The organism is Propioniciclava sp. (genome assembly GCF_029977985.1).
GTDB lineage: Bacteria > Actinomycetota > Actinomycetes > Propionibacteriales > Propionibacteriaceae > Propioniciclava.
Window position 1 is genome coordinate 1 of sequence record NZ_JARKOT010000084.1, and the last position, 51053, is coordinate 51053.

Below are 51053 nucleotides of genomic sequence, written 5' to 3' on the forward strand. Positions count from 1 at the left end.
GGCCAGCTGGAGGGCCGTGGCGTCCAGCCGGACGAGGGGGTCGTAGCCGTGGACGACGTCCCCCTCGGCAACGAGCACCTCGGCGACGCGGCCCCCGATCGCCGGGGCGACGGTGTAGACGGTGGCCTCCACCGAGCCCGACAGCCGGTTGGGGTCGACGGCCTGGGCCTGGGTGGTCGACCACCACCACCAGCCGAGGCCGCCGGTCAGCAGCAGGAGCGCGACGACGATGACGGGGAGGGGAGGGCGGCGGCGTTCGGCCATGGTCAGTCCTTCTCGCAGGGGGTCCAGGTGAGGTCGACAGGGGCGCCGGGCGAGGGTGCGGCGGCGGGATCGAGGGTGAGCGTGACGGCCACGGCGCGGGTGAGGTGCACGCCGTCGGTGGCCTGGGTGGTCGGCGGGTAGTCGGTGGTGACGCCGAGGTGGGCGACGGTCGCGGCGCGGGTCGCGCCCCCGTCCGTCGTGACGGTGACGGGCTGCCCGGGGCACAGGCCGGCGGCGGCGTCCGGGCCGAGCCACGCGGTGACGGACGCGACGGCGTCTGGGCGGATCGTGACCACGGGGGCGCCGGGGGCCAGGACCGTGCCGGTCGGCGTGGTGGCGACGACGATGCCGTCCGCCGGGGCGACGAGCGTGGCCAGGGATGCCTGCTGCTCGGCGCGCGCGACGGCGTGGCCGGCGGTGGTGACCGCGATGACGGCGAGGGTGTGGGCGTCGTCGACGGCGCGGGCGGCGTCCGCGAGTTCGGCGAGGGCGTCGTTGAGCCGGGCCAGCCCGTCACGAGCGGTGGCGAGGTTGGTGTCGAGCGTGGCGAGCCCGGAGACGACCTGGTTGATGCCCGCTTGCAGGCGGGCGGCTCCTTGGCGGGCCCGGGTGAGCCCGGCGTCCAGCTGACCGAGGCCGGTGTCGGCCTGGGCGAGCGCGGCCTCCAGGGGGGCCGTCGCGGCCTGCCGCTGCGGGGAGTCGGGCAGTTGGGCGGCTGCATCGCGCCGGGCGGCGAGCTGGCTGCGCGCCGCCCGGGCCTCGGCCTGCCGAGCGGTGAGGGAGGCGATCGTGGCGCGCACCTCGGTGCGCCGGGCGACGAGGTCGTCGCGGGTGGTCACCAGTTCGGGGCGCTTGGCGGTCAGGGCGTTGATGGCGTCGAGCAGGTCGGCGCGCTTGCTGCGGGCCTGGGCGCGCTTGTCGGCGAGTTCGGCCGCCTGGCTCTCGAGCAGGGTGACCCGGGCGGCGGCGAGGTCGGCGTCCGCGCGGGCCGCGGCGAGCGCGGCGTCCTGAGCGGCCCCGTCCACATGAGCGACCGCCTCGCCGGCGCGGACATGCGTGCCGAGCGCGGCGGCGTCCGTGACCCGGACGGCCGCGACGACCGCGGCGGCGGGGCGAGGCTCGGCGGCGGTGGGGGAGAAGCCGGCATCCGGGTCGGGCGTGACCGCCAGCAGGGCGGGGGCGGCGACGGCGGCGGTGTGGACGTCGACCGAACCGGAGGCGTGGCGGGTGTCGTCCGGGGTGCAGCCGGAGAGCAGGATCGCGCCGGCCACGAGGGCCGCGATCGCTCCGATGGGCTGCTGCATGGGGCCAGCGTGCTCGGCGCCGCGCTTGTTCCGCAAAGGGCGATGACTTTTCTGGAGGGAACATTCCCCGTGTTCGGAGCAGCTCGGGCCGCGGGGTGGTGACTTACGGCTGGCGCTGCTGCGCGCGGGTCAGGGTGGGCCCGAGGTCGCCGGAGATGGCGTGCTGGAGCATGGGTGCGTAGACGCGGGCGAGTTCCTCGCGGGGCAGCGAGGCGATGGGCTCCAGCCTCACCACGTAGCGGGTCGTCACGAGGCCGACCATGAGCGATTCCATCACGCCCACGCGAAGGCGCGCCTCCGCCTCGGAGAAGCCGAGGAGCCGCTTGCCGGCCTCGGTGATCGGGTCGTTGAGGTAGCCGACCATGACGGCGACGAGGCCGGGCGTCCGCGAGACCGCCTCCACCCACGCGCGGCCCATGCGGGACTCCCACACGCCCGTGGCGGACATGAGGATGCGGACGCCGAGGTGGTCCGGGCCGCCCGCCACGAGGCGGTCGATGATGTCGAGCGGGTCGAAACCGGCCCGCACCGTGGCCAGGAGCAGGGCGCGTTTGTCGCCGAACAGGCGGTGGATCAACGCCGGGTCCACGCCGGCCTCCCGCGCGATGCCGCGCAGGGAGGCGCCGTGGAAGCCGTCGCGCAGGAACACCGCCTGGGCCGCGGCCAGGATCTCGCCGCGCGTGTCCGGCTTGCCCGGGCGGCGCCCGGTCCGCTTGCGCGGCGGCGTCGCGTCCCTGTCCATGGGCTCCACGGTAGGCCCCGGGCAGTGGGGCCGGGGCCGCGGTCCGATCTGCAGGGGGCGGAGACCGCGCGCTCTGGCCGGGGCGTCCTCCTCCGGGCAGGATGTGCCCATGGTTGCAGACGACGTGACGCTCGAGGTGCCGGGCCCAGACGGCGTGCGCGCCGTGAAGCTGAGCTCCCCCGACAAGGTGCTCTGGCCCGCGACGTCGGCGGGGGCCGCGATCACGAAGCGTGACCTGGCCGCCTACCTCCTCGCCGTCGCGGACTCCTTCCTCGCCCTCAACGGTGACCGGCCGATGACGCTGCAGCGGTTCCCCGAGGGCATCGAGGGCGAGGAGTTCTTCTCCAAGCGGCCCCCGCGGGGCGCACCCGCCTTTCTCCGCACGGTCACCTGCACCTACCCGAGCCGGCGGCGTCACGACCAACTCGTCTTCGACGAGCCGGCGGCCCTCGCCTGGGCGGCGCAGATGGGCACGATCACGTTCCACCCGTGGCCCGTGCGCACCGCGAACCTCGACAACCCCGACGAGCTGCGCATCGACCTCGACCCCCAGCCCGGCCGGGGCTTCGCGGACGCGGCGCAGGCGGCCCTCGTCCTGAGGGAGGTGATGGCCGAGGTCGGGCTCACGGCGGTCGCGAAGACCTCCGGCAACCGCGGCGTCCACGTGTACGCGCGCATCGCCCCGACGCACGAGTTCCAGGCCGTCCGGCACGGGGTCATCGGCATCGCCCGCGAACTCGAGCGCCGCCTGCCCGACCTCGTCACCACCAGCTGGTGGAAGGAGGAGCGCGGCGAGAAGGTCTTCGTCGACTTCAACCAGGCCAACCGCGACCGCACGATCGCCGGCGCCTACTCGCCCCGGCCGCTGCCCGGCGCGCCGGTCTCGATGCCCCTCACCTGGGACGAACTCACGGACGCCGACCCCGCCCGCTACACCGTCTGGACCGCCCCCGGGATCGTCGCCGAACGGGGCTGTGCGTGGGCGAGCATCGACGACCACGTCGGCGACGCGACCGGTGCCCTCGCGCTCTGGGAGGCCGACCTCGAGCGCGGTCTCGGCGAGCTCAACTTCCCACCCGACTACCCGAAGATGCCCGGCGAGCCGCCGCGCGTGCCGCCCAGCAAGCGCAAGGCCGACCGCGCCGACGACGACTACCTCGCTCCCAAGGCCGAGCGGGACGCCGAGTGGGGGACGCCGATCGTCCCGCCCTTCGGGCCGATGCTCGCGAAGCTGGTGAAGGAGTTCCCGAAAGGAGACGTGCTGTTCGAGCCCAAGTGGGACGGCTTCCGCACCCTCATCTGGCGCTCGGGCGACGCGGTCGAGCTCGGCTCACGCAACACGCGCCCGATGACCCGCTACTTCCCCGAGATCGTCCAGGCGGTGAAGGCCAACTTCCCCGACCCGTGCTGCATCGACGGCGAGATCATCCTGGTCGACCCCCGCGGTGACCGGCTCAACTTCGATCTGCTGCAGCAGCGCATCCACCCGGCGGCGTCCCGGATCAAGAAGCTGTCCGAGCAGACCCCGGCCAGCTTCGTGGCCTTCGACCTGCTCGCGCTGGGCTCCACGAACTACGCCGAGAAGCCGTTCCGCGAGCGTCGCGCCGCCCTGGAGCAGGCCCTCGCCGCGGCCGAGCCGCCTGTCTTCCTCACCCGCGCCACCGCCGACCGCGCCGAGGCGAAGCGGTGGTTCACCCAGTTCGAGGGCGCGGGCCTCGACGGCGTCATCGCCAAGCCGATGGACGAGCCCTACGCCGAGGACAAGCGCGTGATGTGGAAGATCAAGCACGAGCGCACGGCCGACTGCGTCGTCGCCGGTTACCGCCTCTACCGCGACGAGACGGACGCCGTCGGCTCGCTCCTGCTCGGCCTGTACACCGACGACGGGACCCTCAACTCGGTCGGTGTCATCGGCGCGTTCCCCATGGCGCGGCGTCGCGAGCTGTTCGCCGAACTGCAGTCCCTGGTGAGCGGGTGGGACCAGCACCCCTGGGCGTGGGCCGAGCCCGCCGAGACGGGCGAGGACCTGCGCGACCAGTCGTTCCCGCGGACGCCCACGGCCGCGGCCCATTCGCGGTGGAACGCCAAGAAGGACCTGTCGTTCGTGCCGCTGCGCCCCGAGCGCGTCGTCGAGGTGCGCTACGACCACATGGAGGGCATCCGCTTCCGGCACACCGCCCAGTTCGTGCGCTGGCGTCCGGACCGGGAGCCCGCCTCCTGCACCTACGCCCAGCTCGACGAGCCCGTGAGCTACGACCTGGCCGACGTGCTGGCCGCTCCGCAACGCACGGCCGCCCGGCGGCGTTCCTGAGGTATGAGTCCGCGGCGCAGGGTCGAGATCGTGGTGGGCGTGGCCGTGTTCGCGCTCGTGGTGGGCGCGTGGTGGCTGCTGCGCCACGACCGCGTGGCCACGCCTGGGGCGGCCGCGGGCTACCGCGTCGAGGTGGATCTGTTCTCGGGGCGCGACAACCCGGTGCTGCCCCTGGAGCCGGGCGTCGCCGAGGAGCTCTGGCTGCTCGTGGCCGATCAGCGGGCCGCCGGCGAAGGCGCTCCGGCCGAACCGACCCCGGGCGGGCTGGGCTTCCGCGGCCTCGTCGTCACCTCACCGAACCCTGACGACCCGCCCCTTCGCCTCCTTCCCGACGCCGTGGAGGTGAACGGCACCGACGGCGTCCATCGCCTCGCCGACGGAGGCCTGGCCTACACGCGCGTCTACGACGCGCTGCACGACCACCTGGACGCCGACGTGCTCGCCGCGCTGCCCCCGACCGATCCGGCGTGGCCCGACGTCCACACCCCGCTTCCGGACGCCGTCGGCTCGCCGGGCTCGTGGGTGCTGGCCGACCCGGCGGCGGTGACCGCGGCGTCCACCTCGCTGGATCTGCTCGTGACCCGCGTGGAGTGCTCCGGTGGCGTCACCGGCGAGGTGCTGCCCCCGGTGCTCGCCTGGGCCGACGACCAACTCCTCATCCGCACCGACGTCGCCCCGCTGCCCCCCGGCCAGCCCCGGACGTGTCCGGGCAACGACGCCGTCGCCGTCACCGTCGACCTCGGCCGACCGCTCGGGGAACGCGCGCTGCTCGACGTGTACTGCGCCCGGCCGCCCGGGCTGCGCTTCGCGATGTGTGCCGAGGGTGCCGTTCGCTGGCGGCCGTGACCCGACTGCGCGACCGGCCGATCTGATTTCACCGGGGTCGATGCGTCCGTAACGTGTCAGTGTGGCGTTTCAGCTGCATCGACCCCGGTGAGATCAGATTTCCGGACGGCGCCGCGGGCGCGGCACATGAACCCGAGCGATCCCGCCCACTCGGCTGTGGGCGAGGGCGTCCGCCGCTAGGCTCAGCCGCATGACGTACAAGCTGATCCTGCTGCGCCACGGCGAGAGCGAGTGGAACCAGAAGAACCTGTTCACCGGCTGGGTGGACGTGGACATCAACGAGAAGGGCATCGGCGAGGCCAAGAAGGCTGCCGAGCTCCTGAAGTCCGAGGACCTCCTCCCCGACAAGCTGCACACCTCCTTGCTGCGCCGGGCCATCCACACCGCCTACCTCGCCCTCGACGGGTGCGACCGGCACTGGATCCCCGTCTCCCGCTCGTGGCGCCTCAACGAGCGTCACTACGGCGGCCTCCAGGGTCTCAACAAGGCCGAGACCCTCGAGAAGTACGGCGAGGAGCAGTTCATGCTCTGGCGGCGCAGCTATGACACCCCGCCGCCCGTCCTCGAGAAGGACGCCGAGTACAGCCAGTTCAACGACGCCCGCTACGCCGACATCGACGAGGCCGAGCGTCCGCAGACCGAATGCCTCAAGGACGTCGTCGCGCGCATGCTGCCCTACTGGGAGTCCGACATCAAGCCCGACCTCGAGAAGGGGCAGGTCGTCCTCGTCACCGCGCACGGCAACAGCCTCCGCGCGCTCGTCAAGCACCTCGACGAGATCAGCGACGCCGACATCGCCGGCCTCAACATCCCCACCGGCATCCCGCTGCTCTACGAACTCGACGACGACTTCAAGCCCACCACGAAGGGTGGTCGCTACCTCGATCCCGAGGCGGCGGCGGCGTCCATCGAAGCGGTGAAGAACCAGGGCAAGAAGTAGCCTGCACGCTCAAGAGCCGCGGTCGGGGTCACCCCGGCCGCGGCTCTTGCTCTGCGCCTTTCCTCCCGTCGCTTCGGCGGGGGAGTCAGGAGAAGGGTCAGGCGATCGTCCAGTTGTCGCCCTCGGGGTGGAGGCCCGTGACGATGTAGATCACCCGGCTGCCCATGAGGACGGCGTGGTCGGCGATGCGCTCGTAGTAGCGGCCCAGCAGCGCGCAGTCGACGGCCGACTGGACGCCGTGCGACCAGTTGTCGTCGAGCAACTCCTGGAACTGGCTCGTGCGGAGGGCGTCCATCTCCTCGTCGTGGTCGGCCATCTTCTCGGCGTCCAGCACGTTGCGCTCGCGCAGCGTGCGGCCGGCGATCTCGACCATCTCGTCGGCCAGCACCGACATGCGGCCGAAGTTGGACTCCAGCGATTCCGGCACCGCGTGCTTCGGGTAGCGCATGCGCGCGATCTTCGCCACGTGCGCGGCGAGGTCGCCCATGCGCGCCAGGTCGCCCACCATGCGCAGCGCCGCCACGAGCGTGCGCAGTTCGCCGGCCACGGGCGACTGCCGGGCCAGGATCACGAAGCAGCGGTTCTCGACCTCGTCGTGGAGGCGGTCCAGTTCGTTGTCGTCGCTGATGACCTGCTCGGCCGCCTCGAGATCGGCCTCCAGCAGCGCCCGCGTGGCGCCCTTCACGGCGTCCTGGACGCGCCCGGTCATGGCGACCAGGTCGTTCACCACGCTGCCGAGGGCCTCGTGGTAGCTCTCCCGCATGGGTCGGGGATCCATGGTTGCTCCTTCTTCGACATCCCGGGCGCGCCCGCGCCGGCCCACACCCTAGGCCCGTCGGGAAACTCTCGCCCACCTCGGGATGAACTTACCGTGAACCCTGGGCGCGGCGCGCCGGGCGTGCCGGTGCGGGGGCGCCCCCACCGGTCGGACAGCGCGGCGGACGCCCTTATGATCGCAGTGTGGATCCACTGCTCGCCGCGTTCCTCGGCGCCTTGGTGGGCGCCCTCGTGGCGTCGTTGGTCCTGACGTACGGACGCCGGCGGCGTCCCGCCCCCGCAGTTCCCGCCGCCGCGCTGCCGGAGCGGCGCACCGACGACCTCCGCCAGGTCGTCAAAGCGGTGTCGTCGGCGGCCGCCGTCATCGGGCGCAGCGACGACATCGTGGCCCACAATCCCGCCGCCCTCACCGAGGGGGTCGTCCGCGGCGACCGCGTCGGCATCCCTGCCCTGCTCGACCTCGTCCGAGAGGTGCGGCGCACCGGCGTCGCCGCCGACACCGAGCTTCACCTGAACCGCGCCGGGCGCACCCCGCGCCACCTGGCCGCCCGCGTCCTCAAGCTCGACGACGATCACGTCCTCTGCGTCGTCGACGATCGGTTCCCGACCCTGCGCGCCGAGGAGGCCACCCGCGACTTCCTCGCCAACGCCACCCACGAGCTCAAGACGCCGATCGGTGCGGTCTCGCTGCTCGCCGAGGCCATCGAGCAGGCCAGCGACGACCAGATCGCGGTCCGCCGCTTCGCCGGCCGCATCGGCACCGAGATCGACCGCCTCACCGCGCTGGTCGGGCAGATCATCCTCCTGTCGCGGCTCCAGGGGCACGTGCCAGCTCCCGAGCCCGTCGACGTCGACGCGGTCGTCGCCGTCTCGCTCGACCGGAACCGGTCCCTCGCCGAGCGCCGCGCCATCACGCTCACCACGGGCGGCGTCCCGGGGCTGCGCGTCATCGGGGATGCGGACCAGCTCGCCACCGCTGTCTCGAACCTCGTCCAGAACGCGATCGCCTATTCGGACGCCCGCGGTCGCGTCGTCGTCACCACCCGACCGGAGCCGGACGCCGCAGGCGTCGCCATCGCCGTCTCCGACAACGGGATCGGCATCGCCCCTGCTGACAGCGAACGCATCTTCGAACGGTTCTACCGAGTCGACTACGCGCGGAGCCGCGAGAACGGGGGCACCGGGCTGGGGTTGTCCATCGTGAACGAGATCGTCAGCGGCCACTCCGGGTCGATCACCGTGTGGAGCAAGCCGGGCAGCGGCTCCACGTTCACCGTCACGCTGCCGAAGGCACCCGAGAGGGAGGGGGAGGGATGAGCATCGTTCTGATCGTCGAGGACGAGGAGAGCTACCGCGAGGCGCTGGAGTTCATGCTGACGCGCGAGGGATTCGACGTCATCACGGCCGCGGACGGTGCCGAGGGGTTGGCCGCGTTCGACCGGCACGGGGCGGACATCGTCCTGCTCGACGTGATGATGCCCGGGCTGAGCGGAACCGAGGTGTGCCGGCGGCTGCGGCAGCGATCGTCGGTGCCGATCATCATGGTGACCGCTCGGGACGCCGAGATCGACAAGGTGGTGGGCCTTGAGCTGGGGGCCGACGACTACGTGACGAAGCCCTTCAGCCACCGCGAGCTCGTCGCCCGGGTGCGGGCGGTGTTGCGGCGCGGCCAGGACGCCGAGCTGCTGCCCGACGTGATCGAGGCGTCCGGCGTGCGGATGGATGTGGAGCGGCACGAAGTGTTCGTGGACGGGGAGCCCGTGCGCCTGGCGCTCAAGGAGTTCGAGTTGCTCGAGATGCTGCTGCGCAACAGCGGGCGCGTCATGACGCGCGGGCAGTTGATCGATCGCGTGTGGGGCGCCGACTACGTGGGCGACACCAAGACCCTCGACGTCCACGTCAAGCGCCTGCGCGGCAAGATCGAGACCGATCCGGGCAACCCGCAGATCCTCCTGACCGTGCGCGGGCTGGGCTACAAGTTCAACGCCTGATCCGTCGGGTCTGGCGACGCAAGAGGCCGGGGCTCTCGGCGCCTGGGCCGCGGGCGGTCAGGGGGTCGGCGTGGCCGTGGCCGGCGCGGTCGTCTGCGCCCCGGTCGTCTGCGCGGCGCCGGGAGTCTGCGACGACGCTTGAGTGGGCGTCGGTGCGGGCGTGACGGTGGCGAACACCGGGTTCTCCGAGGATACGACGGGCGCGACCACCTCGGCCGTCACACCGGAGTCGAACACCAGGGTGACCCGCACATTCGTGTCCGTCCCCAGGTCTCCGGAGAGCACGATCGGGTTCTCCTGATCGCTCAGGACGACCAACTGGTTGGCCGGCAGGGTGACCCGGTCGCCGCGGATGCTCAGTGGTTCCCCGTCGCTGTCGTCGGCGAGCAGGGGGACGGCCGTCATGTCGGTCAGTCGGTCGTCCTCGGCCGCGAGGATCGACCCGGAGACGACCCCATCGCCGTTGGGCTGGGCGACAACCAGGAGGTTCCGCACCTTCACCCCCGGAGCGTCCACATTGGTGCCGAAGGAGGGGGTGTACGGCTGGAGGGTCTGCGCGTCGAAGCCGCAGCCGGTCAGCACCAGGGCCGCCCCGAGACCGGCGACGAGGACGCGGACGGCTCGGCGGGCAGAGGTGGTGCGGCGCATCGGGGCTCCTCAGGTGCGTTCGACGGTGTCGGCGCAAGGATAACGAACGCACGCGCCGCCCGTCACGACGCACACCCATGCGGCCCTTGTCAAGAGTCTTAAGTGCCGTTGGCTACCAGTCTTTGCTGGAACCGGGGTCTCATGGGCGTGCTAGAATGGCAGGGCTGAAAGGGGACTGCGGAATTATGGCTTTTACTGTCGGCGAAACGGTTGTATACCCCAATCACGGTGCGGCCGTCATCGAAGACATCGAAACCCGGACGATCAAGGGCGAGGATCGGGTCTACCTGGTGCTTCGCATCGTCGGACAGAACGATCTCGTGGTGCGCGTCCCCGCGTGCAACCTCGACCTGGTGGGCGTTCGTGACGTGGTGGACGCCGACGGTCTCGAGCGCGTGTTCAACGTCCTGCGCGCGCCGCACACCGAGGAGCCGACCAACTGGTCGCGCCGCTACAAGGCGAATCTCGAGAAGCTCCACTCCGGGAACGTGATGAAGGTGGCCGAGGTCGTCCGCGACCTGTGGCGTCGCGAACGCGAGCGCGGCCTGTCGGCCGGCGAGAAGCGGATGCTGGCCAAGGCCCGCCAGATTCTCGTGTCCGAGCTGGCGCTGGCCGAGAAGGTCGCCGAGGACCGCGCCGAGGTGCTCCTCGACGAGGTGCTCGCCTCCTGACATGACCCACGCCACGCGTGAGGTGCCGGTCGTCGCCATCGTGGTGGCGGCCGGTTCGGGTTCACGGCTCGGCGGCGATGTGCCCAAGGCACTCCGCGAGGTGGGTGGCGTCCCTCTCGTGGCCCGTTCGGTGACCCAGTTGGCCGCCGGTGGGGTGGACGCCGCCGTGGTCGTCGTCGCCGATGGCACCCAGGGCGCCTTCGAGGCCGCCCTCGCCGACGCCCCCATCCCGTGCGGCATCGTCCCGGGCGGCGCCGAGCGCCAGCACTCCGTCGCGAACGGCATCTCCCTGATCACGCTCCACGGGTCTCTCGAGGACGCCGAGGTCGTCCTCGTCCACGACGCCGCCCGCGCCTTCGTGCCGGCCGAGGTCGTCGCCCGGGTGATCGACGCCGTCCGGCAGGGCGCGGACGCCGTCGTCCCGGTCGTGCCGGTGGTCGACACCATCCGCGAACTGGTGGACGAGGCGTCCGTCGTCATCGACCGGTCCGCCCTCCGGGCCGTCCAGACGCCGCAGGGCTTCAAGCGCGCGGTGCTCGCCGAGGCGCACGACGCCCTCGCCGAGTCCGGTCAAGTCGTGACCGACGACGCGGCCGCCGCCGAGTACCTGGGTCACGAGGTCACCCTCGTCGAGGGCTCCCGAGAGGCCTTCAAGGTGACGGAGCCGTTCGACCTCGTGATCGCCGAGACGCTGGTCGCTCGGGGGAAGCTGTCTTGATGCGCGTCGGCATCGGCTCCGACGTGCACACCCTCGCCGAGGGCGTCCCGATGTGGTGCGCGGGCCTGCACTTCCCAGACGAGCCTGCCGGGCTGGCCGGCCATTCCGACGGAGATGTCGCCGCTCATGCCGCGTGCGATGCGCTCCTGTCGGCGGCCGGGTTGGGCGATCTGGGCAGCAACTACGGCACCGCCGCCCCGCAGTGGGCCGGGGCGTCCGGGGTGGCCTTCCTGGCGGAGACGGTCCGCCGCGTCCGGGAGGCCGGCTTCGAGGTGAGCAACGTGGCGATCCAGGTGATCGGCAACCGGCCGCGGCTCGCTTCCCGGCGCGCCGAGGCCGAGCGGGTGCTCTCGGACGCCGTCGGTGCGCCTGTGTCGGTGGCGGCGACGACCACAGACGGGCTGGGCCTCACGGGCCGCGGCGAGGGCGTCGCGGCGATCGCGACGGCGCTGGTGCACCCCGCTCGGGGATGATCAGCGCACGGCGTCCGCGCTGGCGGTGAAGGCGTTGCAGGTGCCGATCCTTGGCGTCGAGACGCCACGCTCGAACCAAGCGCGTCGCGCGTCGCCGGTGCCGTGGCTGGCCGAGTAACCCGTCTGGCCGGAGAGAACGTCATCGCCGAGGTTGTACATGAGGCCTGACAGTCGGGCGAGCTCAGCGTTGCCGAGGCCCTGGCTCTGTGCCACCGAGCCCACGTAGAGGCCGGCGAGGCAGTCGGCCTGCACCTCGGTGCGGCGGGAGTAGTCCATGGCGGCGGCCTCCGTGCCTGCCTGCTGTTCGAGCACCTTCTCCGAGATGAGGATGGCCGTGCGGGCCTGCACGGCGTGCCCGAACTCGTGCGCGAGGATCGTCTCGGCCGCGTAGTCGGTCGTGCTGGCCCCGGAGCCCAGCGCCTCGAGGAGCGGGCGGGCGTAGTAGATCCGCTGGTCACCGCTGCAGTAGGCGGCGTTGACCTCGTTGAAGTCGCCGCACGCGGTGGTGATCGGCTGGTCGTAGACGGTGACGGGCGGTCGGGGCATCTCGAAGCCGGCTTGGGTCACGGGCTCGTCGTAGACCCGCATGAGGCAGCCCATGAGGTCGTTGAGGTGCGTCTGCATGGCGCCGCGGCTGCTGTTGACCATGTCGAGCGGACCCATGGCGCAGTTGGTCGGGGTGACGACGGGTTGGGCGTAGAGCGGGTTGTCGGTGACGAGCTGCTCCGCGGCGCTCAGGGTGCGTGGCCCGGGCAGTGACGAGGGGCTCAGGTCAGCGGGGGGCGGGGTGTAGTCCTCGTTGGCATAGGTGGTGCCGGTCGTGGTGGTTTGGCTGCCGGTGCCGCCGCCCCCGCCCGATGTGCCGCCGGTCGGCCGCGTGCCGGCGTCGAGCAGGCCTCGCAGCAGCGACGCCGCGAAGAGGATGCCGGCGATGATCAGCACCGTCGCCAGCACCGGCCCCAGCCAGCTTCCGCGGCGGCGCGGCGGTTGCGGCGCGGGCCACGGACCCGGCGGCGCGGACCACCGTGGCTGCTGCGGGATCGGGGTCGCCGGGCCGGGCCAGGGCGCGCGCTGCTGTGGCCAAGGAGCTGGCGGGTAGGGCGGACGTCCGTACGGCTGCGGCTGCGGCGGCTGGCTGTAGCGCACGGGGGCGCCCGGCCACGGGCTCGGCTGCTGGCTCACACTGTCAGACTAGTGCGGTAGTTTCGTGGCGTGACCAGACATCAGCTCGCCGCGCGCCGGTTCCTCACGGCGTTCGTGCTTGCGGCTGGGGTGCTCGCCTTCGGTGCAGCGCCGCGTGCCGCCGCCGTCACGAGCGTCTCGTCCTACCTCGTCGCCGCGCAGGTGGACGCCGCCGGTGCGATCCATGTGCAGGCCACGATCACCCCCGACGGCGCGTCGGGCGACCTCGTCCAACGTTTCGCGGCCACCCTCGACACGAACGACGGGCACCGCTACCGGTTCACGATCGCCGACGTGCGTGCCACGACGGCGGACGGCACCGACGCCGGGGCTGTCTCCACCCCTGATGGCGGCTACACGGTCGTGACCGTGCCCGACGCGACGGTCCCCGTCACGCTCAGCTACACCGTGACCGGGGCGGCGATCCGCACCGACGACACCACCACTGTCTCGTGGCGCTTCCTGCAGGGCCTCAACGTGCCGGTAGAGACGTTCGAGGCCACGGTCGAGGGGCCCGGCCCGTTCACGATGATCGACTGCGCGGCGGGTGCGCCGAGCAGTCCGGGGTCGTGCACGTGGTTCACCGGTGGCACGCACGACCAGCAGGTTCCCACCTTCCACGACGGACCGCGCGGCGCGGGCGAGGTCGTCCAGGTGATCGTTCGCTATCCCGAGGCGGTCGTGGCGAGCAACGCGCAGATCGAGAACGTGTGGTCGCTCGACCGTGCCTTCTCCGTGCGGCCGTTGCCGCTGGCCAGCGCTCTGATGGTGGGCCTGCTCGGGCTGGCCGCCCTGTGGCTGACGCACCGTCGGTTCGGGCAGGACGCCCGCGGCGAGGGCGAAGCGCCCACGGTGGTCGCCCAGTTCCGGCCGGTCGCGGCAGGGCAGAGCGAGTTCGTCGTCACCGACGGCATCCGCCCTGGCCAGGTGGGCACGCTCGCCGACGAGCGGGTCGACCCGGTCGACGTGGCCGCCACCGTGGTCGACCTCGCCGTCCACGGTTCGCTGCTGATCCGCGAACTCCCGCGCACCTCGCCGTTCGCTCGCACCGACTGGGAGTTCGTCCGCCGTGGCGACCCCCGCAACCTGCGTCCTTATGAGAGCACCTTGGTCGACGTTCTCACCCCCGGCGGCAGCCCCGGACGTCTGTCCGTCGTGGGCCACGACGTGACCGGTGCGTTGCCGAAACTGCAGTCCGAGCTGTACGACGACGTCGTCGAGCGAGGCTGGTTCGCGCGGCGTCCGGACGCGACCCGCAACATCTGGACCTTGGGCAGCCGGATCGCGCTGGCCGTCTCGGTGCTCCTTGCCGTCCTGCTCGTGATCTTCAGTTCGTTCGGCCTGTTGGGCCTCGTGCTGATCGCCCTCAGTCTCGGCGCCGGCATCATCGGCCAGGAGATGCCCGCCCGCACGGCCAAGGGCTCGTCTGTCCTCGCGGGGCTCGGCGTCCTGAGCGGACAGCTGCTCACCGCGCCCACGGGCGAGATGCCCCACGGGCGGGAGCACCACGAACTGAGCGAAGTGCTGCCCTACGCGATGGTGCTGGGCGGCACCGAGCGCTGGATCGACGGCCTCGTGGCCACCGACGGCGACGAGGGCACCGACGAGACCGAGCTCGACTGGTACCACGGCCCCGCCGGCTGGCACCTCCAGCACCTGCCCGACTCGTTGCGCAACTTCGTCACCACGCTGGAGGGCAGCCTCGTCGAACGCTGATTCACCCCCTCACGCGCGGACGCCCCCGGCCTGTTGGCCGGGGGCGTCCGCCGTTGCCGGGTCCGGTCAGGTGAGTTCGAGGCCCGGGTAGAGCGGGAACTTGTCGAGCAGTTCGGCTGCACGTGCCTTCGTGCGGCTTGCGACGCCGTCGGCGAGGGTGTATTTGGCCTTGCCCGGCTGCCCATTGCTGGCCGTGACGGGCAGCGTCGAGGAGAGGACGCCGACGATCAGGTCGGCCACCTCGTCGAACTCGGCGGCACCGAAGCCGCGGGAGGTGAGTGCCGGCGTCCCGATGCGCACGCCGGAGGTGTACCAGGCGCCGTTCGGGTCGTTCGGGATCGAGTTGCGGTTGGTGACGACGCCGGCGTCGAGCAGGGCCGACTCGGCCTGCCGTCCGGTGAGGCCGAACGTGGTGGTGTCGAAGAGGACCAAGTGATTGTCGGTGCCGCCCGTCACGAGCCGGACACCGCGCTTGAGCAGCCCCTCGGCGAGGGACTGGGCGTTGTCGGCGACCGCCTGGGCGTAGGTGCGGAACGGGCGGGTCCGCGCCTCGGCGAGGGCGACGGCCTTGGCAGCCATCATGTGCGACAGCGGTCCGCCGAGGACCATGGGGCAGCCCTTGTCGACGAACTCGGCGAACTCCTTCGTGGCGAGCACGAGGCCGCCGCGGGGGCCGCGAAGCGACTTGTGAGTGGTCGTGGCGACGATATCGGCGTAGGGAACCGGATCCTCCTCGCCGGTGAACACCTTTCCGGCGACGAGGCCTGCGAAGTGGGCCATGTCGACGAATAGGACCGCACCGACGGCGTCCGCGATCTCGCGCATGCGGGCGAAGTTGACCCGCCGCGGGTAGGCCGAGTAGCCGGCGACCAGGATGAGCGGCTTGAACTCCTTCGCGTCGGCGAGCAGCTTGTCGTAGTCGATGAGCTCGGTGGTCGGGTCGGTGCCGTAGCTGCGCTGGTGGAACATCTTGCCGGAGATGTTGGGGCGGAAGCCGTGGGTGAGATGGCCGCCGACGTCGAGGCTCATGCCCATGACGCGCTGGGTGTTGAACTCGGCGCGCAGCGCCTCCCAGTCGGCCTCGGTCAGGTCGTTGACCGTGCGTGCGCCCAGGCGGGACAGGGCGGGCGACTCGACGCGCGCGTTGAGGATCGCCCAGTAGGCCACCAGGTTCGCGTCGATGCCGGAGTGGGGCTGCGCGTAGGCGTACTCGGCACCGAAGAGTTCGCGGGCGTGCTCGGCGGCGACGGCCTCGACGGCGTCCACGTGCTGGCAGCCGGCGTAGAAGCGGTGACCGATCGTGCCCTCGGCGTACTTGTCGGAGAGCCAGTTCCCCATCGTGAGGAGGGTGGCTAGGGAGGCGTAGTTCTCCGACGCGATGAGCTTGAGCGAGACACGCTGATCGGCGAGCTCGGAGCGGATCGCGTCGGCGATCCGCGGCTCGACGGAGGCGATGACGCTCAGGGTGTCGTTGAAGGCATGCGCAGCAGTGGCGGTGTGATCGGTCACGGGGTCAGGTTATTCGATGTGCGATGCGGCTCGCAGAGTGTCCGGCCGCCCCTCTAGGCTGGGCGGCACCCCGACAGGAGACCGATGTTCTGCTCGCACTGCGGATCCCGACTGCTCGAGGGCTAGAACCGTGCCTCCACTGCGGCCGGATCGAGACCTCGGCGCCCGTCGCCGCGCCCGATCGTCCCGAGCTCGCCGACGAGCGCCGGCGCCGCCGCGCGCCGTGGTTGGTCGGCATCCTGCTCACGGTCGGTGTGATCGGCCTGGCGCTCGGCGTCTTCTGGCAGGCCTTCGCCCGGTTCGTGCCGCCGCCCCAGCCCGTCGAGCCCACGCGGCCCGCCGAGGCGCCCACCGAGAAGGTGCTGCCTCCGCTCGGCGCCGCGCCGTCGGAGGGGTGGACGCTGCCGGTGTCCGACCTCCAGCCGCAGGGCGTCGCGGCACCCGTGTTCCTCTACCCGGGGGTGCTGCAGCCGGCTCACGCCGATCTCGCCGTCGTCGTCTCGGCAGCCGAGGACCGGAGCTACGTGCGTGGCCTCGACCTCACCAGCGGTGCGATCGAGTGGGTGCGTCCTGTCACCGGACGCGTCGCGTGCGCCTACGACCGCCTCGAGTCGGTGCTGTGCTTCACGTCGGAGCGCGAGGCGCTCACGATCAGTCTCGGGGACTGGTCGGTCACCGACACGCACTTCTCGCGCGCGGAGTCCCCGGCGAGCGTCTGGGTGTCGGCGTCCGGTGCCATCTTCGTGTTGAGTGTGTCCGATCCGGGCGGGGAGGGCGTCCACGAGGTGGGGGTGACCCTCGTCCGGGTGAACGGCACTGACGGCACCCTCCTGTGGACGCAGACCGCCACGCTGCCCATGCAGTCGGGCACGCTGGCCGAGCTGACCGGCGTCGGGCCGCTCGTCGCCGTGCGCACGCAGGCATCCGGACCGGCGGGGTCCACCACCCCGACCATGCTGCGCACGCAGGAGGCCGGCGTCCGCATCGGCGGGCTCACCGACGGGCTCGACGCAACCGTGCTGCCGGACGGACGGATCGGCGTCCAGCACGCCGTGAACGACTCGACGCTGTACGACTCCAGTGGCAAGGAGTTGTTTCCCGTGAAGGCTCGGGTGACCACGATCCCGGGGCGCGATGTGCCGTCGGCACAGGTGCCCACGATCGGCGTCGTGACCCCTCCCGCCGACCCGGACAATCCCGAGCCGCCGACGTTGGTGGCGATCCAGCCCACGGGAGCGGTGGCGTCCAGCGGCACCGGTCCGGCCCAGCTCGTGTGCGGCGGGCTGCTCGTCACGCACGACGGCGTCCACAACCCGCGGGTCTTTCAGACGCAAGCGCTCGCGGGGGGCTCGCAGACGTGGACCACCCGGCAGGAGGGCGATCTCGTTTCGACCGCGTGCGACGGCAGCCGCTTGGTGGCGATGACGATCGAGAACGGCATGCCCGTGCTGCGCGGCTACGCGCTGTCGACGGGCGACGTCGTCTGGCGGGCGCAGTACGAGGAACGGTCGTATGTGGGCGAAGTGCCCGGCCGCGGCTGGCTGCTGCGCAACGACAAGGAGAACCGCTGGGTGATGGTCCGGCGCTGATCGACCATCGGCTGACCTGTGGGAGGACGCCGCGGACGCCAGCCCGTGTCTAGGGTGGAGGCATCACGACAGAAAGGTGCTCCCATGTCCGAGCAGCCCGCCCCGGCGCCCCAGCCCCTTCCGCCCCAGCCCCTTCCGCCCCAGCCCGCTCAATCCCAGGCCCTTCCGCCGCAGCAGCTCCCCCCTTCCCCGCCGCCTGGCGCGGTGCTGGCGCCACCGAAGCCCCCGCGCGAACGGGGTGGGTTTCTCCACGGATTCGGCATTGGCTCGGGTGTGGGCCTCGGGCTGAGCGCGGCGTTGCTCGTGCTCGGCGTGATCAGCTCGGTGATGAGCATGATCATGTTCGCCAGCCTCGCCGCTGCCGGAGCCGCCCTGGCCAACCCGACCCAGCGGGTGGACGCCGAGATGCTCAGCACGGTCTGGGGCCCGGACAACGCGAAGGGCGTGCTGCGCGCCATCCCGGTGCAGGGCACGATCATGGCGGACGCCTCGGACGGTGCCGGCCTCATGGGCGGCACCTACGGCTACGAGGTGGCCGATCTGCTCGACGGACTCAAGGCCGGTGACGCCGGCGGCGTGGTGCTGCTGATCAACACCCCGGGTGGTTCGATCAACGGGTCGCGCGCCATGGCCGACGCGATCGACCGCTACCGCGAACGCACCGGCCACAAGGTGTTCGCCTACGTGCAGGGCATGTCCGCCTCCGGCGGCATGTACACCATGGCCGGTGCAGACGAGATCCTTGCCGATCACGGATCACTCGTGGGCAGCGTCGGCGTCATCCTGGGCCCGTTGCAGTACTACAACGGCGTGGTCGCGCTCGACGGCGGCATCTTCGGCGGCGGCGTCACCACTACGGGTGGCATCAGCAGTGAGTACATCACCGCCGGTCGCGGCAAGGACGCCGGCAACCCCTACCGGCCGCTCACCGAGGAGGAGCGCGCCATGTTCCAGTCCTGGGTCGACCAGGAGTACGTGAGCTTCGTCGATCAGGTGGCCACGAAGCGGAAGATCGAGCGCACCGTCATGACCGAAGAGGTGGGCGCCGGCATCCTCGGCACCGATCGGGCTCAGCAGGTGGGCTACATCGACGGTGTGATGGGGCGACCTGAGGCGTTCCGGCACTTCGCGGAGGCGTCCGGCCTCGATCCCAACGACACCAAGCTCGTTCAGTCCGAGGGCCTCGGCTTCTGGGCATCGCTGCTGGGCTTCGAGACGCGGCCGCTCGGCACGGCCTTGGCAGCAGAGCCCGTCGAGGGGCAGCCGGCGAAGGTGACGTCTGTTCTGTGCACCTCCCGGACGCCGCTGGCGTGGGTGCCCGAAGCAGCAGTGAGTTTCTGCGGCTGATCTGCTGTGCAGAGCAGGGGCTCAGGCGCTTGGCGCCTGAGCCCCCTGCTTGTTTCGACAGCCCCCCTGCAGCGGGGTCAGCCGCGGGCGCGGGCGATCGCGTACAGGGCGATGGACGCGGCGACGGAGGCGTTCAGGCTCTCGGTGTCGGCGCTGATCGGAATGGACGCGAGGACATCGCAGTTCTCCCGGACCAGCCGTGCCAGTCCGTCGTCTTCGGACCCGACGACGAGCAGCACGGGTCCGTCCACGCCGGGGATGTCGTCGATGTCCACGTCGCCCTCACCGGCGAGGCCGACCACGGTGAAGCCCGCGTCGGCGTACTCGCCGAGCACCCGGTTCAGGTTGCCGGCCAGCGCCACGGGCACGCGCGCGGCCGCACCCGCCGACGACTTCCATGCCGTCGCCGTCATGTGCGCCGAGCGCCGCTCGGGCACGATGACGCCGCTCGCCCCGAACGCCGCCGCCGACCGGATGATGGCCCCCAGGTTGCGCGGATCGGTGATGGAGTCGCACGCCACCACGATGGGCTCGTCCGTTTCCAGCGCCTGCGCGAGCAGATCGGAGGGGTGCGCGTAGGTGTACTCCGGCATCTGCAGCGCCACGCCCTGGTGGACGGCGCCGCCGGTCAGGTTGTCGAGTTCCCGCCGGGACGCCTGCAGCAGGGTCAGCCCCTTCTCGGCCGCCAGCTTGAGGATGTCCGACACGCGACTGTCGCGTTCGGTGCCCTCGACGATGAACGCCCGCCGCACCGGGAGGTCGGCCTGGAGCGCCTCGTAGACCGGGTTGCGGCCGATGATCCACTCGGCGCCGGCCCCCTTGGTGTTCTGCCGGACGCGCTCCTCGCCGGGCGGCTTGCGGCGGCCGCGGGAGCGGTTCGGGGAGATCGCCGACTCGCTCTCCGCGCGGGAGCGATACGCCTTGTGGTAGGGCCGGTCCTCCGCCTTCGGCGTCGGCCCCTTGCCCTCGAGTCCGCGGCGGACGCGCCCGCCCGACCCGGCGGTGCGGCCGGTGTTGCCCGTGCCCTTGCCGCGCTTGCGCACGGCCCCCTTGCGTTGGCTGTTGCCCGGCATCGTCAGTTCCTCTCCAGCGACCAGCGGGCGCCGTCGGCAGTGTCGGTGATGGTCAGGCCCGTCGCGGACAGCGCGTCGCGGATCGCGTCCGCCGCCGCCCAGTCCTTGCGAGCCCGGGCCTCGGCGCGCTGCGCCAGCAGGGTCGACACGAGCCCGTCGACGACCGGCGTCAAGTCCGCGCCCACCGGGGCGGACGCAGCCCACTCGGGCGCGTCGGCGTCCAGTCCGAAGACGCCGAGCATCGCGACGACGGCACCTGCGGCGTCCGACACCGCCTCGAGCTCGCGGCGGCCGAGCGCCGCGTTGCCCTCCTTGACGGTCGTGAACAGCACGGCCAGAGCGGCGGGTGTGGCGAGGTCGTCGTCCATGGCGCGGGCGAACGCGTCGGGCAGGGCACCCGCGAGGGGACGCCGCCCCAGCGCCTCGGTGGCGCGCGCCACGAAGGAGTCGATGCGGTCGAGCTGCGCCTCGGCCTCGGCGAGCGAGTCGTCCGACAGCTCGATCGCCGAGCGGTAGTGCGGCCCGGCGAGGTAGAGCCGCACGGCCCGGCCCCCGTGGCGGGCCACGGCGTCGAAAACGTCGGCGGTGTTGCCGAGCGACTTGCTCATCTTCTCGCCGGCCATCGTCACCCAAGCGTTGTGCATCCAGTAGCTCGCGAACGGACGCCCCGCCGCGCGGCTCTGCGCGAGCTCGTTCTCGTGATGGGGGAAGCGCAGGTCGATGCCGCCACCGTGGAGGTCGAACGCGTCCCCCAGGTACTTGCCGGCCATGGCCGAGCATTCGATGTGCCACCCGGGGCGTCCGGGACCCCACGGCGAGTCCCACGACGCGGTCGCCGGCTCGCCCGGTTTGGTGCCCTTCCAGAGGGCGAAGTCGCGTGGGTCACGCTTGCCACGCGCGTCGGCCTCCTCGTCGGCGACCATGTCGGCCACCTTCTGACCGGACAGCTCGCCGTAGGTCGGCCAACTGGCGACATCGAAGTAGACGTCGCCGCTGCCGTCGTCGGCGGCATACGCGTGGCCGGCATCGACGAGTTCCCCGATCAAGGCGATCATCTCGGGGATGTGTCCGGTCGCGCGCGGCTGGTAGGTGGCGGGCCGGACGCCGAGCGCTGCGACCGCCGCGTGGAACTCGCCCTCGACGCGGTAGGCGAGCGCCCACCACGGTTCGCCGGTCTCGTCGGCGATCTGGAGGATCTTGTCGTCGATGTCGGTGACGTTGGCCACGAACGTCACCTCATAGCCGGACGCCTCGAGCCACCTCCGCAGCACGTCGAAGTTGACCTCCTTGCGCACGTGCCCGAGGTGGGGAGCCTTCTGCACGGTGGGGCCGCACGCGTAGATCGAAACCTTGCCCTCGGTCAGGGGCCGGAACTCGGTCTTGGTGCGCGTGGCGCTGTCGTACAGGTGGAAAGTCACCGGGACATGGTACCGGGGCCCTCCGCCTTGCGACGAAGCGCGTCGATGTCGAAGTGGGCGGGCAGCAGCTCGACGTCGGGGTCCGCGGCGTCGGCCTCCCACGGGTCGAAGGGCGCTTCTTCGTCGTCGTCGGCGAATCCCTGGGACGGGTCGAACGGGTTGGCCAAGTGCCGCGTCTCGGGGTGGATGATCGTGTCGGAGGCGATCACCTCGTCGGGAAGCACGCTGAGCACGTCGGCGATGTAGCCCTGGACCGCGTCGGTGAGCGGCACCTCGCGCCATTCGCGTTGGCTCGCGTACCAGCGGTAGTCGAGCACTTCGTGGAAGATTTGGGCGGGCTCGCGCTTGCCGGCCAGATCGGGCGGGATCGCGCTCACAACCGGCTCGAACACGTCTGTCAGCCACTTGTGGGCGACGACCGCCTCGTCGGTCTGGCCCAACCCCAGGCGCGCACGGTACGTGTCGAGATCGTTGAGCAGGCGTTGCGCCTGGTGCTCCTCGGTGTCCAGGCCGGTGAGGCGCAACAGCCGGCGGCTGTGATGGCCGGCGTCCACCACTTTCGGCTGAAGGGTGAGCGTCGAGCCATCCGCGGCCGTCCGGATGTCGAGTTCGGCCACGTCGAAGCCGAGTGAGTTCAGCCGCCGCACGCGCGACTCGATGCGGAAGAGGTCTGAGCCGGCGAACTCCTCCACCCCGGTCAGCTCGGCCCACAGGGCCAGATAGCGTGACTCGATCTGGCTGACGAGGGCGTAGGGGTCGAGGCTCTCGTCGAGCATGCCACCCGCCTCCAGGTCGCAGAACTCGCCGAACAGATTCGTCATCGCGATGTCGAGGTCGTGAGCGCGCTGGCCGTCGGTCAGCTGGCCGTGCAGCTCACCCGTCTCCGCGTCGACCAGGTAGGCGGCGAACTCGCCCGCGTCCCGGCGGAACAGGATGTTCGACAGGGACACGTCGCCCCACAGGAAGCCGATCAGGTGCAGGCGGGCCAGCAGCACGACCATGGCGTCCAGCAGCCGGGACACCGTGTCGTGCCTGATGCCGGGCGAGAACAGAGTGCGGTAGGGCAGCGAGAACTGCAGGTGTCGCGTCAACAGCACCGGGTCGAGCGGCGCACCGTCGGCGTCCAGCCGGTCGGTGACCACACCGATCGCCTCGACGGCGGGGGCACCGAGACGGGCCAGGTCCTGGAGCATCCGGTACTCGTGCAGGGCGGACTTCTCGAGCAGTTCCTTCGCGGCCACCACTTCGGCGCCCACGGTGAGGAATCGCACCACGTGGCGCGAGATGCCGCGCGGGAGCGCGACGAGGTAGTCCGTGGGCCAGTCGACAAGGGGGAGTTGCCACGGAAGGGGGATCAGTCGGGCGTCGGGGTGGGCCGAGAGGAAGCGAGGCACCCCACCATTGTTCCATCCCCGCCCTGTGCTCCCGCTGGACGCGCCATGTGAGACGGCCCGCCACCGCTCAAGCGGTGACGGGCCGTCCGTCCAGATCGAGGGTCAGCTGAGGCGCTCGCCCGTGGCGTTGCTGAAGACGTGCATCTTCTCGTAGCCGGGCTGCAGCCGCAGGGTGTCCTGCTTGCTCAGGGGGTGACGCGACTGGAGACGCGCGACGATCTGCGTGGCCGTGATCTTCTCGTCGGCCGACAGGCCGGCGAGCGTGCCGTACAGGTACGAATCCGCGCCCAGCTCCTCCACGACCGCGATGTCGACGCCGATGCCCCGGCCGTCGTCGGTGGTGTGGAAGTGCTCCGGGCGGATGCCCAACGTCAGATCGGACTCGCCGCCGGCCTTGCCCAGCACCTCGCGGGACACGGGCACGACGAAGTCGCCCACCTGGACGCCGCCGTCGACGACCTTGCCCGTGATCAGGTTCATGGCGGGGGAGCCGATGAAGCCGGCCACGAAGAGGTTCTTCGGGGAGTCGTACAGGTTCAGCGGGGTGTCGACCTGCTGCAGGATGCCGTCCTTCATGACCGCCACGCGATCACCCATCGTCATGGCCTCGACCTGGTCGTGGGTCACGTAGACGGTGGTGACGCCGAGGCGGCTCTGGAGCGCGGCGATCTGGGTGCGGGTGGAGACGCGTAGCTTGGCGTCGAGGTTCGACAGCGGCTCGTCCATGAGGAACACCGACGGGTGACGCACGATGGCGCGGCCCATGGCGACGCGCTGGCGCTGGCCACCGGAGAGGGCCTTCGGCTTGCGGCCGAGGAACGACTCGAGGCCCAGCAGCTTCGCGGCCTCCATGACGCGCTGGTCGCGTTCGGCCTTCGGCACGTTCTGCATCTTGAGCGCGAAGCCCATGTTGTCGGCGACCGTCATGTGCGGGTAGAGCGCATAGTTCTGGAACACCATCGCGATGTCCCGGTCCTTCGGCGGGAGGTCGGTGACGTCGCGGTCACCGATGAAGATGTTGCCGGCGTTGACCTCTTCGAGGCCGGCGAGCATGCGGAGCGACGTCGACTTGCCACACCCGGACGGGCCGACGAGCACCATGAACTCGCCGTCGCCGATCTCGAGGTTGAGCTTGTTGACAGCCGGCGTCTCCGCACCGGGGTAGAGACGCGTCGCGTCCTTGAAGGTAACTGTGGCCATGAGCCACCCATCCTTTCCACGGGCAGGTACGTGCCCGACGATCCGTCGTGGAAGCTGGGTACAGGTGCACCCGCGGCCATTGTTCCAGATGGACGCCGTCGCTGGCGACCCGGTTGCCGGACGTTGCCGGGCCCGCGACCGTCGCCCCGCTACGCTCACAGGGGTGACGAGCACCCCCGACGAGGCGCCCGCGGACGAGCAGGAGTGGTGGGCCGATCCCTCCTTGCCGTGGCAGCACCAACCCACGCGCGCCGATCTCGCCTGCCTCGCAGCCATGGGGGTGCTCGGTCTCTACTCGTTGGCGATGATCCCGCTGCGGCCCCTCCTGCTCACCCAGGCGCCCTTCGTCCTCGCCGGCCTCGGCTACGGAGCGGGACTGGCGTACGTGGGCGCACTCATGGCGACGAGCGGCGTCCTCGGCTGGGCACTCATCCTGATCCCGGCCACCGCCATGGCGGTGGCGATCGCGTCCGTCTACTGGTGGGCCGGGAACCTGTGGGGCCGCACGATCGTGGACCAGTGGGCCGCGAAGAAGTCCGAGCGGACGCAGCGCCGTTGGGACAAGGCGTGGGACCTCACCCACCGCTTCGCCATCGGTGCCATCGTGCTCGCCTTCATCCCGCTACCCCTGCCGATGAGCGTCATGCTCGTCGCCGTGGGTGCCGCGCGGGTCCGCTACCGGACGTTCCTCGGCGTCGCCCTGCTCAGCGCGGGCGCCGTCAAGGCCGCCTGGCTCGCCCTTGGCTACCAGTTGGGTGAGCCCGCCGTTCAGGTCGTCGAGGCGTACGCGTGGGTCCTGTGGCTCATGTCGCTGGCCATCCTGCTCGGCATGGTCGGCGCCTACGTCTGGCGCAAGCGGACCCGTCCGGACGCCGCCGACGCGGTCGAGTAGACCAACGGATCGACCGATGACCGATCACCCCACCGGATCGCCTTCCTACGCTGGGACGGTGAGCGTCAAGGACACCTGGGTCGCCATGTTCGAGCCCGAGCGGTTCCCGCCGCCGCGACTGTCGGGCGTCTCCCTGGCCTGGCGCTACGGCCTCGCACTGCTCGGCTGGGTCCTCGTGGCCGTCGGCTACATCGCCAATACGGCCTTCTCGGAGGAAGCCGCGCGCATGACCGCGGCACCCGCCCCCTCCCCGGGCGCCAGTGCCCTCCCAACCCCGGCCGGCACACCCTCCCTCGGCCCGAGCGTCGAGGTGAGCTTCCCGGGCGGCTACGAGGCGTTCGCGATCCCGCCGCAGATCGTCCTTCTCGACCTGTTCCTCGGCGTGGCGGTGCTCGGCATCGTCCACCTGCGCCGCAGGTTCCCCCTCACGATCTTCCTCGTCGTGCACGCCCTCGCCATGGTGTCGGGGTCGGCCTTCGCGGCCGCGCTGTGGGTGTGGCTGTCGTTGACGTCGCGGCGCGACTTGGGCAAGTCGCTCATCGCGCTCGTGTTCATGATCGTCACGTCCATAGCTCAGTACCTGCTGCCGTGGGCTCCTCGCTTCGACGCGGCGATCGCCGTGGTCGGCATCCTCTTCTCGGTGGCGTTCGGCCTGCTCGGGGCGTACATCGGGGTCCGGCGCGACCGGCATACGTCCGTCTACGAGCGCGCCGAACAGGCCGACCGCGACCGGGAGTTCGCGGTGCTCGCCGAGCGAAACCGGATCGCCCGGGAGATGCACGACGTGCTTGCGCACCGCATCTCGCTCGTCTCGATGCACGCCGGAGCGCTCGCGTTCCGAGACGACCTGCCGCCCGCGGAGACCAAGCAGATCGCCAAGGTCATCCAGGAGAACGCCCACGCATCGCTGACCGAGCTGCGTTTGGTGCTGTCCTCGCTCCGGGAGGACCCGACGGCGAGCCCCGAGGCGCCCCAGCCCACGCTCGCCGATCTGCCCGCGCTGCTCGCCGACGCGCGCGCCTCCGGTCAGGTCCTCACCTTGTCGGGGGAGCTCGCGCCCGGCCTGCCCCTCGTCCAGCAGCGCCACCTCTACCGCATCGTGCAGGAGTGCCTCACCAACGCCCGCAAGCACGCCCCTCGATCACGCGTCGACGTGAGCCTCAGCGGGGCGACCGCCGACGGCGTCCGGCTCCTGGTCGCCAACGACGTCACGCAGGTGCGGGGAGCGATCCCAGGCGCCAAGCTGGGCCTCGTGGGCATCACCGAGCGCGCCCAGATGCTGGGCGGCACCCTGGACGCGGGCGTGCGCGGCGGCCGCTTCGTCGTCGAGGCGTGGCTGCCCTGGGACCACCACCACCGAAGGAGAACCGCATGACCGACACCATCCGCATCGTGCTCGTCGACGACGATCCGCTCGTCCGTGCCGGGCTCAAGCTGATTCTCGGCGGCAGCCCCGACCTCGAGGTGGTCGCCGAGGCGGTCGACGGCCTCGACGCGCTGGACGTGGTGGCGCGCGAGCGTCCCGACCTGGTGCTCATGGACATCCGTATGCCCCGCAAGGACGGGCTCGCTGCGACCGCCGAGATCCTCGCCCGCCCGGACGCTCCCCGCATTGTCGTCCTCACCACGTTCGACTCCGACGACATGGTGCTCAAGGCCCTGCAGGCGGGGGCGTCGGGCTTCTTGTTGAAGGACACACCGCCGGCCGCGATGGTCGAGGCGATCCGCAAGGTGGACGCCGGCGAGACGACCCTGTCGCCGAGCGTCGTGGCGCAGGTGGTTGCGGTGGCGACCAAGTCGGCCCCCGACGGCCGTTCGGACGCCGCACTGGCAGCCCTCGGTCAGCTCACCGAGCGCGAGCGGGAAGTCGCGGTGGCGATCGGTGAGGGCAAGTCGAACGCCGAGATCGCCGGCCAGCTCTACATGAGCATCGCGACGGTGAAGGCCTATGTCACCCGCATCTTCTACAAGCTGGGCGTCGACAACCGCGTCCAGGTGGCCATCCGTGTCCACGACGCGGGGCTGGCCTCGTGAGTCAGGCCCGCGCCAGCAGGGCGACGAGGAAGTCGGACGCCGCGTCGAACGGCCGCAGATCCCACGTGCCGAACGTCTGCTGGACGCGCAGACCGGACGCCGCCGCGTCCGCCTCGAAATCGGCGGGTGCGTAGCCGCGGGACAGCCCGAAGCCGACGACGACCCGGCCGTCGGGGGCGAGCCAGCGGGCGAAGTTGGCGAGGACCGCGCGGCGCGTGCCGGGGTGCAGGAACGTCATGACGTTGCCGGCGCACAGGATGACGTCGTAGGCCGAGGGAGCACCCTTGGGCAGCTCGAAGGTGGCGAGGTCGCCCACGTGGTAGGCGGGTCCGGGGTCGTCGGCCTCCGCGGCTTCGATGAGCACCGGGTCGAGGTCGACGCCCACCACGGTGTGGCCCGCGCGGTGCAGATGGCCGGCGTGGCGGCCGGGACCGCAGCCGGCGTCGAGGATCGTCGCGCCGCGCGGGGCGAGGGCGTCCACGAGGCGGGCCTCGCCGACGAGGTCGGCCCCGGAGGCGGCCATCGCCTTGAACCGGTCGACGTACCAGCGCGAGTGGCCGGGGTTGGCGTCGGTCAGGTCGGCCCACCTGCTGCGCAGCGTCCCGATCGCCTGGGCGGCCTTGACGACGGGCACGCTGGGCCCGATCCCACGATGCTCCACGAGCCTCCGACAGGATTCGAACCCGCGACCATCCGCTTACAAGGCGGGAGCTCTACCGACTGAGCTACGGAGGCGTGGCCCGCGCGCGGGCCGGGGACCATTCTTCCATGCTGCCGCCGCGTCCCCTCACCGCCGCGCGAATCCGTGGCCCGGGCGGTACCACCAGTCGGCGAGGGCGGTGGGGTGGTGGGCAGCGAGGTGGGTGTCCTCCTGCGCGGCCCATCGGTCCCAGTGGGGCGCGAAGGTGGCCCCGTCGCGGGCCAGCGCCCGCTCGCGCCGGGCGGCGTCCGGGAGTTCGACCCAGATCCCCGCCGTAGCGAGGGCCCGGTTGGCCGGGGTGAGGGCGCCGCAGCCCTCCACGACGAGCGGGCCGTCCGAGGCGAGGTCGACCCACCCGCCCGGACGCCGCCGGTGCCAGTCCCAGCGCGTGTAGCCCGGCTCGGTGCGGCGCAGGACGTCGCGAGCAACGGCGTCCGACCCCGCGGCGAGGCCGTCCCAGCCGGGGAACAGGTCGTCGAGGCTGACGAGCGTGACCGGCCCGGGCCATGCGGCGACCAGGCGGGCGGCCAGCGTCGACTTGCCTGCGCCGGATCGGCCGTCGACGAGCACGACCGGGCGCGGCGGAGCCGCCAGTTCGGCGACGACTGCAGCGAACCTCACTCGGCCAGATCGGAGGCTCTGGGGTGCGGGTCGGCCGCATGCTTGCCGCCCGTGCGCGGGATGAGGTGCATGACCACCACGATCACCGCGCCCACGGCGAGGCCGATGAGGAACGAGAAGAACGTGTTCGTCAGCCAGCCGAGGAAGGGGCCGACGACGCCCGTGGCGTGCGCGACCGCCTCCTCGAGGTGATGGACGAAGGCGTAGGGGGCGTGCCAGCCGAGCGTGTCGACGCCGACGAGCAGGATGTGCCCGCCAACCCACAGCATGGCGATCATGCCGATGAGCGACAGCGCGGCGAGCACCTTCGGCATCGCCGCCACGAGCCCGCGGCCGACCCGCTGGCGGAAGCCGGTGCTGTTCTCGATGAGGTGGAGGCCGATGTCGTCCATCTTGACGATGAGCGCGACGACGCCGTACACGCCGATCGTGATCGCGATCGCCACGACGACCAGGATGATCGCCCGCGGCAGCAGCGCCTGGTCGGCGACCTCGTTGAGGGCGATCACCATGATCTCGGCGGACAGGATGAAGTCGGTGCGGATCGCCGAGGCGACCATGTGCTTCTCCTGCTCCTCCCCTTGCACGGCCACCGGCGGGGTGTCCTCCTCGGCGGCATGCTTGTCGTGCCCCGAGATCTTCTCCCACAGCTTCTCGGCGCCCTCGAACGACAGGTAGGTGCCGCCCACCATGAGCAGCGGGGTGAGCAGCCAGGGTGCGAACTGGCTGAGCAGCAGGGCGGCGGGCAGGATGAACAGGAGCTTGTTGCGCAGCGACCCCACGGCGATCCGTTTGATCATGGGCAGCTCGCGGGTCGGTTCGAAGCCGGTCACGTAACGCGGGGTCACAGCCGTGTCGTCGACGACGACGCCCGCCGCCTTCGCGCTGGCCCGGCCGGCCGCCGCGGCCACATCGTCGACGGAGGCCGCAGCCATCCGCGCCATGGTGGCGATGTCGTCCAACAGCGCGGCGAGACCCCCGGCCATCTGCGTCTCCGTTCTCCCTGTGCACCGTTCGTCGTGCAGGGGTAGTGTGCCATTCCCGCGTCGGGTTCGCCCTTGTCAGGGCTCACGAATCGGCATCGGTGGCGTCCGGTCGGGGAAGATCAGGCCAGTCCGGGGCCGGCCAGGAACACCTGGCCGGCGCCGCGGGCCTCGACGCCGACATCGTGTGCGGTCAGGAAGAGCGCCTGGCCGCGGTCGAGCTGCAGGGTGTCGCCGCCGGCGCGGAAGGACGCCGCCCCCTCGGTCACGAGCGCGATGCGGGCGAAGCCGTCCCTCGGAACGGCGACGGGGACGCCGGGGGTGAGCTCGAGGCGCCACAGGTCGAACTCGGGGCAACCGGTCGGGTAGTCGAACGCGCCGGCGGACACCTCGGTGCCGGTGATGATCTCGGGGTCGGTCCAGCCGAAGTCGACGACGCGGACGAGTTCGTCGACCGCGATGTGTTTGCGGGTGAGACCGCCGCGGAGCACGTTGTCGGAGGACGCCATCACTTCGATGCCCGTGCCGCGCAGGTGGGCGTGCATGCAGCCGGCGGGCACGTAGACCGCCTCGCCCGGGCGCAGGATGACATGGTTCATGAGCATCGCGGCGATGATGCCGGGATCGGCGGGGAAGGTGGCGTCGATCTCGAGGGCGGTGCGGGCCAGGCAGCCGGCGTCGCCCGGATCGTGCTCGTGCGCGCGGGCGGCGCGGAGGACGTCGTGGACGAGAGCCAGCCGGTCGCCTTCGATCGCGAGAATGTCGAGGAAGACTTCCTGCAGTGCCGCCTCGCCGCCCCGCGCGTTGAGGGGGGCCAGCAGCTTGAGAACGTCGTCGTTCACACCCAGCTGGTTGAACAGCTGCCAGGTGATGCGCGGGCTGCGGAAGCCGTAGAGCGTGTGGAACTCGTCGAGAGCGACGAGGATCTCCGGCTTGGGCCAGTCGTCGCGGTAGACGCGCTCAGCGGCGTCCCGGGCGATGCCGCGGTTCTCCTCCTCGGCGAAACCCTCGACGGCCTGCTCGCGGGAGGGGTGGGCCTGCAGCGAAAGGGCATGCCGGGCGGAGAGGACCTTCATGAGGAACGGCAGGAGACTGCCGAACTCGTCGCCCGACCTCTCGCCCAGTTGCGCCGGGTCGGCTTCGAGGGCGGCGTCCAGAGCGACGCCACCTACGCGGGAGGGGGACAGCGGGTGTGCGCCGAGCCAGAACTCGGCGACCGGCTCGCCGTCGGCCTCGAAACCCAGGAGCGAGGGGATCGCATCGTGCGTGCCCCAGGCGTAGCGCGCCAAGGTGCCCTGCAGCTGCTCCATGGTGTCCTTCCTTCCGGCGGGGGTCCCGTCCATTCAACCCGTCCGTGGGGGGAGCGGCAACCTCCCGTGCGGGTGATCCCGGCGAATGACAGCGGTGTCATTCGCGGCTAGGCTGGACGCATGTCCGATGCGCTGCCGACGTCTGATGTTGCCGGGGTCGACGAGCTGCCTGAGGGGCTCACCGAGCTCGAGGCCGGCATCCTGGCGTTCGAGGAGCGCTGGTTCGCCGCCGATGGCTCCAAGGACGCAGAGATCAGGGCGCGGTTCGAGTTGTCCGGGCCGCGCTACCACCAGATCCTCAACGCGCTGCTCGACCGCCCGGAGGCGCTGGCCTACCGGCCGATGCTCGTGAAGCGCCTCATCCGCCTGCGGGCGAAGCGCCAGCAGGACCGCTCCGCCCGGCACCTGAGCGTCCGCGTCGGGCTCTGAACTCCGCCACCAGCCCACCGATGGACCAGCCGGGCGCGTGGGGCTCGCCCGTCTCCGGGTGGACGTAGCCACCCGTCACCAAACCGGCGTGTCGTTCGAGGGGGTTGCGGATCGCCGGGTTGCCCGAACGCAGCAGCGACCAGGCCGTCGCCAGCGTGTAGGCGGGGAAGAACCAGACGCCCCCCGCGGCGTACTGCCAGGCGTGCCGGGCCTCGTGACCGAGCGTGCCTGGGCAGCGGGCCTCGAGTGTGTCCAGGTCGGACGCCGTCGCCACCACGTTGCCCACCGTGAACGCGCCGGCGATGGGGAAGCGCAGCCGATAGCCCTCGGCGAGGATCAGACCCTCCGGGCCCCATCGCAGGCGTGACCGGCCGGCGAGCGCGACGGCGAGCCCGAGCGGCGTCGTCAGGTTCAGCCAGTTGGCGGCGGCGCGGACGCCGTGGGCTGCAGTCAGGCGCGACACGCGACCATCCTCGCACGGGCGCCCGCCGCCCGGAATCCGTTTGCACTCACCCCGGGCGAGTGCTAAACATGGATTAGCACTCGACTCGGTCGAGTGCTACCCGTCCGGCCCGGTGAGACCTGCCGATCAGGTCGTCCGTCGCGGGCACCGATCCGGGCGCTACCAGACATCCGAAAGGATTGCCGAACGTGGCAAAGCTGATTGAATTCAACGTCGAGGCACGCCGCGGCCTCGAGCGGGGCATGAACACCCTCGCCGACGCCGTGAAGGTGACGCTCGGCCCCAAGGGCCGCAACGTCGTGCTGCAGAAGTCGTGGGGCGCTCCCACGATCACCAACGACGGCGTCTCCATCGCCAAGGAGATCGAGCTCGAGGATCCCTTCGAGAAGATCGGCGCCGAGCTCGTCAAGGAGGTCGCGAAGAAGACCGACGACGTCGCCGGCGACGGCACCACGACCGCCACGGTCATCGCGCAGGCGATGGTCCGCGAGGGGCTCCGCAACGTGACCGCTGGCGCCAACCCGATGAGCCTGAAGCGCGGCATCGAGAAGGCCGTCGCCGCGATCGTCGACGAGCTGGCCGCCCAGGCCAAGCCGGTCGACACCAAGGAGCAGATCGCACAGACGGCGTCCATCTCCGCCGCCGACACCTCCGTGGGCGAGATCATCGCCGAGGCCATGGACAAGGTCGGCAAGGAAGGCGTCATCACCGTCGAGGAGAGCAACACCTTCGGCCTCGAGCTCGAGCTCACCGAGGGCATGCGCTTCGACAAGGGCTACATCTCGCCCTACTTCGTGACGGACGCCGAGCGCATGGAAGCCGTGCTCGACGACCCCTACATCCTCATCGTCAACAGCAAGGTGTCGGCGCTCAAGGACCTGCTGCCGGTGCTCGAGAAGGTCATGCAGTCGGGCAAGCCGCTGCTGGTCATCGCCGAGGACGTCGACGGCGAGGCGCTGGCCGGCCTGATCGTCAACAAGATCCGGGGCACGTTCAAGTCCGTGGCCGTCAAGGCCCCCGGCTTCGGCGACCGCCGCAAGGCCATGCTCAACGACATCGCGATCCTCACCGGCGGCCAGGTCATCTCCGAGGAGGTCGGCCTCAAGCTGGACGCCGTCAGCCTCGAACTGCTCGGCCGCGCCCGCTCGGTGCGCGTCACCAAGGACGAGACCACCATCGTCGACGGTGCGGGCGACAAGGCCCAGATCGAGGGACGCGTGGCCCAGATCCGGCGCGAGATCGAGAACAGCGACAGCGATTACGACCGTGAGAAGCTCCAGGAGCGCCTCGCCAAGCTGGCCGGCGGCGTCGCCGTCATCAAGGTCGGCGCGGCCACCGAGGTCGAGCTCAAGGAGCGCAAGCACCGCATCGAGGACGCCGTGCGCAACGCCAAGGCGGCCGTCGAGGAGGGCATCCTCGCCGGCGGCGGCGTCGCGCTGCTCCAGGCCGCTGCGGCGGCCAAGGGCAAGGTGTCGCTCGAGGGCGACGAGGCCGTGGGCGCGCAGATCGTGTTCACCGCGGCGTCCGCTCCGCTCAAGCAGATCGCGGAGAACGCGGGCTTCGAGGGCGGCGTCGTCGCGGAGAAGGTCGCCGGCCTCACGCCGGGCGAGGGCCTCAACGCGGCCACGGGCGAGTACGTCGACATGCTGGCGGCGGGCATCCCCGACCCGGCGAAGGTGACGCGCTCGGCGCTGCAGAACGCGGCGTCCATCGCCGCGCTGTTCCTCACCACCGAGGCCGTCATCGCGGACAAGCCCGAGAAGGCGCCCGCGATGCCCGGCGGTGGCGACGGCGGCATGGGCGGCATGGACTTCTGAGTCGCAGGCACCGAGGCACCACATCCCCTCCGGAGGGCGTCCCGCAGCAGCGGGGCGCCCTCCGGTGCGTTCGGGGTCAGAGAGCACGTGACCCGATCGGATGTATCACCGCGGCGGCGGCGCGGCTCTTGACGGCCGTACCCACCCGAAAGGAACCGCCATGCGCACCGCCTACAAGGCCCTCGCTTACCTCGTCTGCGCGCTCGTCGCCCTCCAGGCCGCCTCGCACGCCTGGGTGTCTGCCGGGCTCGGCCAGTACGTCGCCCAAGGTGGCACGCTCGACTTCTCGTCCGAGGGGCTGCCCCCGTTCCCCGAGGCGCTCGGCTTCGCCATTCACGGCATGAACGGCATGTACGTGATCCCGATCGTCGCCGTGCTTCTCCTCGTCGTCGCGTTCGCGTCCAGGCTGCCCGGGGCCGTGAGCCGCGCCGGCATCGTCCTCGTCCTCGTCGTCCTGCAAGTCGTGTTCGGGCTGTTCGGGCACTCCCTCACCGCGCTCGCCTTCCTCCACGGTCTCAATGCGCTGCTGCTCTTCGCTGCGGCGTACGTCGCCGCGCGCGGCGTCCGGACCGTCGAGGCGGCGGACCCCGCCCTCGACTACGTCTCCGCTGATCGTGAGCGCTGACGCCACCCGCCTCCTGCGTCGCCTCGGAGCCGGCCTCGCCGCCCTCGTCCTCCTGCTCGTCGGGTGGGCGTGGTGGGGGAGCCGGCTCCCGGCGTCCTACGGGGCCGACGCGATGGGCGTGGCGGACTTCGGCGGCGGGCCGGAGGGCGGGCACCACGACGGGCACCACGACGGGCCGGACGCCGCGGGCGTCAGCCTCACGACGCTCACGGCAGACCCCACCCGGGCCGCGGACGTGCGGTACGAGCTCGTGGCGCGCGCCGAACGGGTGACGCTGCCCGGTGCGATGCCGTTCGACGGCTACACGCTGAATGGCACCACCCCGGCGCCCGAGATCCGCGCGCGGGAGGGGCAACTGGTCGAGGTCGTGCTGCGCAACGAGAACGTGGCCGCGGGCACGACGCTGCACTGGCACGGCCTGGACGTGCCCAACGCGATGGACGGCGTGGCCGGCGTCACGCAGGATGCCGTGCTGCCCGGGGAGTCCTTCACCTACCGGTTCGTCGCCAACCAGGTGGGCACGTTCTGGTACCACTCGCACCAGGTCGCCAACCCGCAGGTCGTGGGCGGGCTGTTCGGTGCCCTCGTCGTCGAGCCGGCGGCCGGGGGCGAGCCGGACGCCGTCGCCCTCCTCCATACCTACCCCGGCCAGACGCGCAGCCTGAGCGGCGTGCTGGGGGACGCGCACCGCGAGGCGCCGGCCGGATCGCGGGTGCGCATGCGGGTCGTCAACACCGACAACCTGGCGACTGCCGTGTGGGTCGCCGGCGGCCCCTTCCGGCTGGTGGCGGTCGACGGGGTCGACCTCCACGGGCCGACCCCGATCGAGGGCCGGCGCGTCATCGTGCCCGCCGGCGGGCGGGTCGACCTGGCCGTCGAGGTGCCCGCGAGTGGCGGCGTCCGGCTGCAGGCGCCCGGGGTCTCGCTCGTGCTCGGGCCGGCGGGGGCGAGCGCGCCGACGGCGTCCAGCCCGGGGGAGATCCTCGACCTGCTGACCTACGGAACGTCGACTCCACTCCCGTTCGCGACCGACGCGCCCGACCGGTTCTCCTACGACATCGGCCGCCTGCCGGGATTCCTCGACGGCCGGCCGGGGTTCTGGTGGTCGATCAACGGGCGCATCGTGCCCCACGTGCCGATGTTCGTGGTGGCCGAAGGCGACGTGGTCGTGATGCGGATCACGAACAACAGCGGCCAGTCGCACCCGATGCACCTGCACGGCCATCATCTCGTCGTGCTGGCGCGCAACGAGGCGGCGGCGTCTGGGAGCCCGTGGTGGGTCGACTCGCTCGAGGTCGGGCACGGGGAGAGCTACGACGTCGCTTTCTTGGCGGACAACCCCGGAATCTGGATGGGCCACTGCCACAACCTTCCCCACGCGGCGGAGGGCCTCATGACGCACGTGATGTATACGGGTGTGACGACGCCGTTCCTCCTCGGTGCCGCCAGCGGCAACGTGCCCGAGTGAGGCCGCGCCGGTCCGGGGCGGCGTCCTGCTCAGGACGGGCCAACTTCCCTTGCGCCGCGCGACTTCTCGCCCCTAGATCCACTTCCCTACCGTTGCAACGCTAGGGAAGTGGGCGGGGGGCCTGGGAGCGGGTGTGAAACCGGGGAGTGGGCCGGTGGAAGGGGAGCGCCGGCCCGCGTGGCGGGCGGGGCGGGTGAGGCCGGTTTCGGCATCATGGGGACATGTCAGGGTTGCTCGAGGTGCGGGTGCTGGGCCCGCACGACGCCGCACCCGCCGAGGCCGGCGGGGCGGACCGGCTCGAGTTCGTGCACCTCACGGACGACGGGCCGATGTCGCCCGAGCCGCGAGAGGTGGCGGCGGTCAGGTCGCGATCGCCGCTGCACCTGCGTCCGCTCCTGCGGTTGCGGGGCGGCTACTCGACCGACGGCGGCGAGGCAGTGCGGCTGCGCGGGCTCGTCGGGAGTTACCTGGACGCCGGCGCCGACGGCCTCGTGCTGGGATTCCTGAACGGGCTGGGCGAGGTGGACGTCGAGGTGATCGGCACGCTGCTCGACGGCTTCGACGTGCCCTGGACCTTCTCGCGCGCCGTGGACGCCTGCCTCGACCCTGACGACGCGTGGGCGACGCTGCTGCGGCTGCCCGGGCTCGACGGCGTCCGCACGGCGGGGTCGGCACGGTCGCTCGAGCACGGTCTGGATGACCTCGTGGCCCGGGCGCGGGCCGACGAGCGCGTGGCGAAGCTGGTGGTGGCCGACGGCGACCTGCACCCCGACCATGTCCCGTGGCTCACCCGCGCCGGCGTCCGGCAGTTCCACGTGGACGACCAGGTGCGCCCGGGCGGCTCGCGCAAGGCCTACGTCGACGAGGCCCTCGTGGGTTCGTGGCGCCGTCTCTTGGATGCCGAGGTCGGCCGCGCCCGCTAGCGCGTCTCTTCTCACGTTTTTGACATTGGGTTTGTTGCCACGTGCGACGAATCCCATGTCAAAGAAACTAGGTCACCATCGTGGCCCCCAGGGCTGGGGGCTCTCGGCGCGACAAGGTGGGGCTTTCGGCGCAAACCGCCGGGGCGCTCGGCGCGAAAAGGTGGGGCGCTCGGCGCAAACCGCCGGGGCGCTCGGCGTCAGATGCTCGGGTGGTCGGGATCGGCGGGGAGCGGCATTTCGGACGGGCCCGGCTCGATGTGCACGACGGTGACCGTCGAGGGCAGCGCGTGTACGACGGCCATCTCGATGTGGTCGGCGAGGTCGTGGCTCCGCTGGACGGTCCAGTGGCCGGGGACGATCACGGTCGTCTGGACGAACCGCTGCCGCCCCGATTCGCGGGTGAGCAGCTCGGAGACGGTCACGCGCGGGTCATCGATGACGCTGTCGATCGCGGTGGAGATGATGCCCACATCCTCGGCGGGCAGGGCGGCGTCGAGCAGCCCGACCGTCGAGCGGCGCAGCAACTTCGCCCCCGTGAACAAGATGTTGGCGCCGACGACGAGCGCGACCGCCGGATCGACCCAGTGCCAGCCCGTCAGGAGCAGCAGGCCCATGCCCACGAGGACGCCCACCGACGTCCACACGTCGGTGAGCAGGTGATGGCCGTCGGCCTCCAGCGTGATCGACCGATGCTTCTTGCCCTGGTGCACGAGCACCAGCCCCACGGCCAGGTTCAGCACGGACGCCCCCAGCGACAGCAAGAGCCCGACCCCCAGCGATTCCACGGGTTGCGGATGGATGAAGCGCCCGATCGCGGACACGATGATCGCCGCCGCGGCCACGAAGATGAGCGCGCCCTCGACGAGGGAGCTCATGTATTCGGCCTTGCCGTGGCCGAAGTCGTGATTGTGGTCGGCCGGCTTGTCCGACAGGCGCAACGCCCAGATCGCGACCGCCGCTGCCACCAGGTTCACCGTCGACTCGAGGGCGTCCGACAGCAGGCCGACCGAGCCGGTGAGCAGTGCCGCGAGCCCCTTGATGACGACCGTCGCCACGGCGGTCGCGAGCGACAACCAGAGGAACCGCTGTAGGAACGCGCCGCTGACGGGTGCTGCGGCCGGGGTGGCGGTGTCGGTCATGGGCGCTCCACGGGTACGGTCGATTCCTCGATCTCGCCCATGTCCCACGGCCAGTCCGCGGGGCGGCCGGCCAGGTCCAACAGCTCCGGGAGGACCGCCGGCCACACGGGCTCGGCGAGCGATCGTAGCTGGTCGACGGGCCACCAGCCGTGGCCGTCCAGCGTCAACTGCTCGTCGGCGGTGTGCCCCGCCGTGTCCACCACGAACCGCGGAACCCGCAGCACGTAGAACGCCTCCGACTGAGCGCACACCTGGTCGGAGTACCCGTGCACCGCGACGCGGCGCATCACCGGCCCGATCAGGTCGGACGCCGCCACCACGAGCCCGGTCTCCTCCGCCAGCTCGCGAACCGCCGCCTCCTCCTCCGACTCGCCCGGGTCGACGCCCCCGCCGGGTGTCACCCACCAGCGCGATCCCGGCACGCCGGGGTCGGTGTCGGCGAACAGCAGGACGGCTTCGGAGTCGGTCACGACCACGCGGACGCCGCGCCGCGACTTCCGCGGCCGCTCGGCGGGCGGAACGGGGGTGAAAGTGCGGTTCCGGAACGTCTCGGGGTTCACCGCGGTTCGGGTTCCTCGCCGGTCCGGATCGCCTGGCCGACGGTGGCCAGCGAATACACCGCCATCGCAAGGTTCGCCCACATGGCCCACCCCATCGATTCCGAGTACCAGCCGAACACGTCGAACGTGCCCTGCCGCCACAGCATCGACCCCAGCCCGAGCGCCAGCACGACGAAGATGCCGATGCTGAACGCCCGCGCGATCGTGCTGCGCCGGTACTCGATCCGGCTGGCCAGCGCCATGGCCACCAGGTACAGAGGCAGCGCGAGGGGCGACACCGCCGCCCCCACCGCCAGGCAGATCAGGACGCCGGGCGTCACGGCCGACGCGATCTCGCCGATGCCGACCGGCCGCGGCTGACCGCGGGTCGGTGCGGGGGGCGCCGCCGACGGCGGCCAGGCCGACGGGGCGAACGGCTGCTGCGGCGTCCACGGGGCCGAAGGCGGCGGCGGCGTGGTCGACGCGTGTGCCCCGCGCCAGGCCGACCCGCCGTCGAGACGCGGGAAACCGTCCGGGCCCAGGGTGGGACGCGGGCCTGTGGTCAGGGGCTCGACCGGCTCGACCACCGGAGGAAGGCTCTCGACCGGCGGTTGGCCGGCAGGAACCTGCGGGACGGGTGGCTGCCAGGCGGTCATGGGCGTGGAGACGACGTCGAACGGCTGGTGCGGGTCGCGCGCGGCGGCGGCGGGCGGCTCGAGGGCGTCCAGCGCGACTCCCTGCGCAGCCGGCGTGAAGACGGGCAACGGGAGGGCCGGTTCGGGCGCACCGACCGGCGGGGCCTCGGGCTCACCCGGCAGGGGGGCGGCGTCCGGCGCGACGAAGACTTCAGGCCGCTGCAGGGGCGCATACTCAGGCCCGTCGGTCCACTTCGCCATGGCGTCCATGCTAACCGGGTCGGCTAGGCTTGGCCTGATCGACTGATTCCGCAGGAGTGTGAACCGACATGCCGACAGGCCGCGTGCGTTACTTCGACGCCGAGAAGGGCTTTGGCTTCCTCAGCAGCGACGACGGGGGCGACGACGTCTACGTCCGCACCGCCGCGCTGCCCGCCGGCGTGACCACCCTGAAGCGGGGGCAGAAAGTGGAGTTCGGCATCGTCGACGGCAAGAAGGGTCCGCAGGCACTCTCGGTCCGACTCCTTGAGGCACCCGTGTCGCTGTCGAAGGCGTCCCGTAAGAAGCCCGAACAGATGGCCGTCATCGTCGAAGACCTCATCAAGATGCTCGACGGCATCGGCAACGGCTACCGCCACGGCCGCCACCCGGACAGCAAGCACGCGGCCAAGACGGCGCAGGTGCTGCGCGCCGTGGCCGACGAGTTGGAGCTCTGACGCATGGCGGTCCGTGCCCCCGAGATCGATCGGGCCTGTGCCGAGGCCACCGAGCTCGCCCACGCGGCGGCGGTGGCCCAAGCGGGCGTCATCACCGTCGGTGAGCACGTGGAGGTGCGCCCGGAGGACGCGCGCGTCGTCACCCACTACTTCGCCTGCGACCACGCGGGGTACCCGGGCTGGCGCTGGGCGGTCACGGTCGCTCGGGCCGCGCGCGCGAAGGTGGTCACGGTCAGCGAGGTGTGCCTTGTCCCCGGCGACGGGTCGCTGGTGGCGCCCGAATGGGTGCCGTGGTCGTCGCGGATCGAAGCCGGGGACATCACGCCTGGGGTCGTCATGCCGACCGCGGACGACGACCCGCGCCTCGAAGCCGGCTTCACCGGCGGCGACACGGCTCGAGACGCCGATCCGGCCGAGTGGCAGCAGCTCCGGTCCGTCGTTGCGGAGCTGGGTCTGGGCCGCGAGCGCGTGCTGTCGGTTCACGGCCGCGACGAGGCCGCCGACCGCTGGGTGGACGGCGACGGCGGCCCGCACAACTCGATGACCAAGCAGGCGCCCGGCGCCTGCCAGGAGTGCGCCTACTTCATCCGGCTGTCGGGTTCGCTGGGGCGCCAGTTCGGCGTGTGCGCCAACGAGTTCTCCCCGTCGGACGCCCAGGTCGTCACCGTCGATCACGGTTGCGGCGCTCACTCCGATGTCGTTGAGCCGCAGCGCGGCGTCGACCTGCCGCGCCCGGTGTGGGACACCATCTCGACCGAAGAGCTTCTGTTCGACTGACGGCACCGCACGCCGGCGCACCCTGCTCCTGCGAGGGGGTGGAGTGCGGGCAGCAGGGGCACACGCGCGTGACGGTCGGATGACGGGGCGTGGACACGCGCCGGCGGCGTCCGGCCGCGCCCTTATCCTCCCGCCATGTCGACTTCCACCACCACGCCGCCCGCGTCCGGGCTCGACGGCTGGTTCTCCATCACCCAGCGCGGCTCGTCGCTCGCGCGCGAGGTCAGGGGCGGCCTCGTCACGTTCTTCACCATGGCCTACATCATCGCTCTCAACCCGCTGATCATCGGGACCGCTCCCGATGTCAACGGCAACCTCATCACCGGCCAGCCCATGCTGGACGCCTCGGGCGCCACCATCGGTGCCAACGTGGGGGCCTCCATCGCGGCCGTCGCGGCGGCGACGGCCCTCGTCGCCGGTGTCATGACCATCCTGATGGGTGTCGTCGGACGGTTCCCGCTGGGTCTTGCGACGGGGCTCGGCCTCAACGCGATGCTCGCCTATGTGGTCGCGCCGCACGTCACCTGGAGCCAGGCGATGGGTCTCATCGTCTGGGAGGGTCTCATCATCACGGCCCTCGTTCTGACGGGCTTCCGCGAGGCCGTGTTCCGCGCGGTTCCACGCGCCCTGCGCACCGGCATCAGCGTGGGCATCGGCCTGTTCATCACGCTCGTCGGCCTCGCCGACGCCCGCGTCGTCACCAACCTCGGTGGCACACCGGTGCAGCTGGGGGCCACGGGCTCGCTCATGGGTTGGCCGGTCGCCGTGTTCGTCACCGGACTGCTGCTCCTGATCGTCCTCTACATCAACCGGGTGCGCGGCGCGATGCTCATCGCGATCGTCGCGATGACGGTCGTAGCGGTCGTCGTCGAGACGGTGCTCGCTCTCGGCTCGGCCGCTGTCGAGGGCAATACGTTCGGCTGGGCGCTCAACGTGCCTGCGATGCCGGCCGAGGGCCTGTTCCGCCTGCCCGACCTGTCGTTGCTGGGCCGGGTCGACCTGTTCGGCGCCTTCGCCGGCGGACCGACCGTGTTCCTCACGATGCTGCTCACGGTGTTCGCCCTGCTGCTCGCCGACTTCTTCGACACCATGGGCACCATCGTGGCCGTGGGTGCCGAGGGGGACCTGAACGACGAGGACGGCAACCCGCCGCGCACGCGCGAGATCCTGCTCGTCGACTCGCTCGCCGCCGTGGCCGGCGGCCTCGGCTCCGTGTCGTCGAACACGTCCTACATCGAATCGGCGGCCGGCGTCGGCGAAGGAGCCCGGACGGGCTTCGCCTCGGTCGTCACCGGGGTCGCATTCCTTGTGGCTCTGTTCCTGTCCCCGCTGGTCAACATGGTGCCGTCGGAGGCGGCCGCGCCGGTGCTCGTGTTCGTCGGGTTCCTGATGATGAGCCAGGTCGTGCATGTGGACTGGGACGATCCCGAGGACGGTATTCCCGCCTTCCTCACCATGGTGCTCATGCCGTTCACCTATTCGATCACGGTCGGGATCGGCGCCGGCTTCATCGTGTACGTGCTCATCAAGCTCGCGCGCGGCAAGGCCGCCCAGGTGCACCCGCTGCTCTACGTTGTGGCACTGGCCTTCGTCGTCTACTTCGCCCAGGGTCTCATCACGGCGCTCATCGCCTGACCCGGCTCACCATCACCTCCGCCTCGTCGCCGGTGAGCCGGACCCCGGCGTGTAGGCCCGGAGGCAGGTCGAAGGGCAGTTCGAGTTCGGCCCACTCGTCGGGGCGGACGCCGACGGCGTCCGCCCCGGTCGCTGTCGCCACATGGGCGAGCCAGAGCTCGACGAGCGCCCAGGCGGCCGCCGCCCGTTCGGGTGGGACGGGCAGGCCGTGAGCGACGGCGTCGACCTCGCGGCGGGTCGGCACGCCCGGGCGCACCACCGGAGGGCCGCCGACGGGGTAGCGGCTCATCGGGCCGAGCCGGTCGAGGGTGCCGGTGTGCCGGCCCCGCTTCGGCGGCGGGAACGCCTCGGCGGCGAGCGCGGCCAAGGTGGCGGCGACGGCGTCCGAACCCGAACCGAGCGCAGCCAGATCGGCGATGCCGACGCGGTAGACAGTCACGCGCTCCATGGGGCCACGGTAGCCGCGGCTAAGGTGGACGGGTGAGGCCGCGCACCAGGAACCTGATCGTGACGGGGTCGCTCGTGGTGCTGATCCTCATCGTGGTCGTCGGTTACCTCACTCAGCTGGCGTAGGCTCTCCCCGTGCCCCGAATTCGACGCTTCGCAGCCCCTCGCGCCGCTGCGGGTGCGGCGGCGCTGGCGCTGCTGGCCGCCCCGGCGATCTGCCCCGCCCCGGCGCATGCGGCCGGTGCGGCGTTCCCCCTCGACGGCGGCAAGCCCCCGCTCGGCCTCGCGACGGACCACGCGCGCGACCGCTACTGGGTGCTCACCGCGAGCAGCGGCCGGTTGGTGCTGCACTCGTACGCGGCGGACGGCACGCACGAGGGGCAGATGAACTCGCGCGACAACCTCACCAACGCGCAGGCGCTCGCCTATGTCGACGGCGAGGCCTACGTGGGCGACATCGGCGGGCCGCGGGCGGCGGTCGTCGTCTACCGCGTCACGGAGCCGTGGCCCGGCACCGAGATCAACCACGCCGTCTCCTACGGTCTCGCCTACCCGGACGGGAAGCACGACGCCGCCGCGCTCCTCGTGGACGAGGACCACCGCTTCTACGTGGTGACCACGGGCGACGGGGCGGGCGTCTATCGCGCGCAGGTCGATCCACCAGCGGGCGCGGAGTCGGCCCTCGAACGCGTGGCGGACGCCCCGGACGGCGTCACCGACGGCGTCGTCCTCGTGGACGGCCGTTTCGTGCTGCGCACCGCGTCCCAGGTGTTCGTGCTCGACCCCGAAGACTGGTCGACGCTCGCCACGGCCGACCTCGGCATCGAGGAGACGGGCAGGGCCGTCACGCAGACGGCCGACGAGGCGTCCCTTCTCACGGGTATGGACGCCGAACAGCGGCTCAGCACCTCCGCCATCCCCGGGCCGGCCCCCGCCGAGCCCACGGCCAAGCCGACCCGCATGGCGACGGACACGAACACCTCGAACACCCCGTCCGACACGCGCACGTTCGCCCAGACGGGCACCACCACGGCCATCGGGGCGGCTCTCGGAGTCGCCGCCCTGGCGGCCATCGTCGTCCTGCTGAAGCGCTGAGGCCGTAGGCTGGGCGACGAGGAGGAGGGGCGCGCCGTTGAGTGAACTGATCGACACCACCGAGATGTACCTCCGCACCGTGTACGAGCTGGAGGAAGAGGGCATCCCGCCCCTGCGCGCCCGCATCGCCGAACGCCTCTCCCAGAGCGGGCCCACCGTGTCGCAGACCGTGCAACGGATGGAGCGCGACGGGCTTCTCGTCGTCGGCGACGACCGCCGCATCCATCTCACCGACGCGGGGCGGCTCAAGGCCACGTCGGTCATGCGCAAGCACCGGCTCGCCGAGGTGCTGCTCACCGACGTCATCGGGCTCGACTGGGAACTCGTCCACGACGAGGCCTGCCGCTGGGAGCACGTCATCAGCGACGCTGTCGAGGACAGGCTGGTCGCCCTGCTGGCCGACCCGCACGTGTCTCCCTACGGCAACCCCATTCCCGCCCGGGACGCCGCCGGCCCGCCCGCCCTGCCCGCCGAGGGGGGCGTGGTGCTGCTGGCGGAGGCACTCGGTGGCAAGGGCGCGGCCACGGTCGCGATCGCCCGGCTCACCGAGGAACTGCAGGCCGATCCGGATCTCATCGCAGCCCTGGCCGAGGCCGGCGTCCGGCCGGGCGTGGCCGTCGCGGCCGAGCTCGCCGGCGATCGGCTGCGGCTCGCGGCGTCCGGCCGGGTCACGGTGGACGCAGGCGTCACCCAGATGATCTTCGTGCGCACGCCCTGATGGCCAAACCCATTGTCGACTGGGCCGCGTACCTGGCGGCCTTCCGCGCCGCCCACCCCGGGGTGACGGAAAAGGTGCTGCTCCGGACGCTGTCGGGTGGTCACACCCCCTACCGCTGGCTGGCCCGGGCGATTTCGCCCCGGGCGACCACCGTCGTCGACCTCGCCTGTGGCACCGGGGCGCTCAGCCGTGAGCTCGACCGGCCGGGGCGGACGGTCGTCGGGGTGAACCTGTCGCCCACCGAGCTGGGGGTGGCGAGCACGCTGGGAGACGGGCCGTGGGTGTGCGCCGACGGCCGCCGCCTGCCCCTGCCCGACGGTTCGGTGGACGCCGTGGCGTCCATGATGGGCGCGGTCGTCATCCAGCCCACCGAGGCTCTGTTCGCCGAGGTCGGGCGGGTGTTGCGGCCGGGCGGCATGTTCGCGTTCATGGCGCCCACGATCGTGCCGGTGCACCCCCGCGACATGGGTACCTTGGCCGGCATCGTGTCGCGGCTGGGGAGCCTGCCGAAGTTCCCTGGGAACACCGAGATCACCGGCTACGTGCCGGCTCTCGTCGGCACCGGGCTGCGGAAGGTCGAGGACGCCCGCGAGCGCTACCACGTGGTCGTCCGGACGCCCGAGGAGGCCGCCGAGGTCATCGAGGCCCTCTACCTGCCCACGACGTCCGACGAGCGGCGGCAGCGAGCGGTCGACTGGCTCGTCGACCGCTCGATCCGCGACGGGGACGTGCGGATCTCGCTCGCCATGCGGCGGTTCGTGGCGCTCAAGCATTCGGTGGCGACACGCGACGCCGAGGTGTGATCCCGGATCGTGCCCGGGAATACCCACTGGGGCATCATGGTTGAACAGTGCGGTCCCCGAACCAGGAAGGAAACACGATGGCCACCATCGAGCTGACGAGCGAGAACTTCGCCAGCACCATCGAGGGCAACGACACCCTCTTCATCGACTTCTGGGCGGCCTGGTGTGGCCCGTGCCGCATGTTCGGCCCGGTCTTCGAGGCGGCATCAGAGAAGCACACCGACGTCGCTTTCGCGAAGCTGGACACCGACAAGCAGATGGAGATCGCCTCGGCGCTGCAGATCTCGTCCATCCCGACCCTCATGGCGTTCCGCGGCGGTGTCCTCGTCTTCCGCGAGGCCGGCGCGATGAACGCCGCGGGCTTCGAGAAGCTCGTCGAAGCGGTCAAGGAACTCGACATCGACGAGGTGCGCGCCCAAGCCGAGGAGGCGCAGGCGAAGCACGACGCGGAAAACGGCACGGCGGAGTAGTCCGCCAAGGAGTGGCAACCCTTTCCGCCCCGGCGCGGCAGAGGGTAGTCTCGACCAGAGCGGCCCCTACCCATCCCCCCGGGTAGGGGCCGCCCGGCGTTCCGATTCGGTACGTTGGTGCCCATGTCGACTCCCGACGACGACCGCGATCCCGACGAGGTCCTTCCCGAGCTCAGCTACGAGGCCCAGCGCTACGAGTCCCGGCCCGCCCGGATGCGCCCGAAGGCGCGCCGCCGGCGGCTCGATGCCGTGATCCCCGAGCCGCCGTTCGCAGCCGACGGCCGCAACCCCGCGTACGTGAGTTGGCTCGTCGACCAGTCGATGCTGGGCGATGCCAAGATGCTCGGTCGGCAACTCGCCGGCGACGCCGCCATGTGGAGCAGCCCGTACGCGGCCCCGAACCCGCGCGACGCCGTCGACACGGCGTCCGTCTGGTTCACCGCCTACCCGCTGTCGCTGGTCACCACGAAGGGCCAGTCGTTCCTGGCCGCACTGGGCGCCGAGGACCTCTGGGACGCCTTCGCCGCGATCGGCGTCGAGGCGATCCACACCGGGCCGGTCAAGCTGGCGGGTGGCATCTCCGGCTGGGAGCACACGCCGAGCGTCGACGGGCATTTCGACCGCATCAGCATGGTCATCGACCCCTTGTTCGGCACCGAGGACGAGTTCCGGGCCATGTGCGCCGCAGCGGCGGCGCGCGGCGGGACGATCATCGACGACATCGTCCCTGGCCACACCGGCAAGGGCGCCGACTTCCGGCTCGCGGAGCTGGCCTATCGCGATTGGCCCGGCGTCTACCACATGGTTTCGATCCCCGAGGAGGCGTGGCACCTGCTGCCCGAGGTGCCCGAGGGACACGATTCGGTCAACCTCACCCCCGCAGCCGAGCGGGCTCTCGCGGACGCCGGTCACATCATCGGCGCCCTCCAGCGGGTGATCTTCTACGAGCCGGGAGTGAAGGAGACGAACTGGTCGGCGACGCGCCCGGTGTACGGCACCGACGGCGTCGCGCGCCGGTGGGTGTACCTGCACTACTTCAAGGACGGACAGCCCTCGATCAACTGGCTCGACCCCACGTTCGCCGGCATGCGGCTCGTGATGGGCGATGCGCTGCACACGCTGCTCGACCTGGGGTCGGGCGGGCTGCGGCTCGACGCCAACGGCTTCCTGGGCGTCGAGAAGTCGGTGGGCGGCATGCTGCCCGCGTGGTCCGAAGGACACCCGCTGTCGCAGGCAGCCAACCAGTTGATCGGGTCGATGGTGCGCAAGGTGGGCGGCTTCACGTTCCAGGAGCTCAACCTCACCATCGACGACATCAAGAACACGGGCGCCGTCGGGCCCGACCTGAGCTACGACTTCATCACCCGCCCGGCCGCCCAGTACGCCCTGGCCACGGGGGACACGGAGTTCCTGCGGCTCATGCTCAACGAGGCGATCGCGGCGGGCGTCGACCAGGCGTCGCTGGTGCACGCCCTCCAGAACCACGACGAGCTCACCTACGAGCTTGTGCACTTCGAGACGTTGCACGCCGACGACGTGTACACCTACGCGGGCCGGTCGTGGACCGGCCGGGAACTCGCCGAGGAGATCCGGCAGGGTTTGCGCGACCGGCTCACCGGCGCCGCCGGTCCGTACAACGCCGTGTTCACCACCAACGGCATCGCCTGCACCACGGCGTCCATCATCACGGCGACGCTCGGCATCACCGACCTGTCGGCCATCACGGACGCCGACGTGGCCACCATCCGCGACATGCATCTGCTCATCACCTTCTACAACGCCTTGCAGCCGGGCGTGCTGGCCCTGTCCGGCTGGGACCTCGTGGGCGCCCTGCCCGTCGAGCGCAGCCAAGTGAGGGCCCTCATCCGCGACGGCGACACCCGCTGGCTCGAGCGCGGCGCCTACGACCTGATGGGGTGGGCTCCGGACGCCGCGGCGTCGGCGTCCGGCATGCCACGGGCGCGCTCGCTGTACGGATCGCTGCCCGAGCAGCTGAAGGACCCCGCGTCGTTCGCCTCAAGGTTGGCGAAGGTGCTGGCGGTGCGCAAGCGGCATGGCATCGCGACCGGCCGACTCGTGGCCGTGCCGGACGTGTCCCACCGGTCGCTCCTCGTGCTCGTCAACCGCCTGTACGTGGGGGCCACGCAGGTGTCGGTGCTCAACTTCTCGGGTGAGAAGATCGTGGCGCGGGTGCAGTCCGACGAGATCCCTGCCGGGCGGGTCGTCGACCTCACGACGCGGCGCCGCGTGGACGACGTGGACGCCCTCGGCGGCTTCGCCGTGACCATGCCGCCCTGGGGTGCGGCAGCCTACCTCGTGAAGGAAGACGTGCCCGACGAGGAGTGGAGTGAGCCCGGACGGCTCGAGGTGGCGCGTCCGGCGCAGCTGCGGGAGGTCTCCGAGGCCTGAGGGCCGGGCGAGCAGGCAGAGGAAATCGGATCGCCTTCGTGACGGGCGTCGACCTGCTGGTCGATGGCGGGTTCTGCTGCTGGTGACCCGTGGGGTGTTCGGACGCCGCCTGCGCGCTCAGAGGCCGACCCACTCGGCCGAGACGTCCCACAGGCGGCGGGCCAACTCGGCGTCCGCGCTGCGCGAGGCGACTTTCGCGGGCTTGCGGTCCACGTAGTAGGCACCCGGCACCCAGGCGTCCGGGCCGAGCTGGGACAGCCAGACGAGGGTGTCGGCGCCCTGCGCAGGCGTGCGCATGACGCGCTTGCCGAACGCCGACCGATAGAAGCGGCCGGTGAGGGTGGCGAGGTCGCCGGCGAAGCCGGTGGCGACCCCGCCCGGGTGGAACGACACGCCCCGGACGCCGTCGCCACCCCAGCGGCGGTTGATCTCGGCGGCGAAGAGGATGTTGGCCTGTTTGGCGAGCCCATAGGAACTCCAGCGGGTCCAAGCGGTGCGCAGGCCGGGGTCGCCGAGGTCGAGGCGTCCGTTACGGTGGGCGACGCTCGACGTGTTCACGACGCCGCCGTGCGCGGCGACGAGCCGATCGCGAAGCAGGTTGGTGAGCAGGAACGGGGCCAGGTGGTTGACCTGGAACGACGTCTCGTGGCCGTCGACCGTTTCCGTGCGTTCGCCGAGGAGGGCGCCCGCGTTGTTGGCCAGGATGTCGACGTGCGGGTAAGCGTCCGAGAGTTCGCCGGCGAGGCGGCGGACGTCGGCGAGGACGGCGAAGTCGGCCACGAACGGGCGGGCGGCTGCGCCGGCGGCGTCCGCGACGCGGTGGACCTTGCCGGACTGGCGGCCGACCACCGCGACCTGCCAGCCCCGCCCCGCGAGCGCCAGCGCCGCGGCGGCCCCGATGCCGTCGGAGGCGCCGGTGATGACGGCGGTCTTCGGGGTGTCGCTCATAGCCGCGATGCTACGCGTCGCGGCCGAGGCTCAGCCGGACCGTGAGCACGTCGCCCACCTCGGCACCCAGCGGCTTCCGAGCGGCGTCCTTGACGGGAAGGAGGTAGCCGCCGTCCTTGGGGAACAGCGACGTCGTCCAAGAGATACCGCCGCACGTTGCCCGCGCGGGGATGCAGCCCCAGCCGTAGGTCAACAGGCTGGACGCCGCCGCTACGGCCTCCGCCGCGTCGTCGGGGAAGCGGACGAAGTGGTACGGCGCCGGGCCGCGCCACTCGACGAGCTCGCCCGTGATCTCGATGTCCACGCTGCCATCATGGGGGCTACCGTGAGGTCGTGCCAGTTCCGGGCAGATTGCGGGTCCCCGCCCCGCGTCGAGCGCTCGTGGCACGTCCGCGCTTGGAGAACCCCCTGACCGGAGCCGATCGGCCGCGGCTGGTTCTCCTGTCGGCTGCACCGGGATCGGGAAAGACCACGCTGCTCAGGCAGTGGGTCGCCGGCCTGGTTCAGGATCAGCGCGACGCACGGCGACCAAGGGCGCGGGTGGCCTGGGAGGGGCTCGATGAGTCCGACGCAGACCCCGCTCAGTTCGTGTCCGATCTCGCCGACGCCGTCAAAACGCGGCCGACGGGAGCTTGGGCGGGGAGGCGCGTGCCCTCGTCGCCGGCGGTCGTGCCGATCCGGAGGACGGCGTGGTGTCGCTCATCGAGGACCTCGACAACGCTGACGGGTTGACCGTGCTGGCGCTGGACGACCTGCACCGGGCCGCTGGCGCCGCCGGCGTCCTGAACCTCGTGCTCGATCACCTCCCTCCGCATGTGGTCGTGGCCGCCACGAGCCGCGTCGAGCCGCCTCTTGCCGTGGCCCGGCTCCGGGCGCGAGGTGAGTTGGTGGAAGTGCGGGGCGCCGAGCTTCGCTTCGACGCGTCCGAGGCGGACGACTTCTTCCGGTCGGTCCTCGAGCTCACGCTGACCAGCGATCAGGTCGAGGCGTTGGTGGCCAAGACCGAAGGCTGGGCTGCGGGCCTGCAGCTGGCCGGTGCCGCAGCCCTGGCGCACCGGCGCGCGGGCGCTCAGAGCCTGGACGCATTCATCCGCGCCTTCAGCGGAACGCGTCGGTTCGTCTTCGACTACTTGGTGGAGGAGGTGCTCGACGCCCAATCCGCGGACGACCGCGCCTTCCTGTTGTCGACGTCCGTCCTCGATCGCCTGTCGGGGCCCGTCTGCGACGTGGTGTCGGGGCTGCCCGGTGGCCAGCAACGACTCGAGCGGTCCGGAGATCGCCGCCCAGCTGTTCGTCTCCATCAACACGCTGCGGAGCCACACCAAGAGCATCTACTCCAAGTTGGGGGTGCGCACCCGCCGGGCGGCCGTCAGCCACGCGCAGGATCGCGGCCTGCTCTGAGCAGCCGGATCACCTCCGGTGTCACATCATCATGTGATGTGAGTCGGCAGCCCTGCGACCTACTGTCCTGCCGGTGCCCCGGGTGGCGGGGCGTTCACGACTTGGAGTGCCCCCTCATGACATCGACCCTGAATCCCTTCGCACGCGTTGCCGGCTGCAGCCTCGCCGCGGCCGGCCTCCTCTTCGTCGCCGTCCAGATCGGCCACCCGCCCTTGACGATCGAGCTCGTCGGGACGCGCGAGTTCGTGGCTCGGGAGAGCGCCAAGGTCGTCATGGCAGCCCTGTCCCTGGCCGGGGTTGCGACACTGACGGTGTGGCATGGCCGCCGCCTCGGCGTCCTGGGTCGGGTCGGCGCGTTGGTCTTCGGCGCGGGTTACCTGGCCATGCTGTGCGTCCAGACGATTGCGGCCCTGGTGCTGCCCGCCATCGCGGCGACGTCGCCCGCGTACGTGCAGGGCGTCTTGCTCGCGGCAACCGGGGGACAGCCCGGGACGGACATCGGCGGGATCCAGCTGCTCCTCGCCGTGTCCGGGGTCGGGTACCTCTTGGGCGGCCTCGCCTTCGGTATCGCCCTGTTCCGCGCCGGGTTGGTGGCGCGCTGGGCGAGCGCGCTGCTCGCGGTCGCCACGACCAGTACGGCTGCCGTGGCCGTCCTTCCCGAGTCTCTCGACCGCCTCGCGGCGATCCCCACGGGCGTCGCCCTCGTCGGGATCGGGTGGTCTGCGTGGCGAGCTGCAGCGGAGTAGGTTGCCGATGTTCCGGGCCGCGCCTCCGTGGCCGAGACCACCCGATGACGGGTCCGCGGTCGGCTGCCGAGCGGGCGCCGAGACCGCGAGCGGGGGTGTTGTCGCCGGGGTGTTGGCGGCGGGGTATCGTCGCCGGCCCGGAGGAACCACACGGCGGCCCCGGGAGGATTCGAACCTCCGACACAAGGTTTAGGAAA

The 51053-nt window shown here is 71.4% G+C and carries 52 protein-coding genes and 1 tRNA gene; 29 read left to right on the forward strand and 24 right to left on the reverse strand.

The window, feature by feature from the left end:
- The 3 genes from Q1K57_RS04690 to Q1K57_RS04700 all read right to left on the reverse strand — a co-directional run.
- Positions 1-264: biotin/lipoyl-binding protein (locus Q1K57_RS04690; protein WP_300079518.1), on the reverse strand; the 264-nt coding region annotated here is incomplete at its 3' end.
- A gap of 2 nt (positions 265-266) precedes the next feature.
- Positions 267-1568: an HlyD family efflux transporter periplasmic adaptor subunit gene (locus tag Q1K57_RS04695; RefSeq protein ID WP_300079520.1), complete on the reverse strand. Its 1302-nt coding sequence runs from the start codon at positions 1566-1568 to the stop codon at positions 267-269.
- Between the two features lie 103 nt (positions 1569-1671).
- Positions 1672-2310 (reverse strand): TetR/AcrR family transcriptional regulator, encoded by a 639-nt coding sequence (locus Q1K57_RS04700; protein WP_300079522.1) that lies wholly within the window; start codon positions 2308-2310, stop codon positions 1672-1674.
- Between the two features lie 109 nt (positions 2311-2419).
- On the opposite strand from Q1K57_RS04700, the gene Q1K57_RS15680 reads away from it, so the two are divergent.
- The 3 genes from Q1K57_RS15680 (at position 2420) to Q1K57_RS04720 (ending at position 6407) form a co-directional block, all read left to right on the forward strand.
- Positions 2420-4621, forward strand: coding sequence for an ATP-dependent DNA ligase (locus tag Q1K57_RS15680; RefSeq protein WP_366525331.1), 2202 nt, complete (start codon positions 2420-2422; stop codon positions 4619-4621).
- 3 nt (positions 4622-4624) lie between these two features.
- A complete protein-coding gene (locus Q1K57_RS04715; RefSeq protein ID WP_300079524.1) occupies positions 4625-5467 on the forward strand; it encodes a hypothetical protein in 843 nt (280 codons plus the stop codon).
- Positions 5468-5657: 190 nt separating this feature from the next.
- Positions 5658-6407 (forward strand): phosphoglyceromutase, encoded by a 750-nt coding sequence (locus tag Q1K57_RS04720; protein WP_300079526.1) that lies wholly within the window; start codon positions 5658-5660, stop codon positions 6405-6407.
- Between the two features lie 97 nt (positions 6408-6504).
- Here Q1K57_RS04720 and phoU read toward each other — a convergent pair whose 3' ends face one another.
- On the reverse strand, positions 6505-7170 hold the full coding sequence (gene phoU / locus Q1K57_RS04725; RefSeq protein WP_300079631.1) for a phosphate signaling complex protein PhoU: 666 nt from the start codon (positions 7168-7170) through the stop codon (positions 6505-6507).
- Between the two features lie 197 nt (positions 7171-7367).
- Here phoU and Q1K57_RS04730 point away from each other — a divergent pair, with 197 nt between their 5' ends.
- The gene (locus Q1K57_RS04730) at positions 7368-8501 is read left to right on the forward strand and encodes an ATP-binding protein (RefSeq protein ID WP_300079528.1); all 1134 of its coding nucleotides are present in this window, start codon (positions 7368-7370) and stop codon (positions 8499-8501) included.
- Complete coding sequence (locus tag Q1K57_RS04735; RefSeq protein WP_300079530.1) at positions 8498-9175, forward strand: response regulator transcription factor; 678 nt, start codon at positions 8498-8500, stop codon at positions 9173-9175. The genes Q1K57_RS04730 and Q1K57_RS04735 overlap by 4 nt, the downstream gene beginning before the upstream one ends.
- Positions 9176-9232: 57 nt before the next feature.
- Here Q1K57_RS04735 and Q1K57_RS04740 read toward each other — a convergent pair whose 3' ends face one another.
- Positions 9233-9823, reverse strand: a complete 591-nt coding sequence (locus Q1K57_RS04740; protein WP_300079532.1) for a hypothetical protein — start codon at positions 9821-9823, stop codon at positions 9233-9235.
- A 185-nt stretch (positions 9824-10008) separates the two neighbouring features.
- On the opposite strand from Q1K57_RS04740, the gene Q1K57_RS04745 reads away from it, so the two are divergent.
- From Q1K57_RS04745 to ispF, 3 genes are read left to right on the forward strand one after another with little or no spacing between them, the layout of a single operon-like run.
- Positions 10009-10494: a CarD family transcriptional regulator gene (locus Q1K57_RS04745; RefSeq protein WP_300079534.1), complete on the forward strand. Its 486-nt coding sequence runs from the start codon at positions 10009-10011 to the stop codon at positions 10492-10494.
- A 1-nt stretch (position 10495) separates the two neighbouring features.
- Positions 10496-11212 (forward strand): 2-C-methyl-D-erythritol 4-phosphate cytidylyltransferase, encoded by a 717-nt coding sequence (ispD, locus tag Q1K57_RS04750; protein WP_300079536.1) that lies wholly within the window; start codon positions 10496-10498, stop codon positions 11210-11212.
- Positions 11212-11685 carry a 2-C-methyl-D-erythritol 2,4-cyclodiphosphate synthase gene (gene ispF / locus Q1K57_RS04755; RefSeq protein WP_300079538.1) on the forward strand — a complete coding sequence of 158 codons (474 nt, stop codon included), beginning with the start codon at positions 11212-11214 and terminating at the stop codon, positions 11683-11685. Before ispD ends, ispF begins: the two co-directional genes overlap by 1 nt.
- Here the strand turns inward: ispF and Q1K57_RS04760 are convergent, their stop codons facing one another.
- Entirely contained in the window at positions 11686-12867 is a 1182-nt protein-coding gene (locus tag Q1K57_RS04760) for a neutral zinc metallopeptidase (protein ID WP_300079541.1), read from the reverse strand. It lies immediately after the preceding gene.
- A gap of 30 nt (positions 12868-12897) precedes the next feature.
- Here Q1K57_RS04760 and Q1K57_RS04765 point away from each other — a divergent pair, with 30 nt between their 5' ends.
- A complete protein-coding gene (locus tag Q1K57_RS04765; protein ID WP_300079543.1) occupies positions 12898-14583 on the forward strand; it encodes a DUF2207 domain-containing protein in 1686 nt (561 codons plus the stop codon).
- A gap of 66 nt (positions 14584-14649) precedes the next feature.
- Here Q1K57_RS04765 and Q1K57_RS04770 read toward each other — a convergent pair whose 3' ends face one another.
- On the reverse strand, positions 14650-16092 hold the full coding sequence (locus tag Q1K57_RS04770; RefSeq protein ID WP_300079545.1) for a glycine hydroxymethyltransferase: 1443 nt from the start codon (positions 16090-16092) through the stop codon (positions 14650-14652).
- 23 nt (positions 16093-16115) lie between these two features.
- On the opposite strand from Q1K57_RS04770, the gene Q1K57_RS04775 reads away from it, so the two are divergent.
- Both Q1K57_RS04775 and Q1K57_RS04780 read left to right on the forward strand, forming a co-directional pair.
- On the forward strand, positions 16116-17681 hold the full coding sequence (locus Q1K57_RS04775; RefSeq protein ID WP_300079547.1) for a hypothetical protein: 1566 nt from the start codon (positions 16116-16118) through the stop codon (positions 17679-17681).
- 273 nt (positions 17682-17954) lie between these two features.
- Positions 17955-19028, forward strand: a complete 1074-nt coding sequence (locus Q1K57_RS04780) for a S49 family peptidase (protein WP_300079549.1) — start codon at positions 17955-17957, stop codon at positions 19026-19028.
- Between the two features lie 77 nt (positions 19029-19105).
- On the opposite strand, the gene rlmB is transcribed toward Q1K57_RS04780, so the two are convergent.
- From rlmB to ugpC, 4 genes are all read right to left on the reverse strand, one after another.
- Positions 19106-20101: a 23S rRNA (guanosine(2251)-2'-O)-methyltransferase RlmB gene (rlmB, locus tag Q1K57_RS04785; protein WP_300079551.1), complete on the reverse strand. Its 996-nt coding sequence runs from the start codon at positions 20099-20101 to the stop codon at positions 19106-19108.
- Between the two features lie 2 nt (positions 20102-20103).
- The gene (cysS, locus tag Q1K57_RS04790; protein WP_300079554.1) at positions 20104-21519 is read right to left on the reverse strand and encodes a cysteine--tRNA ligase; all 1416 of its coding nucleotides are present in this window, start codon (positions 21517-21519) and stop codon (positions 20104-20106) included.
- The gene (locus tag Q1K57_RS04795; protein ID WP_300079556.1) at positions 21516-22913 is read right to left on the reverse strand and encodes a DUF4032 domain-containing protein; all 1398 of its coding nucleotides are present in this window, start codon (positions 22911-22913) and stop codon (positions 21516-21518) included. Before Q1K57_RS04795 ends, cysS begins: the two co-directional genes overlap by 4 nt.
- A 102-nt stretch (positions 22914-23015) precedes the next feature.
- Positions 23016-24113, reverse strand: a complete 1098-nt coding sequence (gene ugpC, locus Q1K57_RS04800) for a sn-glycerol-3-phosphate ABC transporter ATP-binding protein UgpC (RefSeq protein ID WP_300079558.1) — start codon at positions 24111-24113, stop codon at positions 23016-23018.
- A 163-nt stretch (positions 24114-24276) separates the two neighbouring features.
- Here ugpC and Q1K57_RS04805 point away from each other — a divergent pair, with 163 nt between their 5' ends.
- From Q1K57_RS04805 to Q1K57_RS04815, 3 genes are read left to right on the forward strand one after another with little or no spacing between them, the layout of a single operon-like run.
- Positions 24277-25005 (forward strand): hypothetical protein, encoded by a 729-nt coding sequence (locus tag Q1K57_RS04805; protein ID WP_300079560.1) that lies wholly within the window; start codon positions 24277-24279, stop codon positions 25003-25005.
- A 58-nt stretch (positions 25006-25063) separates the two neighbouring features.
- A complete protein-coding gene (locus Q1K57_RS04810) occupies positions 25064-26380 on the forward strand; it encodes a histidine kinase (RefSeq protein ID WP_300079563.1) in 1317 nt (438 codons plus the stop codon).
- Positions 26377-27039, forward strand: coding sequence for a response regulator transcription factor (locus Q1K57_RS04815; RefSeq protein WP_300079566.1), 663 nt, complete (start codon positions 26377-26379; stop codon positions 27037-27039). The genes Q1K57_RS04810 and Q1K57_RS04815 overlap by 4 nt, the downstream gene beginning before the upstream one ends.
- A gap of 1 nt (position 27040) precedes the next feature.
- Here the strand turns inward: Q1K57_RS04815 and Q1K57_RS04820 are convergent, their stop codons facing one another.
- The 5 genes from Q1K57_RS04820 to manA form a co-directional block, all read right to left on the reverse strand.
- On the reverse strand, positions 27041-27673 hold the full coding sequence (locus Q1K57_RS04820; protein ID WP_300079569.1) for a class I SAM-dependent methyltransferase: 633 nt from the start codon (positions 27671-27673) through the stop codon (positions 27041-27043).
- A gap of 28 nt (positions 27674-27701) precedes the next feature.
- Positions 27702-27774, reverse strand: a tRNA-Thr gene (locus Q1K57_RS04825).
- A 52-nt stretch (positions 27775-27826) separates the two neighbouring features.
- Positions 27827-28360, reverse strand: coding sequence for a cobalt ABC transporter (locus Q1K57_RS04830; protein ID WP_300079571.1), 534 nt, complete (start codon positions 28358-28360; stop codon positions 27827-27829).
- Positions 28357-29346 (reverse strand): DUF808 domain-containing protein, encoded by a 990-nt coding sequence (locus tag Q1K57_RS04835; protein ID WP_300079574.1) that lies wholly within the window; start codon positions 29344-29346, stop codon positions 28357-28359. The genes Q1K57_RS04830 and Q1K57_RS04835 overlap by 4 nt, the downstream gene beginning before the upstream one ends.
- Positions 29347-29465: 119 nt before the next feature.
- Entirely contained in the window at positions 29466-30653 is a 1188-nt protein-coding gene (gene manA, locus Q1K57_RS04840) for a mannose-6-phosphate isomerase, class I (protein WP_300079577.1), read from the reverse strand.
- 120 nt (positions 30654-30773) lie between these two features.
- On the opposite strand from manA, the gene Q1K57_RS04845 reads away from it, so the two are divergent.
- Positions 30774-31082, forward strand: coding sequence for a DUF3263 domain-containing protein (locus tag Q1K57_RS04845; RefSeq protein ID WP_300079579.1), 309 nt, complete (start codon positions 30774-30776; stop codon positions 31080-31082).
- Here Q1K57_RS04845 and Q1K57_RS04850 read toward each other — a convergent pair.
- The gene (locus Q1K57_RS04850; RefSeq protein WP_300079581.1) at positions 31012-31545 is read right to left on the reverse strand and encodes a hypothetical protein; all 534 of its coding nucleotides are present in this window, start codon (positions 31543-31545) and stop codon (positions 31012-31014) included. The genes Q1K57_RS04845 and Q1K57_RS04850 overlap by 71 nt on opposite strands.
- A gap of 188 nt (positions 31546-31733) precedes the next feature.
- Here Q1K57_RS04850 and groL point away from each other — a divergent pair, with 188 nt between their 5' ends.
- From groL to Q1K57_RS04870, 4 genes are all read left to right on the forward strand, one after another.
- Positions 31734-33362, forward strand: coding sequence for a chaperonin GroEL (groL, locus tag Q1K57_RS04855; RefSeq protein WP_300079584.1), 1629 nt, complete (start codon positions 31734-31736; stop codon positions 33360-33362).
- 160 nt (positions 33363-33522) lie between these two features.
- The gene (locus Q1K57_RS04860) at positions 33523-33987 is read left to right on the forward strand and encodes a hypothetical protein (RefSeq protein ID WP_300079586.1); all 465 of its coding nucleotides are present in this window, start codon (positions 33523-33525) and stop codon (positions 33985-33987) included.
- Positions 33977-35455, forward strand: coding sequence for a multicopper oxidase family protein (locus tag Q1K57_RS04865; RefSeq protein WP_300079589.1), 1479 nt, complete (start codon positions 33977-33979; stop codon positions 35453-35455). Before Q1K57_RS04860 ends, Q1K57_RS04865 begins: the two co-directional genes overlap by 11 nt.
- 221 nt (positions 35456-35676) lie before the next feature.
- Positions 35677-36378, forward strand: a complete 702-nt coding sequence (locus Q1K57_RS04870; protein WP_300079592.1) for a copper homeostasis protein CutC — start codon at positions 35677-35679, stop codon at positions 36376-36378.
- Positions 36379-36575: 197 nt separating this feature from the next.
- On the opposite strand, the gene Q1K57_RS04875 is transcribed toward Q1K57_RS04870, so the two are convergent.
- Genes Q1K57_RS04875 through Q1K57_RS04885 form a run of 3 tightly spaced genes read right to left on the reverse strand, consistent with a single transcriptional unit; the run spans position 36576 to position 38952 of the window.
- The gene (locus Q1K57_RS04875; RefSeq protein ID WP_300079594.1) at positions 36576-37517 is read right to left on the reverse strand and encodes a cation diffusion facilitator family transporter; all 942 of its coding nucleotides are present in this window, start codon (positions 37515-37517) and stop codon (positions 36576-36578) included.
- Positions 37514-38077: an NUDIX domain-containing protein gene (locus tag Q1K57_RS04880; protein WP_300079597.1), complete on the reverse strand. Its 564-nt coding sequence runs from the start codon at positions 38075-38077 to the stop codon at positions 37514-37516. The genes Q1K57_RS04875 and Q1K57_RS04880 overlap by 4 nt, the downstream gene beginning before the upstream one ends.
- On the reverse strand, positions 38074-38952 hold the full coding sequence (locus tag Q1K57_RS04885) for a hypothetical protein (protein WP_300079599.1): 879 nt from the start codon (positions 38950-38952) through the stop codon (positions 38074-38076). The genes Q1K57_RS04880 and Q1K57_RS04885 overlap by 4 nt, the downstream gene beginning before the upstream one ends.
- A gap of 68 nt (positions 38953-39020) precedes the next feature.
- Here Q1K57_RS04885 and Q1K57_RS04890 point away from each other — a divergent pair, with 68 nt between their 5' ends.
- From Q1K57_RS04890 to Q1K57_RS04900, 3 genes are all read left to right on the forward strand, one after another.
- Positions 39021-39407 carry a cold shock domain-containing protein gene (locus Q1K57_RS04890; protein WP_300079601.1) on the forward strand — a complete coding sequence of 129 codons (387 nt, stop codon included), beginning with the start codon at positions 39021-39023 and terminating at the stop codon, positions 39405-39407.
- A gap of 3 nt (positions 39408-39410) precedes the next feature.
- On the forward strand, positions 39411-40184 hold the full coding sequence (locus Q1K57_RS04895; protein ID WP_300079603.1) for a DUF3027 domain-containing protein: 774 nt from the start codon (positions 39411-39413) through the stop codon (positions 40182-40184).
- Positions 40185-40319: 135 nt separating this feature from the next.
- The gene (locus Q1K57_RS04900) at positions 40320-41819 is read left to right on the forward strand and encodes an NCS2 family permease (protein ID WP_300079605.1); all 1500 of its coding nucleotides are present in this window, start codon (positions 40320-40322) and stop codon (positions 41817-41819) included.
- On the opposite strand, the gene Q1K57_RS04905 is transcribed toward Q1K57_RS04900, so the two are convergent.
- Complete coding sequence (locus Q1K57_RS04905; protein ID WP_300079607.1) at positions 41809-42267, reverse strand: hypothetical protein; 459 nt, start codon at positions 42265-42267, stop codon at positions 41809-41811. The two genes, Q1K57_RS04900 and Q1K57_RS04905, sit on opposite strands and share 11 nt — an antisense overlap.
- Positions 42268-42401: 134 nt before the next feature.
- Between Q1K57_RS04905 and Q1K57_RS04910 the strand changes: the two genes are divergently transcribed.
- The 5 genes from Q1K57_RS04910 to treS all read left to right on the forward strand — a co-directional run bounded on the left by Q1K57_RS04910 (position 42402) and on the right by treS (position 47761).
- Positions 42402-43361, forward strand: a complete 960-nt coding sequence (locus tag Q1K57_RS04910; RefSeq protein WP_300079610.1) for a hypothetical protein — start codon at positions 42402-42404, stop codon at positions 43359-43361.
- A gap of 37 nt (positions 43362-43398) precedes the next feature.
- Complete coding sequence (locus Q1K57_RS04915) at positions 43399-44079, forward strand: metal-dependent transcriptional regulator (RefSeq protein ID WP_300079612.1); 681 nt, start codon at positions 43399-43401, stop codon at positions 44077-44079.
- Positions 44079-44882: a class I SAM-dependent methyltransferase gene (locus Q1K57_RS04920; protein ID WP_300079615.1), complete on the forward strand. Its 804-nt coding sequence runs from the start codon at positions 44079-44081 to the stop codon at positions 44880-44882. Before Q1K57_RS04915 ends, Q1K57_RS04920 begins: the two co-directional genes overlap by 1 nt.
- Before the next feature lie 77 nt (positions 44883-44959).
- Positions 44960-45352, forward strand: a complete 393-nt coding sequence (gene trxA / locus Q1K57_RS04925; RefSeq protein WP_300079618.1) for a thioredoxin — start codon at positions 44960-44962, stop codon at positions 45350-45352.
- A gap of 123 nt (positions 45353-45475) precedes the next feature.
- Positions 45476-47761, forward strand: a complete 2286-nt coding sequence (gene treS / locus Q1K57_RS04930; RefSeq protein ID WP_300079620.1) for a maltose alpha-D-glucosyltransferase — start codon at positions 45476-45478, stop codon at positions 47759-47761.
- Positions 47762-47878: 117 nt separating this feature from the next.
- Here the strand turns inward: treS and Q1K57_RS04935 are convergent, their stop codons facing one another.
- From Q1K57_RS04935 to Q1K57_RS15685, 3 genes are all read right to left on the reverse strand, one after another.
- Positions 47879-48709 (reverse strand): SDR family NAD(P)-dependent oxidoreductase, encoded by an 831-nt coding sequence (locus Q1K57_RS04935; protein WP_300079622.1) that lies wholly within the window; start codon positions 48707-48709, stop codon positions 47879-47881.
- A gap of 10 nt (positions 48710-48719) precedes the next feature.
- A complete protein-coding gene (locus tag Q1K57_RS04940) occupies positions 48720-49013 on the reverse strand; it encodes a DUF1905 domain-containing protein (protein WP_300079624.1) in 294 nt (97 codons plus the stop codon).
- A 277-nt stretch (positions 49014-49290) separates the two neighbouring features.
- Entirely contained in the window at positions 49291-49764 is a 474-nt protein-coding gene (locus Q1K57_RS15685) for a hypothetical protein (RefSeq protein ID WP_366525332.1), read from the reverse strand.
- 190 nt (positions 49765-49954) lie between these two features.
- Between Q1K57_RS15685 and Q1K57_RS15690 the strand changes: the two genes are divergently transcribed.
- A complete protein-coding gene (locus tag Q1K57_RS15690) occupies positions 49955-50110 on the forward strand; it encodes a LuxR C-terminal-related transcriptional regulator (RefSeq protein WP_366525333.1) in 156 nt (51 codons plus the stop codon).
- A 116-nt stretch (positions 50111-50226) separates the two neighbouring features.
- Positions 50227-50856 (forward strand): hypothetical protein, encoded by a 630-nt coding sequence (locus tag Q1K57_RS15695; protein WP_366525334.1) that lies wholly within the window; start codon positions 50227-50229, stop codon positions 50854-50856.
- The last annotated feature ends 197 nt before the right edge of the window (positions 50857-51053 follow it).

What these genes read in the sequence shown, in the direction of transcription:
- treS (WP_300079620.1), top strand. Translation starts at nt 45,476, where the DNA reads ATGTCGACTCCCGACGACGACCGCGATCCCGACGAGGTCCTTCCCGAG.
- Q1K57_RS04895 (WP_300079603.1), top strand. Translation starts at nt 39,411, where the DNA reads ATGGCGGTCCGTGCCCCCGAGATCGATCGGGCCTGTGCCGAGGCCACC.
- ispD (WP_300079536.1), top strand. Translation starts at nt 10,496, where the DNA reads ATGACCCACGCCACGCGTGAGGTGCCGGTCGTCGCCATCGTGGTGGCG.
- Q1K57_RS04775 (WP_300079547.1), top strand. Translation starts at nt 16,116, where the DNA reads ATGCGGCTCGCAGAGTGTCCGGCCGCCCCTCTAGGCTGGGCGGCACCC.
- Q1K57_RS04745 (WP_300079534.1), top strand. Translation starts at nt 10,009, where the DNA reads ATGGCTTTTACTGTCGGCGAAACGGTTGTATACCCCAATCACGGTGCG.
- Q1K57_RS04860 (WP_300079586.1), top strand. Translation starts at nt 33,523, where the DNA reads ATGCGCACCGCCTACAAGGCCCTCGCTTACCTCGTCTGCGCGCTCGTC.
- ispF (WP_300079538.1), top strand. Translation starts at nt 11,212, where the DNA reads ATGCGCGTCGGCATCGGCTCCGACGTGCACACCCTCGCCGAGGGCGTC.
- Q1K57_RS04875 (WP_300079594.1), bottom strand. Translation starts at nt 37,517, where the DNA reads ATGACCGACACCGCCACCCCGGCCGCAGCACCCGTCAGCGGCGCGTTC.
- Q1K57_RS04890 (WP_300079601.1), top strand. Translation starts at nt 39,021, where the DNA reads ATGCCGACAGGCCGCGTGCGTTACTTCGACGCCGAGAAGGGCTTTGGC.
- Q1K57_RS04740 (WP_300079532.1), bottom strand. Translation starts at nt 9,823, where the DNA reads ATGCGCCGCACCACCTCTGCCCGCCGAGCCGTCCGCGTCCTCGTCGCC.
- Q1K57_RS15695 (WP_366525334.1), top strand. Translation starts at nt 50,227, where the DNA reads ATGACATCGACCCTGAATCCCTTCGCACGCGTTGCCGGCTGCAGCCTC.
- Q1K57_RS04735 (WP_300079530.1), top strand. Translation starts at nt 8,498, where the DNA reads ATGAGCATCGTTCTGATCGTCGAGGACGAGGAGAGCTACCGCGAGGCG.
- Q1K57_RS04935 (WP_300079622.1), bottom strand. Translation starts at nt 48,709, where the DNA reads ATGAGCGACACCCCGAAGACCGCCGTCATCACCGGCGCCTCCGACGGC.
- Q1K57_RS04815 (WP_300079566.1), top strand. Translation starts at nt 26,377, where the DNA reads ATGACCGACACCATCCGCATCGTGCTCGTCGACGACGATCCGCTCGTC.
- Q1K57_RS15680 (WP_366525331.1), top strand. Translation starts at nt 2,420, where the DNA reads ATGGTTGCAGACGACGTGACGCTCGAGGTGCCGGGCCCAGACGGCGTG.
- Q1K57_RS04920 (WP_300079615.1), top strand. Translation starts at nt 44,079, where the DNA reads ATGGCCAAACCCATTGTCGACTGGGCCGCGTACCTGGCGGCCTTCCGC.
- Q1K57_RS04885 (WP_300079599.1), bottom strand. Translation starts at nt 38,952, where the DNA reads ATGGCGAAGTGGACCGACGGGCCTGAGTATGCGCCCCTGCAGCGGCCT.
- rlmB (WP_300079551.1), bottom strand. Translation starts at nt 20,101, where the DNA reads ATGCCGGGCAACAGCCAACGCAAGGGGGCCGTGCGCAAGCGCGGCAAG.
- Q1K57_RS04720 (WP_300079526.1), top strand. Translation starts at nt 5,658, where the DNA reads ATGACGTACAAGCTGATCCTGCTGCGCCACGGCGAGAGCGAGTGGAAC.
- Q1K57_RS04845 (WP_300079579.1), top strand. Translation starts at nt 30,774, where the DNA reads ATGTCCGATGCGCTGCCGACGTCTGATGTTGCCGGGGTCGACGAGCTG.
- Q1K57_RS04835 (WP_300079574.1), bottom strand. Translation starts at nt 29,346, where the DNA reads ATGGCCGGGGGTCTCGCCGCGCTGTTGGACGACATCGCCACCATGGCG.
- Q1K57_RS04905 (WP_300079607.1), bottom strand. Translation starts at nt 42,267, where the DNA reads ATGGAGCGCGTGACTGTCTACCGCGTCGGCATCGCCGATCTGGCTGCG.
- Q1K57_RS04700 (WP_300079522.1), bottom strand. Translation starts at nt 2,310, where the DNA reads ATGGACAGGGACGCGACGCCGCCGCGCAAGCGGACCGGGCGCCGCCCG.
- Q1K57_RS04900 (WP_300079605.1), top strand. Translation starts at nt 40,320, where the DNA reads ATGTCGACTTCCACCACCACGCCGCCCGCGTCCGGGCTCGACGGCTGG.
- ugpC (WP_300079558.1), bottom strand. Translation starts at nt 24,113, where the DNA reads ATGGCCACAGTTACCTTCAAGGACGCGACGCGTCTCTACCCCGGTGCG.
- Q1K57_RS04870 (WP_300079592.1), top strand. Translation starts at nt 35,677, where the DNA reads ATGTCAGGGTTGCTCGAGGTGCGGGTGCTGGGCCCGCACGACGCCGCA.
- trxA (WP_300079618.1), top strand. Translation starts at nt 44,960, where the DNA reads ATGGCCACCATCGAGCTGACGAGCGAGAACTTCGCCAGCACCATCGAG.
- Q1K57_RS04715 (WP_300079524.1), top strand. Translation starts at nt 4,625, where the DNA reads ATGAGTCCGCGGCGCAGGGTCGAGATCGTGGTGGGCGTGGCCGTGTTC.
- manA (WP_300079577.1), bottom strand. Translation starts at nt 30,653, where the DNA reads ATGGAGCAGCTGCAGGGCACCTTGGCGCGCTACGCCTGGGGCACGCAC.
- Q1K57_RS04695 (WP_300079520.1), bottom strand. Translation starts at nt 1,568, where the DNA reads ATGCAGCAGCCCATCGGAGCGATCGCGGCCCTCGTGGCCGGCGCGATC.
- phoU (WP_300079631.1), bottom strand. Translation starts at nt 7,170, where the DNA reads ATGCGGGAGAGCTACCACGAGGCCCTCGGCAGCGTGGTGAACGACCTG.